The 57,671-nt window shown below is 36.4% G+C and carries 50 protein-coding genes and 1 tRNA gene (2 of these 51 cut by a window edge); 17 read left to right on the top strand and 34 right to left on the bottom strand.

From position 1 onward, the window contains the following. A protein-coding gene (locus tag G585_RS0100535; RefSeq protein WP_022772226.1) for a glutathione peroxidase crosses the window boundary here: on the bottom strand, positions 1–359 show its 5' portion. The gene continues 184 nt to the left of window position 1, outside the view; only the first 359 of its 543 coding nucleotides appear in the window; the start codon lies at positions 357–359; its stop codon lies off the left edge, out of view. Between the two features lie 157 nt (positions 360–516). On the opposite strand from G585_RS0100535, the gene G585_RS0100530 reads away from it, so the two are divergent. After that, the gene (locus G585_RS0100530) at positions 517–1,344 is read left to right on the top strand and encodes an alpha/beta hydrolase (RefSeq protein ID WP_022772224.1); all 828 of its coding nucleotides are present in this window, start codon (positions 517–519) and stop codon (positions 1,342–1,344) included. Between the two features lie 22 nt (positions 1,345–1,366). After that, the gene (locus tag G585_RS0100525) at positions 1,367–2,302 is read left to right on the top strand and encodes a 3'-5' exonuclease (RefSeq protein ID WP_022772223.1); all 936 of its coding nucleotides are present in this window, start codon (positions 1,367–1,369) and stop codon (positions 2,300–2,302) included. Positions 2,303–2,358: 56 nt separating this feature from the next. On the opposite strand, the gene G585_RS0100520 is transcribed toward G585_RS0100525, so the two are convergent. From G585_RS0100520 to G585_RS0100510, 3 genes are all read right to left on the bottom strand, one after another. Then, positions 2,359–3,168, bottom strand: coding sequence for a YlmH/Sll1252 family protein (locus tag G585_RS0100520; RefSeq protein ID WP_022772222.1), 810 nt, complete (start codon positions 3,166–3,168; stop codon positions 2,359–2,361). Between the two features lie 15 nt (positions 3,169–3,183). Then, positions 3,184–5,646, bottom strand: coding sequence for a clostripain-related cysteine peptidase (locus tag G585_RS0100515; RefSeq protein WP_022772220.1), 2,463 nt, complete (start codon positions 5,644–5,646; stop codon positions 3,184–3,186). A 195-nt stretch (positions 5,647–5,841) separates the two neighbouring features. After that, entirely contained in the window at positions 5,842–6,969 is a 1,128-nt protein-coding gene (locus G585_RS0100510; RefSeq protein WP_022772219.1) for an aldo/keto reductase, read from the bottom strand. A gap of 213 nt (positions 6,970–7,182) precedes the next feature. Between G585_RS0100510 and G585_RS0100505 the strand changes: the two genes are divergently transcribed. After that, entirely contained in the window at positions 7,183–8,052 is an 870-nt protein-coding gene (locus G585_RS0100505; protein ID WP_022772218.1) for a sensor domain-containing diguanylate cyclase, read from the top strand. Between the two features lie 33 nt (positions 8,053–8,085). Here the strand turns inward: G585_RS0100505 and G585_RS0100500 are convergent, their stop codons facing one another. The 6 genes from G585_RS0100500 to G585_RS0100475 form a co-directional block, all read right to left on the bottom strand. Next, positions 8,086–9,735, bottom strand: coding sequence for an ATP-binding cassette domain-containing protein (locus tag G585_RS0100500; RefSeq protein WP_022772216.1), 1,650 nt, complete (start codon positions 9,733–9,735; stop codon positions 8,086–8,088). Between the two features lie 2 nt (positions 9,736–9,737). After that, positions 9,738–11,564: an ABC transporter permease gene (locus G585_RS0100495; RefSeq protein WP_022772215.1), complete on the bottom strand. Its 1,827-nt coding sequence runs from the start codon at positions 11,562–11,564 to the stop codon at positions 9,738–9,740. A gap of 103 nt (positions 11,565–11,667) precedes the next feature. Beyond that, on the bottom strand, positions 11,668–13,086 hold the full coding sequence (locus G585_RS0100490) for a hypothetical protein (RefSeq protein WP_022772214.1): 1,419 nt from the start codon (positions 13,084–13,086) through the stop codon (positions 11,668–11,670). A 145-nt stretch (positions 13,087–13,231) separates the two neighbouring features. Beyond that, a complete protein-coding gene (locus G585_RS0100485) occupies positions 13,232–13,996 on the bottom strand; it encodes a response regulator transcription factor (RefSeq protein ID WP_022772212.1) in 765 nt (254 codons plus the stop codon). A 2-nt stretch (positions 13,997–13,998) separates the two neighbouring features. Next, positions 13,999–15,705, bottom strand: a complete 1,707-nt coding sequence (locus tag G585_RS0100480; protein ID WP_022772211.1) for a sensor histidine kinase — start codon at positions 15,703–15,705, stop codon at positions 13,999–14,001. Positions 15,706–15,707: 2 nt separating this feature from the next. After that, positions 15,708–16,757: an extracellular solute-binding protein gene (locus G585_RS0100475; RefSeq protein WP_026663693.1), complete on the bottom strand. Its 1,050-nt coding sequence runs from the start codon at positions 16,755–16,757 to the stop codon at positions 15,708–15,710. 179 nt (positions 16,758–16,936) lie between these two features. On the opposite strand from G585_RS0100475, the gene G585_RS0100470 reads away from it, so the two are divergent. Beyond that, a tRNA-Arg gene (locus G585_RS0100470) sits at positions 16,937–17,010 on the top strand. Positions 17,011–17,327: 317 nt separating this feature from the next. On the opposite strand, the gene G585_RS0100465 is transcribed toward G585_RS0100470, so the two are convergent. From G585_RS0100465 to rpmH, 23 genes are all read right to left on the bottom strand, one after another. After that, entirely contained in the window at positions 17,328–17,675 is a 348-nt protein-coding gene (locus G585_RS0100465; protein WP_022772208.1) for a hypothetical protein, read from the bottom strand. A 311-nt stretch (positions 17,676–17,986) separates the two neighbouring features. Beyond that, positions 17,987–18,694 (bottom strand): DarT1-associated NADAR antitoxin family protein, encoded by a 708-nt coding sequence (locus G585_RS0100460; RefSeq protein ID WP_022772207.1) that lies wholly within the window; start codon positions 18,692–18,694, stop codon positions 17,987–17,989. Further along, on the bottom strand, positions 18,687–20,492 hold the full coding sequence (locus G585_RS0100455; RefSeq protein WP_022772205.1) for a DarT ssDNA thymidine ADP-ribosyltransferase family protein: 1,806 nt from the start codon (positions 20,490–20,492) through the stop codon (positions 18,687–18,689). Before G585_RS0100455 ends, G585_RS0100460 begins: the two co-directional genes overlap by 8 nt. Positions 20,493–20,549: 57 nt before the next feature. Beyond that, complete coding sequence (locus G585_RS0100450) at positions 20,550–21,827, bottom strand: transglutaminase-like domain-containing protein (RefSeq protein WP_022772204.1); 1,278 nt, start codon at positions 21,825–21,827, stop codon at positions 20,550–20,552. Positions 21,828–21,847: 20 nt separating this feature from the next. After that, positions 21,848–22,141, bottom strand: coding sequence for a hypothetical protein (locus G585_RS0100445; protein ID WP_022772202.1), 294 nt, complete (start codon positions 22,139–22,141; stop codon positions 21,848–21,850). Further along, a complete protein-coding gene (locus G585_RS0100440; protein WP_022772201.1) occupies positions 22,131–23,114 on the bottom strand; it encodes an AAA family ATPase in 984 nt (327 codons plus the stop codon). Before G585_RS0100440 ends, G585_RS0100445 begins: the two co-directional genes overlap by 11 nt. Positions 23,115–23,213: 99 nt before the next feature. Then, positions 23,214–24,152, bottom strand: a complete 939-nt coding sequence (locus G585_RS0100435; protein WP_022772199.1) for a hypothetical protein — start codon at positions 24,150–24,152, stop codon at positions 23,214–23,216. A 19-nt stretch (positions 24,153–24,171) separates the two neighbouring features. Continuing rightward, positions 24,172–25,248 carry a hypothetical protein gene (locus G585_RS0100430; protein WP_022772198.1) on the bottom strand — a complete coding sequence of 359 codons (1,077 nt, stop codon included), beginning with the start codon at positions 25,246–25,248 and terminating at the stop codon, positions 24,172–24,174. A 59-nt stretch (positions 25,249–25,307) separates the two neighbouring features. Then, complete coding sequence (locus G585_RS0100425) at positions 25,308–26,270, bottom strand: hypothetical protein (protein ID WP_022772196.1); 963 nt, start codon at positions 26,268–26,270, stop codon at positions 25,308–25,310. Between the two features lie 437 nt (positions 26,271–26,707). Next, the gene (gene deoD / locus G585_RS0100420) at positions 26,708–27,415 is read right to left on the bottom strand and encodes a purine-nucleoside phosphorylase (RefSeq protein WP_022772195.1); all 708 of its coding nucleotides are present in this window, start codon (positions 27,413–27,415) and stop codon (positions 26,708–26,710) included. A 14-nt stretch (positions 27,416–27,429) separates the two neighbouring features. Then, the gene (locus G585_RS0100415) at positions 27,430–28,317 is read right to left on the bottom strand and encodes a DUF3881 family protein (protein WP_022772193.1); all 888 of its coding nucleotides are present in this window, start codon (positions 28,315–28,317) and stop codon (positions 27,430–27,432) included. Positions 28,318–28,353: 36 nt separating this feature from the next. After that, positions 28,354–29,646 carry a serine--tRNA ligase gene (gene serS, locus G585_RS0100410; protein WP_022772192.1) on the bottom strand — a complete coding sequence of 431 codons (1,293 nt, stop codon included), beginning with the start codon at positions 29,644–29,646 and terminating at the stop codon, positions 28,354–28,356. 64 nt (positions 29,647–29,710) lie between these two features. Then, positions 29,711–30,232, bottom strand: coding sequence for a DUF4446 family protein (locus tag G585_RS0100405; RefSeq protein WP_022772191.1), 522 nt, complete (start codon positions 30,230–30,232; stop codon positions 29,711–29,713). Positions 30,233–30,249: 17 nt separating this feature from the next. Continuing rightward, a complete protein-coding gene (locus G585_RS0100400; RefSeq protein ID WP_022772189.1) occupies positions 30,250–31,146 on the bottom strand; it encodes a ParB/RepB/Spo0J family partition protein in 897 nt (298 codons plus the stop codon). Positions 31,147–31,159: 13 nt separating this feature from the next. Continuing rightward, a complete protein-coding gene (locus tag G585_RS0100395; protein WP_022772188.1) occupies positions 31,160–31,936 on the bottom strand; it encodes a ParA family protein in 777 nt (258 codons plus the stop codon). Between the two features lie 291 nt (positions 31,937–32,227). Continuing rightward, entirely contained in the window at positions 32,228–32,965 is a 738-nt protein-coding gene (gene rsmG, locus G585_RS0100390) for a 16S rRNA (guanine(527)-N(7))-methyltransferase RsmG (protein ID WP_022772187.1), read from the bottom strand. Further along, entirely contained in the window at positions 32,955–34,871 is a 1,917-nt protein-coding gene (gene mnmG / locus G585_RS0100385; RefSeq protein WP_022772185.1) for a tRNA uridine-5-carboxymethylaminomethyl(34) synthesis enzyme MnmG, read from the bottom strand. Before mnmG ends, rsmG begins: the two co-directional genes overlap by 11 nt. Positions 34,872–34,874: 3 nt before the next feature. Then, on the bottom strand, positions 34,875–36,296 hold the full coding sequence (gene mnmE, locus G585_RS0100380) for a tRNA uridine-5-carboxymethylaminomethyl(34) synthesis GTPase MnmE (protein WP_022772184.1): 1,422 nt from the start codon (positions 36,294–36,296) through the stop codon (positions 34,875–34,877). Between the two features lie 68 nt (positions 36,297–36,364). Further along, positions 36,365–37,096 carry an RNA-binding cell elongation regulator Jag/EloR gene (gene jag, locus G585_RS0100375; protein ID WP_022772183.1) on the bottom strand — a complete coding sequence of 244 codons (732 nt, stop codon included), beginning with the start codon at positions 37,094–37,096 and terminating at the stop codon, positions 36,365–36,367. A gap of 27 nt (positions 37,097–37,123) precedes the next feature. Beyond that, the gene (locus G585_RS0100370) at positions 37,124–38,437 is read right to left on the bottom strand and encodes a YidC/Oxa1 family membrane protein insertase (protein WP_022772181.1); all 1,314 of its coding nucleotides are present in this window, start codon (positions 38,435–38,437) and stop codon (positions 37,124–37,126) included. A 19-nt stretch (positions 38,438–38,456) separates the two neighbouring features. Beyond that, a complete protein-coding gene (gene yidD / locus G585_RS0100365) occupies positions 38,457–38,666 on the bottom strand; it encodes a membrane protein insertion efficiency factor YidD (protein WP_022772180.1) in 210 nt (69 codons plus the stop codon). Beyond that, a complete protein-coding gene (gene rnpA / locus G585_RS0100360; protein ID WP_026663691.1) occupies positions 38,663–39,013 on the bottom strand; it encodes a ribonuclease P protein component in 351 nt (116 codons plus the stop codon). Before rnpA ends, yidD begins: the two co-directional genes overlap by 4 nt. 57 nt (positions 39,014–39,070) lie before the next feature. Further along, positions 39,071–39,205: a 50S ribosomal protein L34 gene (gene rpmH, locus G585_RS0100355; protein WP_013282343.1), complete on the bottom strand. Its 135-nt coding sequence runs from the start codon at positions 39,203–39,205 to the stop codon at positions 39,071–39,073. Positions 39,206–39,746: 541 nt separating this feature from the next. Between rpmH and dnaA the strand changes: the two genes are divergently transcribed. The 8 genes from dnaA to G585_RS0100315 all read left to right on the top strand — a co-directional run bounded on the left by dnaA (position 39,747) and on the right by G585_RS0100315 (position 50,867). Then, positions 39,747–41,144 (top strand): chromosomal replication initiator protein DnaA, encoded by a 1,398-nt coding sequence (gene dnaA / locus G585_RS0100350; RefSeq protein WP_022772177.1) that lies wholly within the window; start codon positions 39,747–39,749, stop codon positions 41,142–41,144. 294 nt (positions 41,145–41,438) lie between these two features. Next, complete coding sequence (gene dnaN, locus G585_RS0100345) at positions 41,439–42,548, top strand: DNA polymerase III subunit beta (protein WP_022772176.1); 1,110 nt, start codon at positions 41,439–41,441, stop codon at positions 42,546–42,548. A gap of 21 nt (positions 42,549–42,569) precedes the next feature. Next, the gene (locus tag G585_RS0100340) at positions 42,570–42,785 is read left to right on the top strand and encodes an RNA-binding S4 domain-containing protein (RefSeq protein ID WP_022772174.1); all 216 of its coding nucleotides are present in this window, start codon (positions 42,570–42,572) and stop codon (positions 42,783–42,785) included. Beyond that, entirely contained in the window at positions 42,782–43,888 is a 1,107-nt protein-coding gene (recF, locus tag G585_RS0100335; RefSeq protein ID WP_022772173.1) for a DNA replication/repair protein RecF, read from the top strand. Before G585_RS0100340 ends, recF begins: the two co-directional genes overlap by 4 nt. Positions 43,889–43,903: 15 nt before the next feature. Beyond that, positions 43,904–45,841, top strand: a complete 1,938-nt coding sequence (gene gyrB, locus G585_RS0100330) for a DNA topoisomerase (ATP-hydrolyzing) subunit B (RefSeq protein WP_022772172.1) — start codon at positions 43,904–43,906, stop codon at positions 45,839–45,841. A gap of 38 nt (positions 45,842–45,879) precedes the next feature. After that, positions 45,880–48,435, top strand: coding sequence for a DNA gyrase subunit A (gene gyrA / locus G585_RS16600; protein WP_022772170.1), 2,556 nt, complete (start codon positions 45,880–45,882; stop codon positions 48,433–48,435). 7 nt (positions 48,436–48,442) lie between these two features. Next, on the top strand, positions 48,443–49,897 hold the full coding sequence (locus G585_RS18605; protein ID WP_022772169.1) for a GGDEF domain-containing protein: 1,455 nt from the start codon (positions 48,443–48,445) through the stop codon (positions 49,895–49,897). A gap of 7 nt (positions 49,898–49,904) precedes the next feature. Continuing rightward, the gene (locus tag G585_RS0100315; RefSeq protein WP_022772167.1) at positions 49,905–50,867 is read left to right on the top strand and encodes an AEC family transporter; all 963 of its coding nucleotides are present in this window, start codon (positions 49,905–49,907) and stop codon (positions 50,865–50,867) included. 45 nt (positions 50,868–50,912) lie between these two features. Here the strand turns inward: G585_RS0100315 and G585_RS16590 are convergent, their stop codons facing one another. Then, entirely contained in the window at positions 50,913–51,839 is a 927-nt protein-coding gene (locus G585_RS16590; RefSeq protein WP_022772166.1) for an alpha/beta hydrolase, read from the bottom strand. Between the two features lie 148 nt (positions 51,840–51,987). Between G585_RS16590 and arfA the strand changes: the two genes are divergently transcribed. The 5 genes from arfA to G585_RS0100285 form a co-directional block, all read left to right on the top strand. Further along, complete coding sequence (gene arfA / locus G585_RS0100305; RefSeq protein WP_022772165.1) at positions 51,988–53,499, top strand: arabinosylfuranosidase ArfA; 1,512 nt, start codon at positions 51,988–51,990, stop codon at positions 53,497–53,499. 107 nt (positions 53,500–53,606) lie between these two features. Continuing rightward, a complete protein-coding gene (locus tag G585_RS0100300) occupies positions 53,607–54,956 on the top strand; it encodes an MATE family efflux transporter (protein ID WP_022772163.1) in 1,350 nt (449 codons plus the stop codon). Between the two features lie 9 nt (positions 54,957–54,965). Then, positions 54,966–56,072 carry an SLC13 family permease gene (locus G585_RS0100295; protein WP_022772162.1) on the top strand — a complete coding sequence of 369 codons (1,107 nt, stop codon included), beginning with the start codon at positions 54,966–54,968 and terminating at the stop codon, positions 56,070–56,072. Positions 56,073–56,104: 32 nt separating this feature from the next. Continuing rightward, a complete protein-coding gene (surE, locus tag G585_RS0100290; RefSeq protein ID WP_022772160.1) occupies positions 56,105–56,824 on the top strand; it encodes a 5'/3'-nucleotidase SurE in 720 nt (239 codons plus the stop codon). Between the two features lie 89 nt (positions 56,825–56,913). Continuing rightward, positions 56,914–57,671: the 5' portion of an MBOAT family O-acyltransferase gene (locus tag G585_RS0100285; protein WP_242829975.1), read on the top strand. The gene runs 670 nt beyond the window's last position; the window shows 758 of its 1,428 coding nt (coding positions 1–758); its start codon is at positions 56,914–56,916; the stop codon falls past the right edge of the window.

Raw genomic sequence — 57,671 nt, 5'->3', positions numbered from 1 at the left:
TTTCCAAATCCTTCGAAACCTTTCTGCTCCTTGAGGAACTTATAAAGTGGAAGCTGGTTCTCACCATTGACATCTGACTTTGTCATCTGTGGGAACTTTGTGTTGTAATGAAGCTGGCAGAACTCATGAATCTCTTCATCTGTTCCTGGAGTCTGACCTGCAAACTGATTGCAAGGGATATCAAGAACTTCAAATCCCTGGTCATGGAACTTTTCATACATCTCTTCGATGTCCTTATAGTGAGGTGTGAAGCCGCATCCTGTAGCTGTGTTAACTACAAGTACTACCTTGCCCTTAAACTGATCAAGCTTAACTTCGTTGCCCTGGTTGTCTGTTACTGAATAATCGTAGAATCCCATGTTTATACCTCCAATTTTTCGGTTATATAAAATTTAATTGCGTTCATGTTTGATAAGATTATATTGTGCACAATCTAAAATGTCAATACCTATTGCAAATATTTTTTCTTCATTTTATAGTTTATAGGAAAGAGCTTAGTATTGGGGGTATTTTTAGATGATTTATAAAGAATTTAGAATTTCTGAAGAGGGTTCTTTGGATTATGCAAAACTCAATGTTTATATCCAGGAACCATCTGAGTCATTAAGCATTAGCAAAAGGCCACTTATCCTTTTATGTCCCGGTGGCGCTTATGCATATACATCAGACAGAGAGGCTGAACCACTTGCTTTTGCATTTATGGCAAAAGGCTTAAACGTAGCTATACTCAGGTATTCATGTGCACCTGCAGTCTATCCTACTTCTCTTTTAGAACTTGGAAGATCAATCCTCACAATCAGAGAAAATGCTAAAGAATGGGAAGTAGATGAGAATGCGATCATAATCGAAGGCTGTTCAGCCGGTGGACATCTTGCCGCAAGCTATGCTTGTATGTGGAAAAGAGATTTTGTTTCCAAGGCTCTTCTTGGTGATACTAAAGACTCTTCAAAAGAAAAGCTTCGTCCAAACGGACTTATGCTCTGCTATCCTGTAATTACTTCAGGCAAATTCGCTCACAGAGGTTCTATTGAGAATCTTCTTGGTGACCGATATGAATATATGAAGGAAGACATGTCACTTGAGAATCAGGTAAACAGTGATGTTCCAAAGACATTTATATGGCACACCTTCACTGATGGCAGCGTTCCTGTTGAAAACTCTCTTTTATTTGCTACTGCACTTAAAGAGCAGAATATCAACACTGAACTTCACATTTTCCCTGAAGGTGGACATGGACTCTCACTGGCAAATAAGCTCACTCTCAGCAATGGAGGCAATGAAGATGTTCCTTCAGCAGCCCCATGGATCGACCTTGCCACAACATGGCTTGACAGATTCTTTTGAAATAAACTGAAAGAGACTTTTTATGAGTAATTATATTGTTTTTGACCTTGAATGGAATCAAGGTGAAGCTCCGGCCGTCTCAAATGGTAAGACTTTAAATTTTGAGATTGTTGAGATCGGTGCCATAAAACTAAATGAAAAAAGACAGAAGATCGGTGAGTTTACACGACTTATAAAGCCTCAGGTTCACACTCAGATGCACAAGATAACGGGAAAGCTCATCCATCTTTCTATGGAAGATCTTGAAAATGGTGATCTTTTTCAGGATGCTGCGAGAGATTTCTTGGAATGGTGCGGTGAAGATCCTAAGTTCTGTAGCTGGGGGCCACTTGACCTTAGGGAGTTCCAGTGCAATCTGGATTTCTTTGGACTTCCTCTTCTCTCTGACAGACCGCTCGCATTTTATGATGTTCAAAAGCTTTATAGCCTGTCTTTTGACGATGGTAAATCTCGTGTTTCCCTTTCTACAGCAGCAGAGGAAAAAGGCATAAATCTGGATTATCCATTCCACAGGGCTTTGGCTGATGCGGCTTATACTGCGGAGATTTTCAAGCTTCTTAGTGAAAGGATCTTACAAAGAATTTCTTTTGACACGTACGTCACTCCAAAGACCAGGAAGCAGGAGATCAAAATTGTTTTTGACAACTATGAGAAGTTCATCTCCAGAGAGTTTGATACCAAGGAAGATATCCTTGAAAACATGGAGATCATGAGCACCAAGTGCTATATATGCCATAAAAATATCCGCAGAAAGATAAAGTGGTTCACACCAAACGGCAAACACTACTACGCTGTGGCAACCTGCGATAAACATGGCTATATGAAGGCTAAGGTGCGTATCAAAAAAGCTGAAAACGGGCGGCTCTTTGTTGTCAAAACCAGCAGATTCATTTCTCCGGATGAGCTCGAGGACATGAAAGCCAAACAGAAAAAGGCAAAAAAGAGACCAACACCATAATATAATAATTTAAAACAAAGGCTTTGAAAGTGATATCTCTTTCAAAGCCTTTTCTATCATATGAACTTATTTACTGAAATGAATAGTCTCCCTTTTCTTGTGGTGTTCTGCATCCCCAAATATATGAATTTGCCATGACCTCTGACAGAGACCCTTGAACCTTCTTTTAGGTCATATCCGCCGCTGTATGCGGTTCTGCCATCAATAAACACTGACTCACTTTCTATCAGCTTTTGGGCCTCTGACCTTGAAAGGTGATAAACAAAAGCCAGTATCGCATCAATTCTCTCTGATGCAACACTTCCTGTTACTTCCTCAAATTTTGGTCTTATAGTGCATTCATCCGATGTAACTATCTCACACTTTACAGATGTATGCTTTATCCTTATAAGCTCATTGCAGATCATCTGGGCGATATCCATAGTTGCAAATACGTATGCCACATCATCTCCGGTTAAGATATCGCCGAGCTGATCTCGTTCTATTCCAAGATTCATGAGTGACCCAAGATAATCTCTGTGGTTTAAGTCATCAGCAAACTTCTTATTTACCGGCTGTATCCTTACGCAGCTTAAGACAGATGATTCACCTTTTTCCATCATTAGAAATGTTTCTTCATCCATATAATCAGGCAAAAAACAGATCATTGCCCTCTCAGCTTCATCAAATCCGCCGTATATAACATACTTTGCACCACAATATTCATGGACATTGGACGATACGCCCTCAGCTGAGAGTATCTGATGAAACATGGCAATCTCAGAGACTGACAAAAAATCTGTGTGAGTGACGAAGTTGTTCATATATGCCCTTGTGGCAAGATCTCTTACACGCCCCGCAAGAAAATCTTTTGTTTTTTCTTCCATATTACTATCCGTTCTTTAGTACTTTATTGTTGGTGAATAGTAGGTCTGCCCGAAAATATCAGTGAAGCAGTATGTTTCAAGAACATCTCCTTCTCCAACAGGCAAGTTCATAATGACCATATCGGACATAGGTCCTTCCACAGTCATCTCTTCTCCAAGCAGATATGCACCGTTAAATGTCTTATCATATGAGTAAAAATCACAAACAAAGTCTATCTTATCACCTTCTACAAGTTCTGTGGCATTTTTAGCGATAGTTTCAGTTTCTCCGTTCTGATAATCGCTGCAGGCGCCTGCTACATAGCCATCTTCATTTTTTGAATCAAACACGATGATAAGATTTGTTCTCTCTCCATTAAGATAACATGGAACTCGTCCAGTGATGGCATAGTTATCCTCTGTTCCCTGAACATCAATAACATAATATGCCACAATCTGGTCATCGATAGAAAGCCATGTCTTATCTGACTGCGCAAGAAGGCATCCGTTGTCATCGATCTCTATAGCGTTGTCGCAGCCAAGCTCCACATATCCTTCTCCATCATCATAGAAAGTTTTATATGTAACATCTTTTACCTGTTGCCACTGATCTTTTGAAAGCTTGATCGCGTCTTCGCCAGTTGAAGCTTTGGTCCATACAAGCTTCGATGCATCAAACTGATTAGATGCGATGTAGTTCGCTGCCTGCTCAACATCAAGGCTCTTTCCAAGGAAAGATGTATTGCCGGAAGTAAGTCCATCTATGCTACTGAAATCACTTGATAAAAATGTTGTAAGAAGCTGCGTTATCATCTCAGCGGATGCACTTCCGCTTCCCTGAGTAGACAGTTCGCCAAAAAGTGACGGAACAGGACTTGATGTACCGCCGGATGCGACCTGACCTGCTACTTCCATGGATGCGAAGTTCTGAATACATTTTGCATAATCATCATCCATTCCTATCGCATCATAAGTGCTCACCATGGAATCGACTTTTGATGTTTTTTTATAAGGGAAGTAAATGGACAAGCCATAAGCATTTGTCATATTTGTGCTTGTTCTGTTGTATTTGATAGCACTCTTTAAAGTCTCCGCAAGTTCTTTAGACTCATCTGTTCCCATTCGGATTGCAAAGTCCACAAGGTCTATCTGATCTATCTTGGATGATGCTGCAAATTCTCTTGAACTGCTGCGGGCTGTGGAAACTTCTCTGTATTCATTGCCCTTTATCTTCTCTGTTGTATCTTTTGAAAAATCGGCAAGCTCTTTTGGCACTGTCTGTGAAAGCTCAGCAAGATCTATGATTGAAAGAGTCGTCTTCTGACCGGGACAGTTCTGAGCACAGGCATTTGTAAAATCATCGATTATGTTCTTTCCTATGCTAAGGGTGTCTATTGATGTGTTCTGTGACAGCTTCGTGAGCCAGTTTGTGTAATACCAGCCAATGCCAGGCTCGGTCTCTTCAGATGCAACGAGATAATCCGCATAGTTTGAGACCACAAGGGCATTTTCAACAGTCGCCATGAGGCATGTATCAAATCCCACGAAATCAAACGTAACTCCGCCATCTTTAAGGGCTGTATTTATCCCTGATAGAGACATGGAACCTGCAGAAGCAAACTTCTCATCATAGCCGTATCCACCTGTTGATCCGCCGCCATGATTCCAGAAAATAAGATCATATCTGTTTGCAGGGAAATTGCCGGCTGCCCACTTAATGAAGCTTGAAAGTGTCGACGGCTTTGTCATAGGAAGGTTTCCTATATTATCCTGCAAAAGAGACAGCTTCCCATTTTTTACCTGATAGATCTGATTGGTTGAACTTGAGATCACATTGTTCTGCCACTGCCTTGCTCCACCGGTATAGATGATGAGATTTATATTTTCTCCAAGGCTCGCTGCCATCATCTCCTGGATGTCTTTTGTCGCCATAGCGCTTCTGGATTCAAGATCCGCGCCACACATGTAAACCATGATAGTGATGACGTCTTCGCCATCTCCAAGGATTGTTGTGCGCTTAGGGCGTGCATTTTCAGCCACAGCTGTATTTAGTTTCCCTGTATTTGCGGGCTCGCTCCAGGCTGCTGAAGATGAGCTTCCACCTGAATATGCACTGTATCCTCCAAAGAGCTGGCTAAGGGTAGACAAAGCTGATCCTGTTGAACTTGTTGAGGATACGCCGCTTCCTGTCGTAGTCTGGCTTGATGTATTGCTAAACTCAGGCTGCACAGTTTCCTCAGTTGTATAGCTGTCTCCACCTCCAAGGAATGAAGTCAGCCCTCCGCCTCCTCCAAGCACAAGGATCAAAATGACAATTATCATAAACAGCGGGCTTCTGCCACCTGATCTCTGAGGCGTGCCAACTCCCGGAGTCTTATTTGAAGATGAGTATCCATCAGGATTTCCAACCGGTCCTGTTCCTAATGCTTCGCCTCTTCTATGAACGCCGGAACCGCCCGTTCCTACATTTTTCTTTCTTCCAATTGGTTTATCTGCCATATTTCCCTCCCAGATGTTACATACCATTTTCTTTTTCAATTAAGTATAGTATACACTTTTTCAATTATTTTTTTACAGAGTTTCCTTTTTAGTCGTTGACAGAAGCCAATCAGGAAATTTCAGATTAAAATATAAGCAAAAAGAACTCCTTGCCATACATTGGAAGGAGTTCTTTTTGCTTATAACTTATTTAGATTATTTTTCAAATTCTGATGCAACTTTTTTAAGAAGACTTCTGATCTCTAAATGCTGTGGACATACATTTTCGCAGCCACCACATTCTATACAATCGCTTGCCTTGCCTGCACCATCTGTTGTTAAAAGATCGTAGTACATTTTCTGGTTCCAGTCATTGAAGACATTTTTTGTATTAAGACATGCAAATAATTCAGGAATCTTAATGTTCATCGGACAATGATTTTCCTCTACGCAATAATGACATGCTGTACAAGGAATCATATCAAGTCCTTTGTAGATAGCTGTTACCTTGGCAACTGCTCCCATCTCTTCCTCTGAAAGAGGTTTGAAATCCTTCATGAAAGATACGTTGTCTTTCATCTGCGCCATATCGCTCATACCTGAAAGTACAACACGGATTCCCTCCTGGCTTGCAGCAAATCTGATAGCATAGCTTGCATTTGAAAGCTTGGATGGCATTTCATCAAAAACTTTCTGTGCCTCTTCCGGAAGCTTTATAAGGCTTCCGCCCTTTACAGGCTCCATAACAATACCAGGTTTGCCGTGCTTTCTGCACACTTCAAGGCACTTACGGCTCTGAACAGAAGCATCATCATAATCTACATAGTTCAACTGAATCTGAACGATCTCAACGTCAGGATATGTAGTAAGTATTTTATCAAGAACCTCTGGCTTATCATGGAATGAAAGACCTACATGCTTGATCTTTCCTTCTTTTTTAAGATCAAATGCTGTCTCATAAGCTCTGCATTTTTTGAAGTGCTCAAAATTCGTAGCATTCTGAGCATGCATAAGGTAGAAGTCAAAATACTCAACGCCACATGCATCAAGCTGACTCTGGAAAAATGGTCTTATATCTTCTTCCTTATGGAAATAGGGTTCTGTGAGTTTATCTGTTAAAAGATATTTCTCTCTCGGATATCTGCTGGTAAGAGCCTCCTTTATTGCCAGCTCTGACTTTCCATCAATATACCCGTGTGCTGTATCAAAATAGTTGAATCCATTATCGATAAAATAATCGGTCATTTCTTTGAACTGCTCAATATCAACTTCTGAACCGTTCATAGGAAGTCTCATGCATCCAAAGCCGAAAAATGTCTTTATCTGTGGAAAAGAATTGTCCATCGCTTGCCCTCCGAACATTATAAAAAAATATGAAATTATTAGCCTACCCTATTAAATTTTATCATAGACAAATATTCAATTAGTATCCTTTTTTGTCATATTAAAGAGATTATTTATTAAGATGTAATAATCTCTTTATAATTGCACTCCTTTACCATGCTAAAATTAATCTGAACTATTGTAGGTAATTCTCCAGATAAAAATAAGAAGACTATGGAACATATTAGTGAATCTGATTTACTAAATAACTTGATGACTCTGATTCCTGCCGGTATTTTCTGGAAGGACACAGACAGACGATTTCTTGGCGCCAACCAGATGTTTTTGGATTATTATAATCTAAAATCAGTCGATGAAATAATCGGTAAAACTGATGAAGACATGGGTTGGCATATTGATCCTGTGCCATTTAGAAATGTTGAGCTCAGGGTTATAGGTAACGGAGAATCTGTACTTAACGTCCCCGGACAATGCATAGTTCAGGGAAGAGTTCGCAATATAAAAGCTTCCAAGTGCCCTCTTTTTTCTGACGGAAAGATTGTAGGACTTATTGGTTATTTTTTGGATGTTACCGATGCTGTTCAGGAACAGACAAGGCTCTCTGCTCTTTCGCAGACAGATGAGCTCACAGGTGTTTTGAACCGCAGAGCTTACACCGAAATAGTGCTCCAGTATGAAGAGCAGTACAAACAAAATCATACTGATTTTGTTTTGTACATGATAGATCTGGATGATTTTAAAGCTGTAAATGATAACTATGGGCATGAATATGGCAATCTTGTTTTGCAGTCGATCTGTAAAAGCCTTACCGTTGCTGCATCTGATAACTGTGTGCTATTTAGATACGGGGGCGATGAATTTGTTGTACTTCATCAACTTCAGTCAGAAGATGAGATAGAATTACTTCAAAAGCGCTTCATCAGAGCCATTGATGGCCCTAGAAATCTGGATGGCGCCAAATTTTCAGTAAAGGCTTCCGTTGGACATGCACTTTACTCCGAAACCACCTCTCTTCTATCTCTTATAGAACTTGCAGACAAAAGAATGTACGAAATGAAAAAACAACATAAAGCATCAAGATAAGACCTCCCGCGCCTTGCGAGAGGTCTTTTGATATTACATTATTTCTAGTGTTCCTGCTGTGATGAGTTTTCCTGACTTTCTGTCGAATAAAAGAATGTCTTTTCCCTTGATATCAATATTTGCATCCTGTCCGATAAGATAAATTGAGTTACCGAAGATAACGCTAGTCAGAAGGAATTCTCCTACTCTGAGCTTTAAGGTAGATTCCATACCTGTAGGCATCGCACCATATATCTTGGTATTTATCTTTCCGCTTGGCTCGATATCAATTGCTTCCGGTCTGATTCCAAGAACAAAATCTTCATCAGTGATAACAGGTTCGTCCATGATACTCTCGTCCTGCTCTTCCACCTTTTGAACATGATACTTGAAAACTTCATCCTTGTTGCTCTTTTCAACAGCGCCTTTCTTCATAAGTCTCTGGCGCTCAAACTCCTGCTTATCAGCATCTTCTTTATCCCTTGCTGCTCTCCAGTCAGATAAGAGAATCTTTTCATTTGGAACAAATTTTGCCTTGTGCTCTCCTAAAATATCAAGAACAACACTGCCATCCTCCTGCTGCTTTCCTTTTCCATCTACAAAGTTCATTGAAGGATTTCCAACAAAATCTGCTACAAAGAGATTTGCAGGTCTGTTATAAACATCGAGAGGTGCTGCATACTGCTGTAGGACACCGTTACTTACAAGGCATATTCTTGTTGCAAGGGTCATAGCTTCCATCTGGTCATGAGTAACATATACAAATGTGCTACCCGTTTCCACATGAAGTCTTTGCAGCTCATATCTCATCTCCAGGCGGAGCTTTGCATCAAGGTTTGACAGAGGCTCATCCATGAAAAGAACCTGTGGCTCCGGAGCCAGAGTCCTCGCTATTGCAACTCTCTGCTGCTGTCCACCGGAAAGCTCTGCCGGATATCTGTCCATGAACATTCCGATCTTAACTATTCTTGAGCAGGCTCTTACTCTCGAATCTATTTCTTCTTTTGTAAGCTTTCTATTTTCAATGACTACATTTCCATCTTTTGTAACCTGGAACTTTTCGTTGAGCTCTTTACCTTCACCTTTTAGCTTCTCTTTTATCTCAGTAAGTTTTGCCTCATACTCAGTTGCCTTGGCTTTAGCCTGTGTATCCGGGTCATTGGACTGATGGATTCCAAGTGCAAACAGCTCTTTTGCCGTATAGATCGAAAGGCTGTAATTATCAATAAGCTTTACATATGCCTTGTTTTCATCAAGCTTGCCATTTTTATCACGGCACTCTTCTACAATTTCTTTTATCTTTGTCCCGTTCTGAAGAGCTCTTATGATGTCTCCGGCTCTTTTTGCCTCAACATCTAATACCGGCATTTCTTCGTGAATATTCTTAAGGCCAAAAGAGATATTTTCATAAACTGTCATGTTAGGCCATAACGCATAGTTCTGAAAAAGAAATCCTACTCGTCTCTTGTTGGCTGGCACATTGATCCCTGCATTTGAATCAAATACAACTTTATCACCGATTGTGATCCTGCCTTCAGTAGGTGTCTCAAGTCCTGCGATCATTCGAAGGATTGTTGTCTTTCCACATCCTGAAGGTCCTAAGAGTGTGATAAAAGAATTATTGGGAATATTGAAGCTTACGTTATCAACGCCAAAGAATTTACCCCAACGCTTTGTTATGTTTTCTAAAACTATTTCTGGCATGATCACTTTCCTCCTATGCCGCTGTCAAGGCTGGCGCCTGTGAGCTTGTTTACTAATGTATTAAATACAAGAATTGTAACGATAAGTATCAGGTTTATTGCGCTTGAGAATGCATAAAGTCCCATCTCATCAAAATAATCAAGTGTTGTTGAAAGGATGAATCCCTGTGTACAAAGAAGAAGGAACAAGGACAATTCACGAAGGCATGTCATAAACGGAAGAAGATATCCGCTGATAATTGATGACTTCTGAATTGGAATGATGATCCTTGTCATTCTCTTTATCCATGGTGTGTTCATGATAATTGCCGCCTCTTCCAGCTCGTTGCTTATCTGAAGCATGGAATTAAGGGAGCTTCTTGAAGCAAATGGTATGTATTTTACTACACCTGCAATTATCAGGAGTGTATATGTGTTAAACAGATTTATGTGCTCGTTGGAAAACAGGATAAAGAATGCTGCTCCAACTGCGATTGAAGGCATAAGATATGGGAGGAATGCTACATTGTTCACGTAGTTTGCCCACTTATTTCTTCTCTTTTTAGCAACGGCATAACCGATAAGAGTTCCGATGGTTCCTGCAATAAGTGCGCATACAACTGCCAGGAACAGTGTTCCAAAGAACGCATGCCATATGGTCTTGTTGTAGAGGATTCCGGACTGTCCATACATGCCGTTTTCTGTAATGTTTTCGTTAGTTACCCACCACTTTGTTGTGAGGTGTGCCAGGTTTCCTGTGTACAGGAAGCTGTAATCTCCTGGGTTTGGAAGGAATGTTTCCAGGGCAAAAAGAACTATTGGCCATATGCTCGTAAAGAATGTGATTATTATAAAGATTATTCCTACAAGATATTTTCCAATCTTTCCAATTGTTAGCTTGGTGAGCTGTCCTGATTTACCCGTAACTGTTGTGTAATTTTTCCTGCTCTTTAAACTCATCTGGTTTAGGCCTAAAATGAGCACTCCAAATACCATCATGATGATTGCAAGGATACTGGCTTCACCAGTGTATTTGCTGTTCATTGATATGTACTTGGTAGAAAGTGTTGTAAGGCTCAGGTAATGAGGTACCGGGTAGCTTCCCATTGCGCTTCCAAATACTAAAAGTATCGTTGAAAGAATAGCTGGTTTGATCATTGGAAGTGTTACCTTGAACATGATCTTCCACTTGGGAGTATCAAGAATTGTTGCTGCTTCTTCCAGATTGGCATCCATATTCTTAAATATTCCGCCTATAAGAATATAGGCAAAGGGTGCGTAGTGAAGGCCAAGAACTACTGCACTTGGAAATACACCCTGGCACCACCAGTGAGGAAAATAAATCTGGAATATTGCTGCAAGAAGACCATCTGATGTTCCGGTAACTCTATTTGAATAAAACATATGCTGCCACACAACAGCCAAAGTCCACTGCGGCATGATGTATGGAAAAATAAAGATTGAACTTAAATACTTTTTAAATTTCATATCTGTTCTGGTTACCAAAAACGCGAAGAGTCCACCGAACAGTATTGATATGAAACATGTAAGTACAGATAAGATGATTGTATTTAATAATGGTTTCCAGAGATTTGTTACAGCAAGTCTGCTGGTAAAAAGATCTATATAGTTTACTACTGTATATCCCGTTGTTCTGCCGGTAAGATGCTGATCTATTGTACCGGGATGAATAGCAAAAGTGTCTTTTACTATTGCAACGATTGGTGCGACAGTACTAAAGGTAAGAACAATCCCAAACAGCAAAAGTATTATGTTCTGAGGTTGGGAAAACCATGTCTTTACTTTATTTTTAAAAATCGCACTTTTGTCTGGTTTTGCGATTGCCTCCATTTTTGCATTCCTTTCTAAATCATCCAATATATCGGTGGTGTAAAGTACAAATGCGTTTCATGCAAGCATGAACGCATCTGTACTTTCGTCACTTGTATTATTCTTATTCGCCTGGTGCGTAGTGATCAAGAACGTCGATCCAGCTACCTACTGTAAATGAAACATCTGAGCAGTATGCAGGATCTTCAAGAACGAGTTCTCCTGTGGTTGTCCACCAGTCATATCCTCTGTCATTCTTAGCTGGGAACTCATCTCCGCCACCCTGTGAGTGCTGGAATTTTTCTTCGATTTCTTTTGCAACGTTAGGATTTGCTGAATAGCCACCCATATCTTTTCCCCAAGGCTCAAAGCCGGCTTCAGTACATGTCATGAATGCGATGAATGCACATGCTGTCCAAGGAAGTGGGCTGTTCTTTGTAAGGAAGAGGTAGTGGCAATATCCATATCCGCCAATTCCTGTATAGCCGTCCTGATATGCAGCAACGTTGATGTTATTTACTGATACTGTAGCTGACTCTTCAACAGAGCGGAGTTTTGAATAAACTAACAATCCTGACTGATCTGTAGCTGAAGCATCTACAAGAGTGTTGCAGATAGGGCCGTCATCAGTCTGCTCGTTGTAGTTGTTAACCCAGAGCTTAATCCATGCAAGAGCATATGCTCCATTTGCTCCAAGGCCAAGGTCGCTGGCATCTGCCTGCATCTCTTTGATAACAGGCTCAAAGTAAGCTTTCTTTGTATCATCAAGCTTGTCATATGCTTCCTTAAGCCATGTTGCATACTTATCCTCTGTGAGCATCATAAGGAAGTTCTTTCCTACGATTTCTGAATCAACACCCATGAAAAGTGGATGTGAACCCTCATATACAAAGTCCCAACAGTTAGTAAATGTTGCGCTTCCTGTGTTGTTGTACATGAATACTTTATTAAGTGTCTGAAGTGGAAGGAATCCTGAGAAAGCATCAGGAGTTGTTCCGTTTGCTTCAGCCCATTCCTTAGGTACGAATGTCTTTAAGATATCTGTATCCACCATCTTTGTCTGGATCTGATTTCCATCCTGGATAAGAGTCATTGCAAATGTGCCTTCGCTCTTAAGTGAATCAGATGTAAGCTGCTCAAAGATCTTGTTGTTCTTTGGCTGTTGCCATTCAAATTCCATGGAATATGATGGATCAATTGACTGTAAATACTCGATAAATACTGGAAGTGCAGACTTACCACGGCTGGAGTTACCAACGCCATAGAATGTCTTTCCGTTTGATTCTTCAATGGCTTTTGCAGCAAGCTCTTCCATTGTCATTGTTTCTGCTTCAGCGATGATAGCATCAATTCCTGTGAGCTCAGCTGCCGGCTCTGCCTGTGTCTCTGCAGGAGCTGCTTCCTGTGTCTGAGTTTGTGTTTCTCCGGAAGTCTGTGTGTCTGTAGTTGTTTCTGTTGTTCCTGATGCTGCGCTTCCGCATCCTGCAAGGGCTGATACAACCATTGAGAATGCTAAGATTGTTGATAATACCTTCTTTTTCACTTCGTTTCCTCCTTTTTACATTAGCCCGATAAAAAAGAAAAACTGTAATTACGGGCAGTTCTTTGCTTGTAATTACAGTTTATGATTTGTTTATAAATTTTTTGAGAAGACAATTCTGATATTTTTTGTAATATTTTGATATGTTTTACTGAAGTCCCTTTGCCTGATAATCAGAGGGGTTCTTACCTGTCAGTTTCTTGAATGTATTAGAAAAATAGGCAATATCCTGATATCCTACCTTCTCTGCAACTTCATATACTTTGATATTTATATCTTTTAAGTAGTCCATTGCTCTTTTTATTCTGTATTTTGTCAGATAGTTATTTATACTGTTATCCGTTTCAGATTTAAAAAGCCTGCTTATATGGCCTTCACTTACGCTTAAGGATTCTGCCAGTTTTCCAACACTAAAGTTCGTATCTGTGTAGTTCTTTTCAATATATTCAATAGCTGATTGTACGTACCTGTTAGCAATTTCATCCTTCCCTTTTATGGAAATAAGTTCATTTTCAAGCTCGATTTCTTTTGCCGGAAGATTGGGATGCAGGTGCAATAGTCTCTGGATCACTCCCTCAAGTTCGCCATCCTGGAATGGCTTTAAAATATAGTCAGAGACTCCAATCCTTATTGCTTTTCTGGCATATTCAAATTCATTATAGGCTGTAAGGAAAACAACTTTTATCCCGGGATACTTATCAATCAGTTTTTCTGCCAGCTCTATTCCGTCCATTTTAGGCATTCTGATATCTGAGATGACAAGGTCAGGCTTTGTATTCTCTGCTACTTCAAGAGCTTCTATTCCATTAGCAGCTTCGCCCACTACTTCGCATCCAATAAGTGTCCAGTCTGTCTCTGCTTTTATTCCCAAGCGCACATATTTTTCATCGTCTACAATGAGTACTTTTGTCATTTTTACTGCTCCGGTTCTTTTTCAGAATATGGAAGCGTAATGATCATTACAGTGCCTCCTTCTGAAGGTCTTACTGCCATTACTCCATACTCTTTTCCATAATATAATCTGATAATTGTATTTACATTATTAAGCCCAAGATGGCCTTTTAATGTCTCCACATCGTCGTTGTTAAGTGCCTTCATCATCTCATCACTTATTCCGACTCCGTCATCCTGTATTGATATTTTCAAAAGATCTTTTTCTTCATTCTTATCTCTTACGGCAGCTACATAGATATGCCCGTTTTCGGTCTCGTTCATTCCATGAATAATGGCATTTTCCACTATCGGCTGCATGATAAGCTTAGGAATGATAGCATCCATCACATCTTGTGGCACATCTATAGTAATGTCAAATTTGTCATCGAATCGGATTTTTTGTATCTCGCAATAATTCTGAATCAGTTCCAGCTCTTTTGACAGCTTGCAGAACTGCTTCTCAGATATGCTGGTCCTGAGTATCCCAGCCAGTGAAGCTGACATTGTTGCTACTTCAGGAACACCGTTTGCTTTTGCCACCCATTTTATTGTATCCAGAGTGTTATACAAAAAGTGCGGATTTAGCTGGGCCTGCATCATCTGTATTCTGGTCTCATTTATCGTTCGCTCAGCTTTTACTCTTTCATTTATGGTCTGCTTAAGCTGCGAGGTCATTTTGTTAAATCCAACTGCCAGCTGCTCAAACTCATCTTCTCTGTTGAGCTCAATCTTGGTATCGAAGTCACCTTTTCTAAAGGTCTTCATTCCGGAAGACAATATATTTATTGGTTTTGAAAAGTATGCGCTCAGCCTTGAAGCCACCAAAAGACATATAAATATACTTATTATTGCCTCAAATATCAGTATCTGATACCCTACTTTTACCGCGGATTCACCAAGAACCGGCGGTGTAATATAAACGCTGAGAAGTCCTGTCTCTCCCACTTCATTTATGTACACGTTTCCTATTATGTTGCTGTTATAGCCTGTATTATTGAGGAGGTTGTTCCTTATAAGTGCTAAGGCTTTACCATCTTTGGCTGTTCCAATAAGGCAATAGGGTCTAAAAAATCTGTCCGTAAGCATAAATCCGTCTTTGGCATTAATACTGTCTTTTAATCTTGACTCTATTTCTTCCTGCTCAATCCTAACTACAACAAATCCCTGATTTTCTTCTCCATTAATCTCTTTTGCTATGAGGATGTCTGCGCCATTTTCTGATGAATATGTCGGATCAAGAGAAAAAATGATACTGTATTCTTTCTCTGCCGCTTCTCTTAACACTGAATAGTTTAATGGCAGTTCTTTTGATAATGAACTTGTTGCAGTGCTGAATATGCACTTGCTTCCCTGATATATATCCACAGCAGCAAAATCGCGAATATCCTTTGAAATTGCGTAAAGCTCTGAATAAATACTTAGTGAATTGTTCCTTTTCCTTGAAATGGCATTTATTATAACTTCATTTTCTGAAAGCTCCTGCACTGCACGCTCTGCCTGCTCAAGGTCATTTATGAGTCTTGTATTGATTATCCTGCTCTGCTCAATATCTCTTTTCTCATAATCAGCTGTAAGCCTTGCCTGAAATCCCTGTATAGTAAGGATTCCACCGCAGATTACCAATATTACAGTGGTTATCATCAGTATTGCAAAGAGCTGTCTTTTGAAGGACTGTCTTATCAGATTCATCTTCAGTCCTCCTTCTTTGTGAGTTCATTCCACAGTGAAAAAACTTTTGTTTCTTCATCTGCTGACTTTTTTACATCAAATGAAATCTCTTTTATGGATCCATAACTAGAAGTAAGCTCTACATCTGTTCTAACAGGTCTTCTATAAAAATTGTCCATGGCATATTGCTGTGTATCGTAGCCAACAACAAAGTCTATGAATTTTCCTGCATTGTAGCTGTGGGGGGCATTTTTTAGCATGGCACAACCATCAGGAACTGCGCTTGTCCCATCGTTTGGATATATGATAGAAATCTCATAGCCGAGCTCAATGTATTTTTTTGCTGTTTCTTCCAGAGTTATTCCTACAAGGCAGTCGCCATCAGAAACTTCAGGTATGATGTCTCCTGATGATTTCAAGATATTTCCATCAAGCTGCTCATAAAACCTTGGAAGTAATGCTTCGTAAGATTCGTGGAAAAGCTGCTCCATAGTTGAGATAATGGTAAAGCTTGTCCCTGAATTATTAAGATCTGCATAGGCAATTTTGCCTTTCCATTTTTCATCAAAGAGATCTTTCCACGATCTTGGCGCTTCAGATGAGGATACCAGTTTCCTGTTATAGATAAATACTATTGGAAGCTCTGTAAACGCAGTCCATGCCCCTTCTTCTGACACATAGGCCTTGTCCAGATACTGAACTTCACTGGTTTTATATGGTAAAAAGATATCTTTTTGCGCTTCATAGCTTTCTATTCCGCCACCAAACATGACGTCACATTCGCTTTTTTCAGATGCTTCTTTTGCCTGCTGCATCATTTCTGCTGTTCCGCCGGCGTGCACCTCAACCCATATCCCGGTTCTGTTCTCAAATTCTCTGATTATTGGAAGGTACACTTCTTCTTTATGGGAAGTATAGACTATAAGCTGATTTTCTTCAGAAACACTGTATTTTTCAGAGATATAATCTATCTGTTCTTGTCTTTTACTATTTCCACACGACGAAATAAGGAGCATTACTGCTCCTGTAAGAATTGATATTATTATTTTCTTTGCTCTTTTCTTATTATCCATGCTGCTTTTTCTGATGTTCATTAATTATTGGATTATTTTAGTCTAATGCGACTTTCCATTTTCTCATTCAAAATATCATAATATATTTTACGTATCTATATTAGCTCAGTAAAGCGCTTTTTATACTTAGCCAACGCACTTGAATAACAAATATCTTTATGTTAATATTATTTGTGCATGTTTCCGTAGCTCAGCAGGATAGAGCGTCCGCCTCCTAAGCGGAAGGTCGTGCGTTCGAATCGCATCGGGAACATTCGTGAAGGCTACAAGCCATGCAAAAAGATACATAAAAGCTCAATGGGAGTTTACTCACTAAAGAGCTTTTATGTATCTTTTTTTATAGGGCGCCAGCCCGCGACGAAGGAAGCTTTGCTTCCGAGTTCATGCATGGCTTATATCCCGCGGTAAGCAACAAAGGTTAGTAAATCACATATTACGGAGGGAAAAAGTTATATATGGGATGTTGGATAAGCAGGAAAATAGACCTAGAACTCTGACCCTCAAGTCAGACCCTCAAAACGCTTGGCAAACCCTCAAAAAGTTTGATTATCCGCCAAAGTCCTCATATATTTACCACATAAGTGTTGCTGCAAGGCAGACTGCAAAAGGCGCCATTGTTACGCCAGTAAAACCAAGCGCGCCCCCCCATTCTAGTGCCGAGAATCCACCGGAAACCTCTTCAAGATCATCCTCTGAAAGTTCCCCGTTGGCTGCACTCTCAAGCTGTTCTTTCGTTATTTCTCCACTTGCTACCTTTTTCAAGCTATCTCCCAAGGTCTCAATTTGATCAAGACTCAACTCCACCCCATGTTCAGAGAGCCAATTCTGGGCATCCTCCGGCTTCTCGTTCGAAAGCATCTCCTTAAGAAGAGTTTCGTTCTCAAAAATCTCCTTCATTTTTTCAATAGTATCTCTCATCTCTTATTCTCCTTCTCTTTGTGTTAGAAATTGTTTCCCTTGCATTCTCTTCACATAAATAATAAAGGTACCTCACTGTTTGATATATATACAGTTCGGCACCTTCCGATAGTAACGGTATTGAATTAAACAATTCTAAAATCAGGATTAAAAATTTATAATCTTCACTCAGATAACTTCTTTCTGCATTTTTCAAGGAGTCTTAAGTATTTCATTTTCACTGCACTTTCACTCGATGATATGAGTTCTGCGAGTCTATTATTTTAGGCTCCTTTTTTTGCCCTTAAATTGATAACTTAAAATATGCTATGCTAAGTATTTCTAAAAAAATCACTTATACTTAGTTGTTCATATGTCTTTATCTTCTTATTACTGTTCTTATAAATAATACTCAAGAAATCTTCTTTGCTCTTCAGCGCAGCTTCAAGCATTCCGCTTTTTAATAGTCCAACATATATTGCAGCTGCCTCTGCCTGACAGTTTATTGATTTTTCTGGATTGAATTCAATATCAGTAAAGGCTTCATATTCCTTTATTTCTTCTGACAATCTGGTATTTTGAGCCAAGGCATTTATATATAGCCAATTATAAAAATATGTCTTAGGCTCAAGCTTAAATTCCAATTTACCCAAAGAGAATCCTATAAGTTTTCCACTGGTTTTTAAACGAATATCTTTTTTGGCTTCTCTTGGACTTTTATTAAGCAGATCTTTATACGGCCCCCCAAATTCAAACACCTTACTAGATTGAAAAAGCTGTTCAACGGAATATTTCTTGTCATTATTCATAATAACAAGAAGATTAAATGCGCTTAGTCCAACACCAACTGGGTCTGGTGATTTTGTGGAGATTTCTAAAATCTTTTTATCAAGAAACTCCTTGTGATAACTCTCGTGAAGGCTATACACACATTTTTGTTTTTGCTGTAGCGAAAAGCCACCATAGTATGTGAATTCCACATCTTTTTTTATACAATACGGTTCTTTTGTTGATGCACAAAAAACAGGTCGTTTAGCCATTAGATTGATTCTCCTGTGCCCCTATGTTTGAATATGGACCATATCCAAAATACCATGGGTTAACACTTGTACGTATACCTGCAGATTCTAATCTGTTTTGGTACACGGAGCGTGTTCTTTCATCTTTAAATACACATTCCTTAATGCATGCCAACTCTATTTTCTCAAAACAAGTAATTTCAGCTTGTGGACTGGTCGGATATTTTGAATATTCATTATCTGTTGGGAATCTACGTGTTATTATTTCTTCGCTATTTTTACCTTTAACATTTTCCGCAAAAATATCTCTGAAATCCACTGCCTTATCAAATATTTCATGATGTCTAAATCTTGCCGCAGCCGAATTGTAGTTGAAATATTGACAATTTTTCTCAATTATTTTCTTAGGATCAATGAGGAATATGCACCATCTCTCCCCCTGAAGCTCCTCATCTCTTTGCTTTCTATATAACATTTCACAATTCGGAAAACTTACAGAAATACATATAGCATTTCTCATGTCATATTCTGCTGTAGCATTCCAAGCTTTATTAAGGTAATCAAATCTATTATCGTCTGATGAAAAACTTTCAATATTTCTGGAATTAATTTCATTATTAGCCAATAATCCATTTGCCATTATATTGTCTATATTCTTGACATTCGTAAAATGAATAAAGTTTTCTATTCTCCGTGCTCTTATAATATCAAGTATATTTTCTTTCTCGATTTGCTCTGCCCTTTCTTTTATTTTTTTCTTCTCAAGAACACTTTTTTGAAAATCAGATGCGTATCTTTCATATTTTTCATATCTGAGAAGAATATCTATGTCAAGACACTGTATCAATCTTGATATTCTATTTAAATCGCTTTCTTTATCCAGATACTCATCGATGAATTTAGTAATAATCTCTTCATCGTCTTTTTTTACAATTACCTTAGCTTTATCATTGTAATAGACGTCCTTTTTATCTGGAAATTTCTTGATTAAATAAGACATGTATTCAAGGAATTTGCTTCCAAATGTGTATTCGACGCTAAAAGTGGAAGAACTATCCAGTATCAACTTAAGTAGCTCATCTGCAGTTGCTTCACTTATTATCTTATCATTCAGATAATATTGTATAATCTTTTCGGTCAATATTTCATATTCGCTATTTCCGGAATTTATTAAAGCATATATCTCGCTTTGTTCAATATCACGTGTCATAGCAATTTGTTCGATGATTTTTCTGTACCCAGCATATATTGGATTATTATCATAGTATTTTCGTAAGCATATCTCTAATTTATCAATATCTGTTTTGTTTTCTACTTTTATTGGTGAAATCCAGTAAGCTTTTCTATTTCCGTCATCAGATTTCTTTATTTTATATAGAACAGTTGTATGGCGATTGACATAATACTCATTCTTATCCAAGTAGTCATCATATTCGCTTTTTATATTAAATTGACGTTCGTCTTTAATATATCCTCTTACTTTATCCCCTGTTTTTATTTCTTCGATTATTATAGTTATATCGTCAGTAATATCTCTTTGAAACGCTGCTTCAATTTTCCCTATTCTTATAATTTGCTCCTTTTGATATTGACGCTTTGGTGGATCTGAAACTACTGACTCGTTTACATCTGTTTTTTCTTCAATAACAGGTGTAGTTTCCTGTTTAGCAGGAGCTATAGGCTCTCTAAAAGGCTTCAAGTCGAGAGCATTTCTAGATGGTTTTTGTCCTATCGCTGGTGATGTTGGGGTTCTTTTATTATTTTTATCGTCTCTAATTATAATTCTAATACTCTTCTTTTTCTTGAAATTTCCATCCATATAAGTGCTCTCCTTTTAATCACTTTGTTTATTATTTCTTTATCTAAAGTAAAATAGTTAGTTGTTCAACACTCCATATGCCTTCATATCTTCATAGTTTCCTATACCTATAAATCTAATATCTTCTATTGAATTAATTTTTTCAATATGAATGTAATTATTCTTATTGTCTTTGTCTGTCCATACAGCAGGATCTTTATTGTATGCATAGTGTATCATATCGTTTGTAATATCGTAGGTAACCCATCTATTATATAAATAAACCATTGTCCACATATGATTTCCGTTTGCAACTACAACTGCTGGAATTCCTTCATTTCTACACATAATTGCTAAAATATGTGAAACATCCTGACATACACCAACTTTTATGTGACTTATGTACTGGCTACCATCATAACTATTATACAGCTTCCACCTAGTTTGCTCTCCTTGCGAAATAATCCATTGATCATAGGCAATATTCTCTCTTATATAATTATAAAATACCATTACTTTATGTGCATTAGTCCATGAATCTTCAGTAAGTTTCTCTGCCATGTCCAACCAGTAGGGAACATCATCCTTTTCATTAGCCTGTGCGACTATTGGGTAATAGATATAATTTGTATTTGTAGAATTCTCAGGAGTAATTCCTAGTTTCTGCATCTTTTCCGTAATTCTTTTTCTGTATTGAACAAGTGCTTCTGAGTTGATCGCATAGTCCTCTATATTGCATACATATAGATCTTCATCAAATTTTAAAACACCAATTGACAGCTCTTTACCCGTTGAAAATGTCACAGTTATATATCCAAATCCATCGTCACATTTACTGTACCCAGATATCAGCTCATAATCTGAAAATTTATTGGTATGATTACCATCGCTCTTTTCTACATAAATTAGTGTGGTTTTTACATCCTTATCCGTGTTGTTGTAGTTTTCGATTGAAATGGTATCTTTATCAATAACATTCGCTACAAATCCATAATCAGCTTCTGTGGGAACTATACCATCATTTTTCCTAATACCAGTACCAACAGCTACAACTTTTCCAAAATTACTTAGTCCCTTCCCATGATAGTTAATGACTGTATTAACAGAAATAGGATTATCATGTTGATAAATATGCCATGAATTTGTAGCTAAATCATCATGTTTTGTATTATCGTTCAAATAGGTCTTATAAAGATCATTGTTATTTGATTCTTCATTGCATTCCCTATGGCTTTCGGCTTTTTCAATAACTTCTATAGTTTGAAACCTAATATTTGAATTAGCCAAAAAAATATTGTCCTGTCCACTTCCGGTTAGTAAAAATATGATGATATTAATGATTAAATATATAAACATTTTATTCTCCAATTAATCAATTATTCGTTTAAAATATAACTTATTGCTTCAGCAAGCACGTGAAATACATTCATGTTTGGTTCGCATCTCCAAAATTTACTTATAATCTTTATTTTATTAAGTGCTATAGCATACTCTGCATCACTCATGGAATCAAACGCACCTTTTTGGGCCATTTCTGAAAATGTTTTAGCAGGATTTTTTATTAATAGTTTCTGCGAATAACTGTGTAAAATGTCTGAATCCTCTGATTCATCCGCTTCGATTGTGAGTGATAATAATTCTTTTTCATCATATTTCAAATCAATGTGCATAAGTTTCCTCCTTTAAAAAACTGTCAAAAATGTCCTCATCCATTATCTGTTGAAGCTGCGATGCTACATTCCTTATGCCCAATCCTGAGTTATATGCCTTTCTGGCAACTTCATCTATTTTTGTCTTTGATAAAGTCATTTTCATTCCATATAATTCTTCTATTTTTTTTAATGGAGAAGCTGGATGATCTATTATCAGATATCTATAGTCCTCATAGATCAAAGGACGCGTATTTACGATTCTTGTTATTCTTGATGCAAGCTCAGGTATTAGTCCAAAATCAATCACATCATTAATTGCAAGCTCCTTTTCAAATGGCTTTTCTTCATATTTCTCTGAGCCAAAACCAAGACCTATATTCGTATTATCTTTTGAAATATCTCTGGCTTTTTCTGCAAATGAGCCACAGAATACAAAACTCATCCCACTAGTATCAATAGTTATCTCTGTTTTGTCTATCTTTACAGGAACAGTTTCCCCTTCAATCAATTTAAGAAATTCTGCCTGAATATCTTTAGACACATTCTGTCCTTCACTTGTTATTTGAGGAGATATACATTTATCAAATTCATCAAAAACTATAATGTAATTTGGTTTCTGAAAATCTATCCTTGATAAAAAATCCGAAACATTATTATTTCCTTTCCATCCGGTCTTTGTAAGAGTTGATGAATCAACAAATATAATTTGTGGCCAGATTTTCTTTAGACATTGCCATAAATATGTCTTACCACACCCTGATGGACCACAGACCAAATTACGGGAAGTTATGCCTCTTATGTGGTTATACAGAATCATTGCTGCATTTTTGCAATAATCATCCTGTTTGAAAACGTTACATTTAAGATATTCATATATATATCTAGGATTAGAAACATCCACGTTTTCCTTTATAGTTCTGTCTCTTTTACTGATATAACCTTTTTCATAGAATGGTATACTTTTTTCTTTTTCATTATCTAATAGTTCCATAGAAGCCTCCGTATACTGTTTTTTTCTTATGAAAAAATAATATCAGTTCACAATTTAATGCTTCGTAATTATTACGAAAAATGAGGAGCAAGACTTCTCTTACTCCTCATCTGCAAAAATCTTCATTGTCTCTTCAATATCTTCTTTTGTTAAAATATCAATCCGATTCATTTCGGTATTGAACTTATCCTCTTCATCATCTTCAAAGTACTTTTTAAATACTTTAGGAATTCCATCAGGTGATTTCCCATTTCCAAAGGATATAAATTCCATGCCATTTTTATGTGCAGTATTTTCAAAAAAATCGAATGCTGTTTCCATGTCCTCATATCCTTCATCATCAACACGTATAGAAAACGTGCTTTCTTCAATACAAGGAGTCAGAATCACAATATTACAATGCATTTTGTTCTTCATTTTAGATGGAATTTTGTATTCACTTCCGATGATGTATATGCCTGTTCCAGCATCAGAATCAATACGAACAGGAACTATCACGTTTTTATATGCAGCTTGTCTTTTTAAAATATCATACAGTTCCTGACATTCTTCTATCGATGCATGATTACCTTCATGATTTCGAATTCCGTATTGGGTATACCACATATCTGCCAGGTCAAGTGCGGTGTTATTATGTCTTTTTTCTCTACCTTTGTCTTTTATGCGCTCAGCTTCTGCTTCAGCAAGTCGCTCATTAAGACTCTGTTCTTTTTCTATGACTTTTTTATTAATTCGTGCAGCTTCATTGATACTCGCTGCAGCCATTCTCTCTCTGGCTTTTTGCTTAACATTATCATAATCTGCCAGCTCTGATTTTAGTTTTTCTACATTTTTTTCAGCACTCAGTGGATAACCCAGATTATACATAAGATCTGTTGCTGCCTTGTGAATTACCTTTTCCTGCTTATTTTGATCAAGTCCACAACATTTATCCTTCATTTTTCCTTCTAAAAGAAATTTATATAAAAATGAATCTTTTCTATTTATGACATAATCAGATCGTACTTCATTGAAAACGAAATCTTTTAGCTTTCCCATAGTATTTCCTCCGCTTTCATTACTCTTCGTCAATATCTATATTTAGCCACTGATATGCTGCATTATATGCCTTGTTCAGATATGTATATGCAGGGAAAAATATATCATCATGCAATATGTCAGTTACTCCGCATTTTGCCATTCCAAGCTCGACCGCTAGAATAACAGTCATATTACTTGTCTCTCCCTCAAAATCAGCACGAATAGAAGGATCAAAGATTCCTTCCATAAATATTTTTATACTGCTTTCAAGTCTCTTCTCATCATCAAAATACTTTTTCCAATCGGATATTTTTCCGTTATTAATCTCATTTACTTTTGAAACTTCACCAAAAGAATTAATATCACGACTATTCCACTGCTCCATCTGTTCCGGAGTTAAAATAGAATAATTCAAGTAAATATCCCTTTTTAATTCACTCTCATTTACATGCTCAATTTCATCGTATGCCATTCTTTCTATATCATTCATCTTTAAGATGGCATTATCTCTTTGTGTTCCACTAATTTCTTCAGAAAAAAGTTTACCTGTTACATATCTGTATGCACAAAGAATATCGTATAACACCCCTAGTTTATCAATCTTTTTATCTGAAAATTCGGGCATCTCCTGCAGTACAATAATATCCTTGTTCATTTCACCCTGATCTTCATACCATTTATTGGGACGATTTCCTGTATTAATAGTTTTTATATTGTTGATAACGACTTCAAATGTACCCGGGCCTAAATTATATCTCCAGTTTCCTTTGAACGGCGGTATAAATAAGGAAACACCAAACATAAGGTAAAAAAAACTTTTATAAAAATCTTTTTCCTTATCAGAAAGAGATGTCATTATTATATTGTCACCACTTTTCTCATCAGCTACAGTTCTTTTATATGCTCTAATTTCAGAGATGCTCTCTGTCATATACTCTATGAGATCTTCTGTATACGATGGATAAAAAGTGAGTTCTCCTTTATCATCACATGCTTCAGCAATATACCCGCCTCGCATTCCTAGCATCATGCATTCAAAATCCTCTAACCTTTGCTGCAACTTTCTTTTTCTATTTATAAAACGTTTGACTGTTTTTATTTTATTATTGTCCATAAGAGCCTCCTTATAATATATATTTGTTCATGAAAGTCATATTGTATATATCTAAAAATCTATTCTGCAAGATCAATGTTAAAAGCATATAATTGATCATCTTGCTTGTATATTCCCATTGTTAAATAATTTCCGGTAGAGAAAGTCATAGTTACCAATCCAAATCCATTACTTCCTTCCGAATATCCTGACAATACGTAGTCTACCATATCTGCGACATCAGTATCATAGTAATTGGAATCCCATTGTTCTACTGATAATTCCACTGGATAAATACTATCTGAGGTATTGTTATAGAATTCTAAATAAACAACATCTGAATCAAAAATACTAATTGTAAATCCGTAATCTGCGATATCATCAATCACTGAATTTGAACCTATATCAACACCTATACATGACTTGGAATTAAATTTTGTTAACCTGTAATCACCGTAATACAACACATTTTCTTGTTTTAAATCAAATCTATCTGTTACTTCATGCCAGGTACTATCATTAAATGAGGCTATACTAACTAAATCGGTTGATTCTTCGATTTCTGAAACAGTATCTAAAGTAGGTTTTTTGATACTGTTCTGTTTAATAAAATCTATTACTAAGCAAATGGCATTAATCAGCATCATAAAGAGAATGCAACAGATAATGTATAATAAGGCCTTTTTTATAATATCGAAAATACTTTTAATTTTCCATTTTAGATTCAATAGTAATCTTGCTAACAGATGTTTTTCCAGATATTCTCTCATTACCCTATTTTCTGAACTTAAAAAAAAGTAATACTTCGGAATATATCCAGCCTCCGTCCCCGGTATATAAACTGTTCCTGGTTCTAATGTTTTATCTTCATAACCGACAATCATACGAGAATATCCATAATCAGGCATTCCTGGTACAGCTTCTGTATCTGTATGTGCTCCAAGACTGAAATAATAATTAACATTTTTAATAACAGAATGTTCATAAGGATTGTATTGTTGACTTAATTCTTTCGTAACAGATTTTTCTTTTTTTATGCTCATTAAGGCTTTCCTCTATATATTCTTAATTTTTGATTGTGTTCTATTTCTAAACTTATAACAAAATTATAACTCTTAACATAATACAATTCGTAAATATTACGATTTTTTCTATTCTCCAGTACTCTTTTTATTTCATTGAGAACATTAAAAAGAACTATCCGAAAAAATGCGGATAGTTCTTATCATTCTCTAATTTTCATATAATCATTTCTTTTTAATATGCATCCATTCTGTTGCTATATCGATTCCCGACATTCTATGCTATGTATTATCAGAACTAAATTAATTCAGGGGCTCAAATCGTGCTAACTTCATTATAGAGGTCTTGTATATAGCATTCCCAATTTAAAATGTTTTCTTTTGTCCTTAATGATAATATTTCTTAGATAATTTCAATAACTAAAAAAGGAAGTCCGAAGACTTCCTTTCTTGAATAATTAAAGCTGAATTGCTGTTTTAAGTGCAATTTCCATCATGTCTGTGAAGCTTGTCTGACGCTCCTGTGCTGAAAGCTCTTCACTCTTGAAGAGGTGATCAGAAATTGTAAGAATTGTAAGTGCATTCTTGTGAGCTTCTGCTGCATTCATGTAGAGAGCTGGTGTTTCCATCTCTACAGCAAGGGCTCCCATCTTCTTGTAAAGTTCGCTCTCATTGCATTTCTTGTAGAATGCATCTGATGAAAGAACATCACCTACATGATAGGTAACACCTTTTTCTTTTGCTATAGCCACTGCTTTTTCAAGAATCTTGTAGCTTGCTGTTGGAGCAAATGTTCCTGGAAGTCCGAACTGGAATCCATAGTTTGAATCTGTGTGAGCACCCATTGCAAAAATGATGTCTCTTACATTAACATCGTCCTGTAATCCACCGGCGCTACCAACTCTGATGATGTTATCCACATCATAGAAGTTAAAAAGTTCATAAGTGTAGATTCCAATTGAAGGAATTCCCATACCATGTCCCATTACTGAGATTTCTTTTCCATCATACTTACCTGTAAAACCGAGCATTCCTCTTACTTCATTGAAGCACTTTATATCAGTCATAAATGTCTCAGCTATAAACTTCGCACGAAGTGGATCACCTGGCATTAAGACGGTCTTTGCTATATCACCTTTTTCTGCGCTATTATGTGGTGTTGACATAGTTTAATCTCCTTTCAATTTGCATCTGGAAAATTAATATAACCCTGCATCCAGATATTTCCTTTGAATCTTCTACCAACTGCTGGTTCTCCCAACAAATCTTCATCATTTATACAAACATCAAATTCAAGGTCATTGCAGTTCACCCGCATGATATGAATTTTCTCTTTTGTCATACTATTCTCAACTGTCCTTGTTTCTTTTATTTCACCAAGAACTGAGTAATGATCACACTCTACGCCATAAGGCATAAAGTATGAATCAACGAGACTGTATACATCCTGCTTTCTGATTTTCTTGGAAAGTGTTGTGTAAAGATCCATATCGTCAAGGGTCAGGGATTCGATTGCTGTCTCATCCCCTCTCCTTGCATTATTTATTAACTTATTTCTATAATTGTTTTTCTTTTTGGCAACCTCTTTTTCCTCTTCTGTCTTGGCTATGGGCATAAGTATCTGTCCCTTAATTGACAGAGCAGAAAGAGAAAGAGTTGTTCCTCGTATTGGAAAATGATCTTCATTTTCATACTTCACATATGGAATCATATTTTGAAGGTAAAAAATAAGTGTCACTCCAATTCTTGGTTCATTACAAACTCCGGCGTATGAATATTGCGCTGCATGTCTCTCAACATTGATATCTTCTTCAGTACTTATCCCTGTTGGAACAAGATAAGGATAGTAATATTCATATATGAATTTATCGTCCTCATCAAATTCCCCGCATACAGCAAATCCGATACCATCAGCAAAATCTCTTGCAAATTCAGCCAGTATTATGTTATCACCTGTTGTCACATATGAGCGCTTTCCTGCATTTTGTATAGAATCAGTTATTAACTTTGTAAGTTCTTTTCTATCTTTAATTTTGGAAAAACCTACCGCTCTTAAGAATTTATGCAATAAGATTTCACCTCTTTCTGAGTTTCGATTAAATAATTAGTTCTTTTTTGTAGGAACAAGAACTTCTTTTCCACCCATGTATGGACGGAGAACTTCAGGAATTCTTACGCTTCCATCAGCCTGAAGGTTGTTCTCAAGGAATGCAATAAGCATTCTTGGAGGAGCAACAACAGTGTTGTTAAGTGTATGTGCAAGGTAATTTCCATCTTTACCTTTGATTCTGATCTTAAGTCTTCTTGCCTGTGCGTCTCCAAGGTTAGAGCAGCTACCAACTTCAAAGTATTTCTTCTGTCTTGGTGACCAAGCCTCTACGTCACATGACTTGCACTTAAGGTCTGCCAAATCTCCAGAACAGCACTCAAGTGTACGAACAGGAATATCCATAGATCTGAAAAGATCTACTGTGTTCTTCCAGAGCTTGTCATACCATGTCTTTGATTCTTCTGGTTTACATATAACAACCATTTCCTGCTTTTCAAACTGGTGAATTCTATAAACTCCACGCTCTTCTATTCCATGAGCACCTTTTTCTTTTCTGAAGCAAGGTGAATAACTTGTAAGTGCCTTTGGTACTTCATCTTCAGGAATGATCTGATCGATGAACTTACCAATCATTGAATGTTCACTAGTTCCGATAAGATAGAGGTCTTCACCTTCAATCTTATACATCATAGCTTCCATTTCTGGGAAACTCATAACACCTGCAACAACGTTTCCATGGATCATGAAAGGAGGTACACAATATGTAAATCCTCTGTCGATCATGAAATCTCTTGCATATGAGATAACTGCAGAATGAAGTCTTGCGATATCACCCATAAGATAATAGAATCCATTACCAGCAACTCTTCTAGCTGCATCAAGGTCAATACCGTTGAAGCTCTCCATGATATCTGTATGATAAGGAATCTCAAAATCAGGAACGACTGGTTCGCCAAACTTTTCAATCTCAACGTTCTGTGAATCATCTTTACCGATTGGAACTGACTCATCTATTATCTGAGGAATGATCATCATTTTGTTAGTAACTTCTTCGTCAAGTTTCTTCTGATTTTCCTCGAGCTCTTCAAGTCTCTTTGCTTCTTTTGCTACTTCATCCTTAAGGGCCATTGCTTCGTCTTTTTTGCCCTGAGCCATGAGTCCACCGATCTCTTTAGAAATCTTATTCTTGTGAGCACGGATTTCATCAGCTTCCTGCTGGTTTGATCTTCTTTCTTCATCAAGCTTTATTACTTCATCAACAAGAGGAAGTTTTTCATCCTGGAATTTTTTCTTGATGTTCTCTCTTACTACATCTGGGTTTTCACGTAAAAATTTAATGTCGATCATTTCGATCTCCTCCAAAAAAATATTATTAAAATATATTTATAACAATTTAATTTTAAATAAGTTGTTATCTGTTTACACTGTCAAGCGCCTGCTCTAAAGCTTTCTTTTCCTCATTACTGAGTTCGACGTCTGCAACACCTGCATTTATTTCTTTTGAGTAAGCATAATTGATTCCGTCAGTTCCATGAACTGAATTCAAAAGAAATCCATTGTCATTTTCATCCAAAAGACATAATGAAAAACTAAGTTTTCCACCACTTTGATTAAAAGCATCATACTTTTCCAATCCTATCTTTTGGAATGTTCTGGCCATTCTTCTGTTGATGTCAATTATATCTTTTCTGTTCTTCTCATTTTCACTACGAATAAGTCTGTTATCATGAAATAATCCAACAATTTCTTCTTCCAATGATTCAGCTTCTTTTCCCTGCATAAACTTGTTATATTTCTTTTCAAGCTTTTTAAGTTTATTTGCATTTATAATAAATAACACAAACAAAACAATGATCAGAACTATTAGTACTATAAATAATATTGCAGGATCAAGATTTCCTATTCCTATAGCATTAAGTAATCCACTATTCATTTTATATTATCTCCATTTTATCCTTTACATAATCTGTCGATGATTTTTTCAAGATCGTCATTACTATAGAACTCAATTTCAATCTTTCCTGCGCCATCGCCTTTAGAGATAATATCTACTTTTGTACCTACTGCCTGTTTACACTTTTCTGAAAGACTTGCGTATACTGCGTCGATGCTTTCATTCTTTGTATTGTTCTTTTTATTCTTTGCTGGCTTTCCAAGTGACTTAACCAGTTTCTCGGTTTCTCTTACACTAAGCTTCTCATCAAAAACTTTTTGAGCTATTGTTATCTGCTCTTCTTCATTCTCAATTGAGATTAGTGCTCTTGCATGACCGGTTGAAATCTTTCCTTCGATAACCATCTGTCTTACATGGTCACACAGTTTTAATAATCTTAATGAATTTGTAATTGTTACTCTACTTTTAGATACCTTTTCAGCAACTACGTCCTGAGTATATCCAAAATCATCAATGAGCTTTTTGTAAGCAAGTGCTTCTTCAATAGGATTGATATCTTCTCTTTGGATATTATCAATCAATGCTATTTCAGCAATTTCCTGTTCACTTAAATCTTTAATAATTACGGGAATTTCTTTTAAGCCAGCTTTCTTGGCAGCTCTCCATCTTCTTTCACCGCCAACTATTTCGTAATGATCTTTCTTATCAGTAACGATAAGTGGATTGATTATTCCAAACTGTTTGATTGAATCAGCAAGTTCTATAAGACTATCTTCGTCAAATGTTTTTCTAGGCTGACTTCTATTTGGTTCAATCTTTGTAATATTTACTGTGACTACCTGACCCTCAACATGCTTTTCTTCAGGTACTTCTTTTTTAGAAGTTGATACCTTTGCAGGTATTATTGAATCAAGGCCTTTTCCCAGACCTCTTTTAGTACTCTTTGGTGCCATTCTCCCCTCCAACTCAATCAAACTTTCTTTCTATAACTTCATCTGCAAGAAGTCTATATGCTTCTGCACCGGCTGACTTTGGTTCATATATATTTATTGGTAAACCATAACTAGGTGCTTCAGCAAGTCTAATATTTCTAGGAATAATTGTTTTATATACATTTTCCTGAATATGCTCTTTAACATTTTCTACAACCTGAAGTGAAAGGTTTGTTCTTGAATCAAACATTGTAAATACAACGCCTTCCATCTCAAGTTCAGGATTCAATCTATCCCTTACCAGATTAACTGTATGTACTAACTGACTTAATCCTTCCAATGCATAGTACTCACACTGGATAGGAACCAAAACAGTATTTGCTGTTGTCATTGCATTAACTGTTAACATACTAAGTGAAGGTGGACAATCTATAACTATAAAATCATAGTTATCTTTTACTTTACTTATTGCTTCTCTAAGAATAAACTCTTTTTGGTCTGCGTCTATCAATTCAATCTCAACCGCTGCAAGATTTACATTTGATGGAATGATATCTACTCCATCAAGATCTTCAACAACATTTTTCTGTATTGCTTCATCGATAGTGCACTCACCTATCATTAGTTCATAGATGCTATTTTCAAGTTCATTTTTATCAAGACCAAAACCACTTGTTGTATTTCCCTGTGGATCAGTATCAATAACTAATACTTTTTTTCCTCTTTCAGCAAGCGCTGCCGATAGATTTATCGAAGTAGTGGTTTTTCCAACTCCACCCTTCTGGTTTGCTATCGCAATAACTCTTCCCATTTTTCCTCCTATTTTCAAAACACACTATATTAAGTATAACATCAATTCATCAATGTGGTTTAATTCATTTCATCTTTATTATCAATTATTTTATAAATCTAGATATTGTATTTAAAATTGTACGGTTTCACAATACAATTTTATCTGAATATTAATGTTTCACGATTACGATTACAATATCTTGGGTTTATATGTTTCACGTGAAACAATTTTTTGTATTAATAATTGTAGTTAATTGTAATGTTTCACGTGAAACATTTATTGACAAAAATAGTAAAACCACAACATCTATTATAGAGGTTGTTTTGAAGGAGTACCTGCCTTACGAGGATATTTTTTTGAAGTATTTTCTTTCTTATTAACAATACAAATAGTTCTACATACATCCGTACCCGGTAAAAGAAATTCATCAGAGCTTAAAAGCTTTCCTCCAAGAAGATGTATCGCTCCTTTAGCATTTTCTAATTCTTCAGATGCTTTTTCACTTTTATAAGCAATAAACGATCCACCAACTTTTACATAAGGAAGACAATACTCTGAAAGGGTAGACATATTAGCTACTGCTCTTGAAACTGCTATATCAAATGTCTCTCGAAGTGAACCTTCCTTTGGTTGTGAATAATCTTCTGCTCTTCCATGAAGTGTCTTGATTGAACCTTTTTCGTTAAGTTCTAATGTATCAATAACTTCATTTAAGAAATTCAATCGTTTATTCAAAGAATCTAACAATGTAATATGTAAGTTTGGAAAAACAATCTTTAATGGTATACCAGGAAATCCTGCTCCAGTACCTATATCAATTAATGAATAATCTTTGGAACTAAAATCAAAATATTGACAAGCAGAAATACTATCAACAAAATGAAGCTTACATACATCATCAAAATCTGTGATAGCTGTAAGATTCATAACTTCATTCCATTTGATTAGCAGTTCATAATATGCATTAAACTGCTCCAATTGTCTATCAGATAATTCAATTCCATATGAACTAAAATCATCTATCATATTTTTATATTTAGTTCTCATCCTTATTACCTCTATACAATGAATCAAGATAAATAAGTAACACAGATATATCAGCAGGATTAACTCCACCAATTCTAGAAGCCTGTCCTATATTTGTAGGTCTGAACTTTTCAAGTTTTTGTCTGGCTTCTAATCTAAGGCTACCAACATCATTGTAATCAATATCAACAGGAATTAATTTCTTTTCAAGTTTCTTAAACTGCTCTACCTGTCTTTCCTGTCTATTAATATAACCTTCATATCTAATAGTTATTTCTACCTGTTCAATAACATCTGAAGGAAGTTCTTTTCTATCAGTATCAATCTCAGCAATTGTTTCATATGAAAATTCTGGTCTGCAAATAAGTTCAGCCAATGAAGTTGCTGTCTTTAAAGGTGAACTTCCATTCTTCTCCATGAAAGCCTGCATTTTACTGTTAGCACCAACAACAGTATTTTTTAATCTCTTAACCTCATTATCTATTGCTTCGATTTTTGAAACCAGCTTGTCATATCTTACCTGGTCGATGAGTCCAACCTCATAACCTTTTTGGCGAAGTCTTATATCAGCATTATCTTGCCTTAAGAGTAATCTGTATTCTGCACGAGAAGTCATCATTCTATAAGGTTCAAGATTTTCTTTTGTTACAAGATCATCAACAAGAACTCCAATATATCCCTCAGATCTATCGATAGTCAGATAAGGCTTTCCAAGAATTTGCATTGATGCATTGATTCCGGCATAAAGACCTTGGGCAGCTGCTTCTTCATATCCACTACTTCCGTTGAACTGTCCGGCACTAAATAAACCTTTGATTTCCTTTATTTCTAAATAAGGAGAAAGCTGACCTGGACAGAGACAATCATATTCAATAGCATATGCATTCTTTACTATCTTACAGTTTTCCAAACCAGGAACTGTTCTATACATAGCAAGCTGAACATCTTCCGGAAGAGATGAAGACATTCCATCAATATACATTTCGTTTGTATATGTTCCTTCAGGTTCAACAAATACCTGATGTCTTTCATGATCAGGGAACTTAACTACTTTATCTTCGATTGATGGACAGTATCTAGGTCCAATTCCTTCAATAATGCCTGCATAAATTGGCGATCTATCAATGTTTTTTCGTATTATTTCGTGCGTTTTTTCATTGGTATATGTCAACCAGCATGAAACCTGTGGCTTTTGAACATCTGCCGCGTCTGTATCAAAAGAAAATGGAACAACTGGATCATCTCCAAACTGTTCGGACATTTTTGAATAATCAATAGTGCGTCCGTCCATACGAGCAGGTGTTCCAGTCTTAAATCTTCTAAGTAAAATGCCTGCATTAATAAGTGAATCAGACAAATAATTAGATGGTAAAAGACCATTTGGTCCGCTGTAAGTAATAGACTCACCTGTAAGACATCTACTTTTTAGATAAGTACCTGTGCAAAGAATAACAGCTTTAGCTTCATAGATCATTCCGGAAAAAATCTTAACTCCAGTAATTCTCTTTTTATAACCATCATCGTTAAACTCTTCAAAAAGAATTTCAGAAACTTCTGCCTGCTTAATTGTAAGATTATCCTGAGCTTCAAGTACTTTTCTCATTTCCTTGGAGTATTCCATCTTATCTGCCTGACATCTGAGTGAATGAACAGCAGGTCCCTTTGAAGTATTGAGCATCTTTGACTGAAGAAATGTTTTATCAATATTTTTTCCCATTTCTCCGCCAAGAGCATCAATCTCTCTTACCAAATGTCCTTTTGAAGATCCACCAATATGTGGATTACATGGCATGAATGCAATATTATCAGCGCTCATTGTAAAGATAATAGTTTTAAGACCAAGTCTGCTAGAAGCAAGAGCAGCTTCGCAGCCTGCATGACCAGCACCAATAACAATTACATCATAGTTTTCTCTTATATCTATCATAAATCATTTACCCATACAGAACTTGGAGAAGATTTCTTCAACCAGATCATCTCCAACTTCTTCACCAATTATTTCACCAAGTGCAGCATATGCATTTGTAAGATCAACATTGTAAAAATCTTCAGAAAGATTTTTATCAATACTATCAATTACAAGCAATAAACTATCATAAGCTTCTTTTAATAAAGACTTATGTCTTAAGTTCGTAATATACAATTCCTGTTTAGGAACAATGTCGCCATTTAAGAAAAGATCAGCAACAGCTTCCTTTAATTCCTGAATGCCGTTTCCTTTAAGCATTGAGGTACTAATCACAGGTAATTTATCAGTTTTATACTCTGAAAATTGCATACGAAGGATATCTTCTGTTATTTTAATATTATCAGAAAGATCATTTTTATTTAATAGAACAATTGTCTTTTTATCTTTGCAAAGATCAATGATCTGTTTATCCTCATCATCAAGAGCTGAAGTAGAATCTAATATATATAATACAAGATCCGCTTCACTCACTTTACTTTTGGCTTTATCAACGCCAATTTTTTCTATAACATCATCTGTATCTCTGATACCGGCAGTATCAATAACATGAAGAACAATATCCCCTAGCCTTACTGTCTCTTCTATAATATCTCTTGTTGTACCGGCAATATCAGTAACTATCGCTCTCTCATCTCCTGTTAAAGTGTTCAAAAGAGATGACTTACCAGCATTAGGTTTACCAACAATTACTGTTTTTATTCCATCTTTTCTGATCTTACCTTCATCTGCAGTATTGATCAAAAAGCTAATTTCTGAATTAACAGATTTGATGATTCCTCTTAATTTTTCAGGAAAACCTGTAAGATCATAATTCTCAGGATCATCCAAAGCAGATTCAATAAATGCCATCTGATAAAGAATCTTTTCTCTAAGCTCTTTTATCTTAGAATAAACTTTTCCCTGAAGCTGTGACCTGGAACTCTCAAGTGCAAAATTATTCTGAGCACTAATAACATCCATGATAGCTTCTGCTTTTGTCAGGTCAATACGACCATTCAAAAAAGCTCTCTTTGTAAATTCACCTGGTTCAGCTAATCTACAACCATTTTTCAATAAAAGTTGTAAGATTTCATTCATCACCAGCATTCCACCATGTGAATTGATTTCTATAACATCTTCTTTTGTATAACTATGGGGAGCCTTCATATAAGAAATCATGACTTCATCTATAATCTTAGAATCATCACAAATATATCCAAATCGAATTGAATTGGGAACGTGGTTAATAAGTGTATGTTCCTTATTAGCTGACATATAGATTTTATCGCATATTGAAACTGCATCTTTTCCACTAACTCTGATAATACCAATACCGGCATCAGACATAGCAGTTGCAATAGCACAAATAGTATCATTACTAAAATTATTAAGTACAGTAGACATATGAAGTCCTCTCACTTACTTAAATAATACCCCAAGGAACAAATTGTCCAAGGGGTATTTGATTAACATTATTTCTTTAAAGTAACTACTACTCTTCTAAATGGTTCTTCACCTTCACTATGTGTTGTAACATATCTGTCATTCTGAAGAGCTGAATGAATAATTCTTCTTTCATAAGGATTCATAGGTTCAAGAGCAACTGACTGTCTTGACTTCCTAACCTTATAAGAAATATTCTTAGCAAGATTCTCAAGAGTAGCTTTTCTTCTTTCACGGTAGTTTTCTGTATCAACTTTTACATGAATGTAATCAGCCTGTCCTCTGTTAACAACAAGTGAAATAAGATACTGTAAAGAATCAAGTGTCTGACCTCTCTTACCAATGAGAACCCCCATTTCAGGTCCATTTAACTCAACATCAAGGATCTTATCCTGCTGATTAAATTTAGTCTCAACATTAACTTCCATTTTCATGGCTTCGAATACTTCTTTTAAGAATTCATTAGCCTTATTGCAAAGATCATCACTATCAACAGATGCATTGTTAACTTTAACTTCTTCAGCTTTTTTCTCAGGAGCTTTTTTTGTTTCAACAACTTCTTCTGTCTTTACTTCTGAGACTTCATTCTCTTCTTTTACTCTTGCTTTTATAACTGCAGGCTTGGAATTGATACCAAGAAATCCTGTTGAACCAGCGGAAATAACTTCATAATCAAGTTTATCACTGGTAACTGTAAATGTTTCGCAAGCTTCAGTAATAGCATCATCAACATTCTTTGCGCTAAACTCTCTGTATTCCATTTTATCCTCCACATAAGGAAATCTTATTTATTTATTATTTTTTTCGTTGAACTCTTTAACCATATTGGCTTTGGCAAGAAGTGAATCCTTACGAATTTCCTTACCATTAAACTTAGCTCTTACATCCTCAAGCTGCTTTTCTTTTTCAGAATCAGACTTCACAGAAGTATTAGCGCTAGAACTAATATTTCTTGTAGACATGTTAGCATATCTGTTCATCTGAGGAGTGGATTTCATCTTCTCCATCTTCTGCTTATATTTCTCAGTATTCTTTGCAATCTCAGCATCGATATCAATCTTATCGATATGTTTGTTGATAACGATCTGCTGAATTGATCTAACTACAGCACCGGCAATCCAGTAAAGACCCATACCTGCAGGAAGATTAAAACAGAAAAATGCTGACATCAGAGGCATCATAATGTTCATAGTCTTCATAGACTGCTGCATCTGAGCTGCTGGATCATCAGGATCAATCTTTCCATTATTGTCAGCCTGCTGAGGCATAAGTTTAGTGTTGATCCACTGAGTAAGGGCTGCAAGAACAGGAACAATTATTCCCCCAATAAGAAGAATGAAGTTCTTGTTTGCAAAAGCTGTCTGAACCATATACATAGGTGAATCACCGATGTTAAGTCCAAGGAAAGAGTTAAACTGATTCAACTGTGCATGTGTACTATTAATAGAATCAGCTAAGTTTCCAAAATTAGAAGTAAGTGCATCCCAATCAGCTGTTGATGCTTTATTAAGAACATCAACCAATGTGTTTTCCACATAAGTTGGATCACCTGATGTAAATAACTCGTTGTTAAACTGATTTGAGTAGTTCTTGGCACTTGATAAAGTTTCCTGAATAAAAGCTACAGCTCCATCAGTAGTACGTAACTGCTCAACAAGTGGATAAAACGCATTTTTAACAATAGTAACATATGCTGGAATAGAATAAATAACACGATAAAGAGCAAACAAAATAGGCATCTGGATTATAAGCTGAAGACAGCTACCAGTCTGAGAAACACCATACTTTGCATAAAGCTCTTTTGTTTCCTCCTGCATAGCAAGCATAGAATCGTTGTCTTTTTTGCCCTTGTACTTAGCCTGTATAGCCTTAAGTTCAGGACTCATTTTAGACTGAAGTTTAGAAAACTTCTGCTGCTTGTATGTAAGTGGTAAAAGACATAAATAGATAACTAATGTGAAAATGATAATAGCAAGACCAATGTTTGGAATACCAATGGCATTTAAAATATTGAAAATACCATTCATGATGTGTCCCAATACCCAAGCTACAGGCCCTACTATCTTACCCTGATAAGGGGTTAAAAAAAATGCTCCCGTCAAAATTGACCTCCTCTAAAGCCTACGGAACCGGATCATATCCGCCGCTTGAGAAAGGATTACATCTAAGTATCCTCCATGCAGCCAAAAGTCCCCCTTTAAGGGCTCCGTATTTTTCTATTGCTTCTAGTCCATATTCAGAACATGTAGGAATATATGGACATTTTGTTCTTTTTAATGGAGACAGATACTTCCTATAAAACTTAATTAAATAGATAAGTATTTCTTTCATAAATCACCGCCATTTTTCATTATGCGGGCCTTCCCAGCCAGGCTTAATACTGATTTCTCAATATCAAAAAAATTCGCATCTTTTGCACAGGCCCTGGCCACGACTACTATATCCAAACCACTATTGAATATATCTTCATGTAGTCGGTACGATTCTCGAACAAGTCTTGCAAATCTGTGCCTTACAACACTGTTCCCAACTTTTTTACTACATGAAATCCCGAGTTTATTTCTGGAACCATCATTTTTCCACACATAAATAACAATATTTTTGTCAGCGTAACTCTTTCCGTTCCTATAAACATTCAGGAATTCATTCGTTTTTTTCATAGATTCTGAAAAAAGCATCATATTATCCTTTTTTATTAAGAAGAAAAAAGGCCACAGTAATTGCGGCCTTTAATATCATGCAGATAATCTCTTTCTTCCCTTTGCTCTTCTAGCAGCGAGTACTTTTCTGCCGCCCTTTGTAGCCATTCTTGCTCTGAAGCCGTGAACTCTGGCTCTCTGAAGCTTATGAGGCTGGAATGTCATCTTCATATTGGAAACACCTCCTTCTTATACAAACTAACCTATAAAGGTCCGTCAAATGAGAAAATTCATAATATGAACAATCTCAAAATTATCCAGTGTGGAAAAAATCTTTATAATTATAAAAAATAAAAAGGCCGAAGTCAAGCCATTAATGGACACAAAATCATATAATAAATCACTAATTTTTTTTCTAAAAAAATATAAACAATATGTAGTATTAAAAAAAATTATCCACAGCTAAATGTTGAATTTGTGGACAACCTGTTGATTATTAATTTTTGAACTATTTTATCCACAATTTTCCTCAAATTTGTGGATAAGCCAGTACATTAATTGGGTATATTTTATTCAAACCCGTGATTTTATGGGCATTCTAAGTGTAGATAGCACCACGTGGAAAACAGAACACTTTTCCACAGTGAAAAAAAGTATCTAAAAATAATCAATTTTAGAAATAAGTTATCCACAATTTGAGTTTGTTTGATATTTATAGCCTTTTAATATACAATAATTAAAGTCTAAAATTATGCTTGTTGGGAGTTTTTTCATGCAATCATCTAAAGAAATCACAGAAAAATTAAGAGATAATTGGGAGTCGATTAAACATACAATAAAGATAGAATCCGGTATTACAGAAATATCATATCGTACCTGGATTGATCCTTTAACTGTATATAGTGTTCAGGATAATAATGTAAAAATTCTTATTCCATCCGATAATTCCATGGCACTTCAGTACATAATCAATCACTACATGGACTTTATTCGCGTTACGATCTCTGAGTTTTTGGAACTCATGATCGATGTTACTTTCATTTTGAACAAAGATATTATTAATAATGAAGAAACTCAAAATGAAAACGACGAGAATAATGCGAGAGCCTATGAAAACAATGCAAATTATGAGCATTCAAATCTTAATCCAAAATATAGATTTGATACTTTCGTTGTAGGCAGCAACAATAAGTTTGCTCACTCTGCTTCTCTTGCTGTAGCTGAATCACCAGGAATCTCTTATAATCCTCTCTTCTTATATGGCGGACCTGGTCTTGGAAAAACTCACCTTATGCATTCAATCGGTCATTTCATTATGGAGCATGATCACAGAGCTAAAGTGTTATATGTAACATCTGAACAGTTCACTAATGAAGTTATTGAATCTATCAGAAGTGGTAAAACAGAAAGTATGTCTAAGCTCCGTGAAAAATACAGAACTGTGGATGTTCTTATGGTCGATGACGTACAGTTTATTATAGGAAAAGAATCAACTCAGGAAGAGTTTTTCCACACTTTCAACGAGCTTCATCAGGCTGGAAAACAGATAATTCTTTCATCTGATAAACCACCTAAAGAAATGGAAACACTTGAAGAGAGATTCAGATCAAGATTTGAAATGGGTCTTATAGCTGATATTCAGTCTCCTGACTATGAGACCAGAATGGCAATCCTTAGAAAGAACTCTGAGAACTATGGCAAAAACATAGATGATGAAGTTATCGACTACATTGCTACAAACATCAAATCAAATATTCGAGAGCTTGAAGGCGCATACAATAAGATAATTGCTTATTCACGACTTAATAATGTAGACGTTACATTAGAGAATGCTATGGAAGCTCTCAAGGATATTATTTATCCTGATAAATCAAAAGTAATCACACCACAGCTCATTATCGACACAGTTTGTGAACAGTACGGAACAAAGAAAGAGGATATCCTTTCCAAAAAGAGAAATTCAGATATTGTTCTTCCACGTCAGATAATAATGTACCTGTGCAGAATACATACTGATTCTTCATTAGAAGAAATAGGAAAACTTCTGGGTAAAAAAGATCACACAACAGTTATGAACGGAATAAATAAGATTAAAAAGAAAATAACTGTTGATGATGAACTCAATAAAAACATAGATATAATAATGAAGAAAATCAATCCATCACTTTAATTAACAAACAAATGTGGATAACCTTGGTGATTATTTGTGATTTAAAAGAGGATTATCTGTTATTTGTGGGTGGATAAGAAAAACTAGTACTCATTTGTTAAAATTTGGCTTGTTTATAACTTTTTAATTTTCAACATGAAATTTTTTCTTTTCAACAATCAAAAAATTGTAAAAAAGCCGCATAAATAGTATAATAGAATAGGTTTTACACTTATCAACAGCTATTATTAATTCTTTTATTATTTATTTATAATATTTTTATATTTACGCATGCGAAGGGAGTAATAATTCAAAATGAAATTTGTTTGCTCTAAATCTAATCTTGTGAGTGGACTCCAAATTGTATCAAAAGCAGTTCCTTCTAAAACAACAATGTCTATTCTTGAATGTATACTTGTTGATGCAACAGAAGGTGTTATAAAGTTTATTGCCAATGATATGGAACTTGGTATTCAGACTATAGTAGACGGAGATATAGTAGAAAGAGGTTTTATAGCACTTGATGCTAAGCTCTTTGTAGATATAGTTAGAAAACTCCCTGATAATAACGTTACGATCGAATCTGATTCATCCAATAAAGTTACAATTAGCTGCGAGAAAGCAAAGTTTAATCTTATTGGCAGAAAGGGTGATGACTTTACATATCTTCCATCTATTGAAAAAATTGATGGAGTTTCAGTTTCACACCTCACACTTAGAAATGTAATTCAGCAGACAATCTTTTCAATTTCAGAGAACGATGCCAACAAAATGATGGCTGGTGAGCTTTTTGAAGTTGATGGTGAGAATTTAAAGCTTGTTTCTCTTGATGGACACAGAATTTCTATCAGAAAAGTTAAGCTTGGTGGAAGCTATTCATACAAAAAAGTAATTGTTCCAGGAAAAACACTTGGTGAAATAAGCAAAATCTTAAGTGATAGTGCTGATAAGATGGTCAGCATCTACTTCACAGACAAGCACGTATTATTTGAGTTTGATAAGACAATAGTTGTTTCAAGACTTATTGAAGGTGAGTATTTCAGTATCGATCAGATGCTTTCAAGTGACTATGAGACAAAGATGTCCATCAATAGAAAAGAGTTCCTTGAGTGTATAGACAGAGCAACTCTTCTTGTAAAAGAAGGCGATAAGAAGCCTGTTATCATTTCAGTTACTGATGGCAAAATGGAACTTAAGATCAATTCAGCCATTGGTAGCATGGATGAAGAAATCGATATTGAGAAGCAGGGTAAGGATCTTATGATCGGATTCAATCCAAAATTCCTTATTGATGCGCTCAGAGTAATTGAAGACGAGACAGTTGATATTTATCTTGTTAATCCTAAGGCACCATGCTTTATCAGAGACAAAGACGGATCATATATTTATCTTGTTCTTCCTGTCAACTTCACAACTGTTGACTAATAAAAACAAAAAGGAAATATCATGGAAATAGTAAAACTTAGAGAACAGGATGATTTTATTAAGCTCGGACAGGCCCTTAAAAAGGCAGGTCTCGAGCAATCTGGTGTTGATGCCAAGATGGATATTCAGGCAGGACTTGTAAAGGTTAACGGAGAAATAGAGGAAAGACGTGGCCGCAAGCTATATGATGGAGACATTTTGGAATATAATGGCACACAGGTAAAAATAGAAAAATGATAATAAAATCATTAGAGTTATCTGATTTTAGAAATTACGAAAATTTAAAAATAGATTTTAGTAGTGGAACTAATATTCTCTATGGCGATAATGCACAGGGAAAGACCAATATCCTTGAAGCTATATTTATGTCAGCTACCACTAAGTCACACAAGGGTAGCAAGGATAAAGAGATTATTAGATTTGGAAAAGATGAGGCTCATATCAGGACTATTCTTGACAGAGACAACGCGGAATATCGGGTTGATATGCATCTTAGGAGTAGTAAGACCAAGGGAATTGCAATTGATGGTCAAAAGATAAAACGGGCTTCGGATCTTATTGGAAAGTTAAACGTAGTTTTTTTCTCACCTGAAGATCTTAGTATCATAAAAAACGGACCTTCTGAGAGACGCAGATTCATGGATATGGAGCTGTGTCAGCTTGATCAGGTATATTTAAATAGTCTATCTAAATACAATAAACTTGTTGTCGAAAGAAACAAAGTTCTAAAAGATCTGTTTGATCATCCTGAAAACAGCGTTCTTCTTGATGTTCAGGATAAGCAGTTATGCGAATATGGATCTGTCATAATCAAGACTAGAGAAAAATTCATTGGTGATCTTAATGAAATAATAAGACCTATTCATAATAAGCTTACAGGTGGTAAAGAAGACCTGTCGATTTATTATGAGCCAAATGTGGATGCAACTGATTTTGAAAAGAAATTAAGTTCTTCCAGACAAAGAGATATCTATGCAAAGCAGACCACAGTTGGCCCTCATAAGGATGATTTTTCTTTTATCGTAAAAAGAAATAGCGATAACAGTGAAAAAATTGATATCAGAAAATTTGGATCACAAGGACAACAAAGGACAGCATCTTTGTCATTAAAGCTATCTGAAATTGAAATTGTGAAAAAAGCTAAAAAAGAAAATCCGGTTCTTTTGCTTGATGATGTATTGTCAGAGCTTGACAGCAACAGACAGAATTATCTTCTTAACACAATAGGAGATATACAGACAATTATCACATGTACCGGACTTGATGAATTTGTTAATAACAGATTTGAAATAGATAAACTGTTCAAAGTAACTGAAGGAACAGTAAATAGTGAAAACTAAGAAATGGAGCAAATAATGGGTAACGAAGAAGTACAATATGGCGCTGACCAAATTCAGATTCTTGAAGGACTTGAAGCAGTCAGAAAAAGACCTGGTATGTATATCGGAACAACAGCAAGCAGAGGATTGCATCATCTTGTGTATGAGATTGTTGATAACTCTGTAGATGAGGCGCTTGCTGGTTTTTGTGATCATATCGAAGTTACTATTAACGAGGACAATACCATTGTTGTAAAAGATAATGGTAGAGGTATTCCAGTAGACGTAAACCACAAATCCGGACTTACTGGTGTGGAAGTTGTATTCACAATCCTTCACGCTGGTGGAAAATTCGGCGGTGGGGGATACAAGGTATCCGGCGGTCTTCATGGAGTAGGTGCTTCTGTAGTAAACGCTCTTTCAGAGTGGCTTGAAGTACAGGTTACAAGAGATGGCAAAGTATACCAGCAAAGATATGAAAGAGGAAAAGTATGCTATCCTCTTAAGGTTGTTGGAGATGCGCCTTCAAATGCAACAGGTACAAGAGTTTATTTCAAGCCGGACGCGCTCATTTTCAAAGAGACAACAGTATTTGAGTATAATATTCTTAAGCAGAGACTTAGAGAGATGGCTTTCCTTACAAAGGGACTTAAGATATCTCTTACAGATAAAAGAGTTGGGGAAGGCGAAGATCCTATAAAGCAGACTTTCCATTACGAAGGTGGAATAAAGGAATTTGTTGAGTACCTCAACAAGAGCAAAACATCTCTTTATAGCGATATCATGTACTTTGAAGGAAACAAGAATAACGTTCAGGTTGAAGTTTCTTTCCAGCATAATGATTCATACAACGAGAGTATTTATACTTTTGTAAACAATATCAATACACCTGAAGGTGGTACACACCTTGAAGGATTTAAGGCAGCTCTTACAAAGACATTTAATGACTATGCAAGAGCAAATAAAATGCTTAAAGACAGTGAGGAAAACCTTACTGGTGAAGATATCAGAGAAGGTCTTACAGCAATCATAAGTGTTAAGATCGAAGATCCACAGTTTGAAGGACAGACTAAGCAGAAGCTTGGTAATTCAGAGGCTAGAGGAGCTGTAGCAAGTGTTGTCGGCGAACAGCTTACATACTATCTTGAGCAGAATCCTTCTGTTGCTAAGCAGATTTTGGAAAAAGCTATTCTTGCTCAGAGAGCTAGAGATGCAGCCAGAAAAGCAAGAGACCTCACAAGACGTAAATCAGCGCTTGATGGATTTGGACTACCAGGAAAGCTTGCTGACTGTTCTGAAACAGACAGATCTAAATGTGAAATCTTCATCGTAGAGGGAGACTCTGCCGGTGGTTCAGCTAAGACTGCAAGAAGCCGTGCTACACAGGCTATTCTTCCACTTAGAGGAAAAATCCTTAATGTGGAAAAAGCAAGAGTAGACAGAATATACGGTAATGCTGAAATTAAGGCTATGATCACAGCATTTGGTACTGGTATCCACGATGATTTTGATATTAACAAACTTCGTTATGACAAGATCATTATCATGACTGATGCCGATGTTGACGGATCTCACATTGCTACACTTATGCTTACATTCCTGTACAGATTTATGCCTGAGCTTATCAAAGAAGGTCATGTATATCTTGCACAGCCACCACTTTATAAGCTTGAGAAGAATAAAAAAGTCTGGTATGCATACAGTGATGAAGAATTGAACAGTATTCTTGCTGATGTCGGAAGAGATCAGAACAACAAAATCCAGAGATATAAGGGACTTGGAGAAATGGACCCTGAGCAGCTTTGGGAAACAACAATGGATCCTGAACGAAGAGTTCTTCTCAGAGTAAACATGGACGAAGAATCTGAATCTGATGTTGATGTTACATTTACTACTCTTATGGGTGATAAAGTTGAGCCTAGAAGAGAGTTTATTGAGAAGAATGCTAAGTTTGTAAAGAACTTGGATATTTAAGATTTTTACTCATCCATTGTAAAGGGGAATAATTAGAAATGGCTGAAAACAACAATAATAACAACAATGACTTATCAGAGGATGTCTTTGATAAAGTCACAACCGATAAAATAAAAGAAGTTGATCTTCAGAAGACCATGGAATCGAACTACATCGATTATGCCATGAGCGTAATTGCTTCAAGAGCACTTCCAGATGTAAGAGATGGTCTTAAACCTGTTCAGAGACGTATACTCTATTCAATGATAGAGTTGAATAATGGACCAGATAAGCCACATCGTAAATGTGCGCGTATCGTCGGTGATACAATGGGTAAATATCATCCACACGGTGATAGTTCTATCTATGGTTCATTAGTAAATATGGCTCAGCCATGGTCAATGAGATATTGTCTTGTTGACGGACATGGTAACTTTGGTTCTGTGGATGGTGATGGTGCAGCTGCCATGCGATATACTGAGGCAAGACTTACCAAAATTTCCATGGAAATGATTGCAGATATCAACAAAGATACTGTTGATTTTGTACCAAACTTTGATGAGACAGAAAAAGAACCAACAGTACTTCCAAGTAGATATCCTAACCTTCTGGTAAATGGTACTACAGGTATTGCGGTAGGTATGGCTACTAACATTCCACCACATAACCTGAGAGAAGTTATAAGTGCAGTTACAAAGATGATTGATAACAGAGTTCTTGAGGACAGAGAAACTGAAATTGAAGAACTCCTTGAAATAGTTAAAGCTCCTGACTTCCCAACAGGTGGAATAATTCTTGGAACAAGAGGAGCAGAAGAAGCTTATAGAACAGGTCGTGGAAAAGTAATTATCAGAGCTGTTACAAACATTGAGCCTATGGCTAATGGAAAGAACAGGATCGTTGTTACTGAGCTTCCATATCTTGTTAATAAAGCAAATATGATTTCAAAGATAGCAGAGCTTGTTAAGCTCAAAAAGCTTGATGGAATCACAGCTCTTCGTGATGAATCAGACAGAGAAGGAATGAGAGTAGTTATTGAGCTCAGAAGTGATGTAAATCCTAACATCATGCTCAACAAGCTATATAAGCATACTCAGATGCAGGATTCCTTCGGTATCATCATGCTTGCGCTTGTTAATAATGAGCCTAAAGTTCTGGGTCTTGTTGATATGCTTAAGTACTACATTAAGCATCAGGAAGAAGTTGTTACCAGAAGAACAAAATATGATCTTAATAAAGCGGAAGAAAGAAATCATATCTTAGAGGGATTGCTCATTGCGCTTGATAACATCGATGAGGTTATCAGGATCATAAGAGGAAGTGAAACAGTTGCAATTGCCAAAGAGCAGTTAATGGAGAGATTTGGTCTTTCTGATGTTCAGGCTCAGGCCATTGTAGACATGAGACTTCGTACTCTCACAGGTTTGGAGAGAGACAAGCTTGAACAGGAGCACGCAGAACTCTTAAAGAGAATAGAAGAATTGAAAGCTATACTTGCAGACAGAAAGCTTCTTCTTGGAGTTATTAAGACAGAAATACAGGAAATATCAAATAAATACGGTGATGACAGAAAGTCACAGATAGGACATGACGATTCAGATATCGACATGGAAGATCTGATTCCTAACGTAAATACTGTAATTGCAATGACAGATCTTGGCTATATAAAGAGAATGTCTATTGACAATTTCAAAGCCCAGAATCGTGGTGGAAAAGGAATCAAGGGAATAACAACAATTGAAAATGATTTCGTTGAAGATATTCTCATGACTACTACACACAACTACGTAATGTTCTTTACTAATACCGGAAGAGTATACAGATTAAAAGCTTATCAGATTCCGGAAGCTTCAAGAACATCACGTGGAATGGCTATTGTAAATCTGCTTCAGCTTGCACCTGGAGAGAAGATATCCGCAATGATACCTGTAAAAGACTTTGAGGATGAGGAAAAGAGTCTCTTTATGGTAACCAAGAAAGGAACTGTAAAGAAAACTCCAATTACAGATTTCTCAAATGTAAGAAAGACAGGACTTGCTGCAATTAACCTTCGTGATGACGATGAGCTTATCGAAGTAAAGACAATAAAGAAAAACTCTGAAGTATTCCTTGTTACAAAAAATGGTATGTGTATCCATTTTGACGAAGATGATGTTCGTTCAACAGGAAGATCATCAATGGGTGTAAGAGGAATGATGCTTGACGATACAGATGAGATCGTTGGTATGCAGCTCAATACTCAGGGTGATTCACTTCTTATCGTTTCTGAAAAAGGATATGGAAAGAGAACAACTCTTGATGAATTCCATAATCAGTTCAGAGGTGGTAAGGGAGTTAAGTGCTATAAGATAACAGAAAAGACCGGTAACGTAGTTGGAGTTAAGGCAGTAAATGACGACAATGAGATCATGATGATCACAAATGCCGGAATAATAATCCAGCTCAGAATGGATGAGATATCAGTCCATGGAAGAGTAACATCAGGTGTTAAGATGATAAATCTTGATAAGGGTGTTACAGTAGCGAAGATTGCAAAAGTAAGAGAAAAAATATCAGACGGCGATAAAGAACTAGATAATATTGATGACGTAACAGAAGATATTCCTGAGGAATGAGGGGCCAATGAACATCGGACTGTTAGTATCTGAATTAGAAGATAAGGATGTAAAAAAAATTTGTATAGGAGCTAGTCAGGCTGCTGATGACAAGGGTATTTCCCTTGTCATCATGCCTGGTAAGTATCTTGCTTCTGATAACAAAGATGCGAAAAATCCTTATGACTATCAATACTCAGCATTATTTGAATATGCCAATACTGCTGATTTCGATGCACTGATCATAGACATAGAGCGTATCGGAAGAAACGCTACTATTCTGAAAAAAGAATCATTTTTAAAAAAATTTGATAAGGTGCCTATTTTAACACTAACAGAACAGGAAGGCTTCACTTCAGTAAATGAAGTAAAAAATGATCATGAACAGTTCGAGCAACTCGGCTATGAAGCAGTTTGTGATGCATGCTTTTTTGCTAAGGAAGGAAAACTTCCGGCAAATGAAGCACAAAAGAACTTTTCTTTTGTGGAACAACCAGAATCCGATGCAATTAGAACTCTATCAGAATTAGGGGCTCTACTTCTGAACAGAAAATATGGAAATGAGAAAGCATATGGTATTTTCTCAGAAAAAGCTGTTGCCGATGGAATAAAAAACTTTGGTATTTTTCTTTATGACACAAAGATAAGGAATAATCTCAAGTATAATTGGGTGTTGCCTGAAAAAATAAGTGTAAAAAGCACAGCGATTTGTGGAAAAGTAGATGTGTTTGATGAAGAAAAGAGGATAGTAGACACAGATAAAATCTTTTCACAATTCCTTAAGAATAAACCAATGGTGCTTATCGCAGGTGACATATTCGTCGGAGAGCATCAGCTAGGAATTGTAGTAACAGAATTCAGTTCAAAGACACTTATAAACCACTTCTTTAGTTCACTTGTGAGTATAGTAACTGGTGTTTCGAGGCTTTCGTACCTTGAAAAAGAATTGCTCAAAACTACAGAAGAGCTGTATGAAGTTCAGGAAGAGCTTGCAAGGGATGACTCAGTTTTGGATCATATCGGAGATCAGGATTATCTCACTGGAGGCCTTAACAGAAGAGGATTCTTTGCAAAAGCCTATGACTTGTTAAAAGAAGAGTTTAAACCTGGAAAATATGCAATAGTTGCCTATATCCATATGGATTCGCTAAAGAAAATAAACGAATTATATGGACACGAAGAAGGCGATAGAGCTGTAAGAAGGATTGCCGAAGTTCTTGAAAGCGTATTTAAAAAGAGTATTTACGGCAGGATCAGAGGCGACGAATTTGCAGTAATAGAAATAACAGATGAAGAAGGCAAAGCTGAAAATTTCAGGCAGGAAATGTCAGCGCAGAATGCAAGCCTTCTTGAAGAATCAAGCAGATATATGAATCATCTTCAGTATTCTATCTGCGAATTCAGTTATGAAGATAATCTCTCTCTTAGAGAAATGTTAAAAGAAACAGATGATAATCTTCAAAAAATAAAACAGATGCAATAATAAAATAATGGATAATCTTATTTTTAGTTTAAATGCTACTTTACCTATTTTTCTTTTGATGGTTCTTGGATATATCTTTGAAAAAATAGGTATTATCGACCAAAAAGCAGCATCATGGATGAATAAATTTGTATTTAAGGTAGCACTTCCTGTTTTGCTGTTTAATGACCTCTCAACCCAGGATTTTGCTGGAACTTGGGATGGTAAATTCGTACTTTTTTGTTTTGCAGCAACGATAATAAGTATTTCAGTAATAACAGCATTTTCAAAAATAATAATAAAAGACAGATCAAAGCGTGGAGAGTTCATACAGGGATCCTATAGAAGCAGCGCGGCTTTGCTTGGAATTGCTTTTATCCACAATATCTATGGTGAATCAAATTCCGGAATGGCACCGCTTATGATCCTTGGAAGTGTGCCACTTTACAATATCTTTGCTGTAATAATTCTTACATTGACTGCTCCAAAAGAGAATGCTGAGAATAGCGATAAAAAGGCACTGGTAAAAGATACAATAATTGGAATATTAAAAAATCCTATCATTTTGGGGATTCTTTGCGGAATGATATGGTCGGTACTAAAAATTCCAATGCCTAAATTTTTTAGAAGTGTGACTTCTAGTGTTGCTGCGCTTGCAACACCACTTGGACTAATGTCAATGGGCGCAACCTTTGAGATAAAAAAGGCAGCAAAAGAAATAAAGCCAGCGCTTCTTGCAAGTTTTATAAAACTATTCTTATTAGTGGCAATAATAATGCCAATCGCAGTAGGTGTGGGATTTGTAGGTGAACAGATAGTTGCTATTCTAGTAATGCTCGGATCAGCTACAACCGTAAGCTGCTATATAATGGCCAAAAGTATGGGCCATGAAGGAACACTTAGTAGCAGCATTATAATGATGACAACCTTAGGATGTGGATTTTCACTTACTTTCTGGTTATACATTTTAAAATCAATAGGAATTATATAAAAATAAGGCTTTGTGAATTGATGATTCACAAAGCCTTTATCTTACTTAAAACTCAATCTTTGTAAGAAATTCTGATATCTTTTTCCAGTAATTCTCAGGATCTTTTACCACGCTCTCAATATGTCCGGCACCAAGAATCATGCAGTACTGCTTGGGGCAGCTGGCTGCCTCATAGAGTCTTGAACACATATGTGGATCGATAAAGGTATCATCATCTCCATGAATGAAAAGAGTTGGAGTTGATGATGAAGCTACAGCTTTAATAGGGCTGGCATCGTTTATATCATATCCGGAACGAATAAGAATAACAGCACGTGCAATAGCTATTGCTATTGGAATAGGAACAAAAGAACCCTTGAAACTCTTGTAGGTGGAAGCAAACTGCTCACGAAGTGTTGAATAGGAGCTGTCTGCAATTGCAGCTTTAACATTATCAGGGAGCTTTTCGCCTGTAGTCATAAGAGTTGTAGCGGCACCCATGGACATACCATGAAGGATTATTTTTGCCTGGGGATCTCTTTTTATTATCCAGTAGATCCATTCCATGATATCAAGCCTGTCATCAAGGCCATAACCTATGTATTTACCTTCACTCTTTCCGAAACCTCTAAGGTCGGGAAGAAGGACATTTAAGCCTTTTTCAAGGTAGTGTTTTGCATAAATACCATTACTTTCGTGATTATCCCAGATTCCGTGAATAAGGATCACGTATTTATTTGTCTTTTCTTTTGCTGGAATAAATGAAGCATGAAGCTTTAACTGATCAATGCTCTCAATATACATATCCTGTCTGTCAGGATTGTTTCTTATAAAGTATCTGCCGTCTGTGATCAGCTTGTCAAAATCTGCATCTCCGTCGCTGTGTTGATGGGGGATTGAAGTAATCTTGTAGATATAGTTACTAAATGCATAAACGCCACCAAAAAGGGCTGAAAATAAACCAAGTTTAAAAATTGTATTATTCTTACTCATTGTGTCTCCAATCTTGTCATAAATAAACCTCAGAAAGGTTATATATATAATACCATTATTTTAAAGATTAAGATATTTTCCATTTTCATTTTGAAAGAATTGGTTTATATTATTTGTATAACTGTAAATTATTTTAGGGGTATGTAAAATGAAAAAAGCAAAAATCGATAACAAAGTGCAACTATGTATTGATCGTGACTTCACGATCAGCAAGATAGATGAGCGTATTTATGGTTCATTTATCGAGCATCTTGGGAGAGCTGTATATGAAGGTATTTATCAGCCCGGTAATAAATTTGCTGATAAAAATGGATATCGTAAGGATGTAATGAAACTTATTAAAGAGATTGGGGTTCCAATCGTAAGATATCCTGGCGGTAATTTTGTATCTGCATTTAATTGGGAAGACAGCGTTGGTCCTAAAAAAGACAGACCAAGAAGACTTGAGCTTGCGTGGGGAGTAGTAGAAACAAACCAGTTCGGTCTCGACGAGTTTATGGACTGGTGCAAAAAAGTTGGCACAAAGCCAATGTATGCAGTAAACCTTGGTACCAGAGGCATTGAGGATGCTAAAAATGTAATTGAATACTGCAATATAAAGAGCGGCACAAAGTATAGTGATATGAGAATTAAAAATGGTGCAAAAGACCCATACAATATCAAGCTTTGGTGCCTTGGAAATGAGATGGATGGACCATGGCAGATGGGACATATGACAGCTGAGGAATATGGTCTGAAGGCTGGAAGAGCAGGCCACATCATGAAGCTTGTTGACCCTTCAATTGAGACTGTAGTATGCGGATCCTCATCTCTTTATATGGACACTTATGGACAGTGGGAGAGAATTGTTCTTGAGAACAGTTATGATACAACAGATTATCTTTCACTCCACACATATTATGGAAATGCTGAAAATGACACACCTAACTTCCTTGCAAGCAGCGTAGCAATGGATCAGTTTATCAGCCAGGTAATCAGCATCTGCGATTATGTTAAGGCTGTTAAGCGCTCAAAGAAGACAATCAATCTCTCATTTGATGAATGGAATGTATGGTATCACTCAAATGGCGCAAAGATTGAGAAATGGTGCGAACATCCACATCAGCTGGAGGACATCTATAACTTTGAAGATGCTCTTTTAGTTGGTTCAATGCTCATCACTCTTCTCAGACATGCAGACAGAGTTAAGATTGCTTGCCTTGCCCAGCTTGTAAATGTTATTGCACCAATCATGACATCAGATACAGGAGCATGGAGACAGACTATTTTCTATCCATATATGCAGGCGAGCGTTTATGGAAGAGGAGAAGTATTAAATACAGTGGTAAAAACACCAACATATGAGTCAAAACATGGTGAAGCACCATATGTAGACAGTGTAGTTGTTACTGATGAAGAGAATGAGACTCTTACAATCTTTGCAGTTAATAAGAACCTTGAAGAAGATTTCGAGCTTACATGTGACCTTAGACAGTATGCAGGTTACAAGGTTGTTGAACACAGCGTACTTACTCACAAGGATCTTAAGGCTGAAAATACAGAGAAAAATCCTGACAACGTTAAACCTGTAGATTTCACTAAAGGTTCTAAAGTTGATAAGGGAATCCTCACAAGTAAGCTTCCTGCAAAGAGCTGGAATGTAATAAGACTTGCAAAGTAATAATTATTTATTATAATGAGTGGACATGTCTTGGTAGACATGTCCATTTTCTATATAATAGACTAGTTGAGAATATAGATTGAATAGTTTTTAAAATGAGGAATAACATGGAAGTAAAAATAGATAATAAGATGTTTTATAGGAATCTTGTGAGGATAGCCCTTCCTATTGCTCTTCAGAGCCTGATGCTGGCTCTTGTCGCTGCAGCTGATGCACTTATGCTTGGACGTGTAGCTCAGCAGCAGATGACGGCAGTTTCACTGGCAACACAGATTCAATTCGTTCAGAATATGTTTATTTTTTCTGCTATATCAGCCGGTACAATTTTAGGAGCTCAGTACTGGGGAAAAGGAGATAAGGCTACTCTTGAGAACATCTTTAATCTGATGCTGTGGTTTTGCGGAATTGTTTCTGTACTGTTTTTTGCAGCCTGTGAACTTTGCCCTGAAATCCTTATGAGTATCTTTGCTGGAGATAAAGAACTGATTGAAATTGGCAGTGGATACTTAAGGATTGCCGGTTGGTCATACCTCATAACAGGTATTTCCCAGAGTTATCTCGGGATAATGAAAGTGTCAGAGCATGTCAAAACCGGAGCTGTAATAAGCTCAACAGCGGTTATTTCGAATATAGTACTTAACGGTATCTTTATATTTGGCTTGTTTGGAGTACCAAGGATGGAGGCCAGAGGAGCTGCTCTTGCAACAACAATTTCAAGAATTATAGAATTATTCTTATGCATCTTTTTATCTTATGGAACAAATTATGTAAAACCGGCTCTATCGAGATTTTTTAGGATTCCTTCACTGCTGATAAAAGACTTTATAAGACAGTGTCTGCCTCTTATGGGCGGATCACTTTGTTGGGGAGTAGGATTTACTTCTTATACCGCTATAATGGGGCATATGGGCGTAGATGCGGCAGCTGCCAACTCAGTGGCGGCTGTTGTAAGAGACCTTGTATGCTGCATGTGCAATGGTATTGGAACTGCTGCGAGTATTATTGTTGGAAATGAACTTGGAGCAGGTAAGCTTGGCGTAGGTAAAAAATATGGAATCAAACTAAAGAATCTTTCTTATGTTATTGGTTTTATTTCTACAGCGATTGTTCTTGCAGTTACACCGATAGTTGTTAGAGGCGTGATACTTACTGACACAGCAAGAGAATACCTCATAGGAATGATGGTTATCATGTCTGTTTATATGATAGGAAGAGCAGTTAATACAGTAACCATAAATGGAGTATTGGATGGTGGCGGAGACACACTATTTGATATGTATAGTCTTATTGTCTGTATGTGGATGATAGCAATACCTTTGGCATTTGCAGGAGCATTTATATTTCGCTGGTCACCGCTTGTAGTATATGCTTGTACCTGTCTTGACGAAGTGGGAAAGATTCCATGGGTTATGCACAGATTTAGAAAATATAAATGGGTAAAAGACCTTACGAGGTGATGGTAAACAATGCTTAAAAAGATTGATAAAGTTCTTTTAATATCCTGGATCCTTGCAATCATATCAGCATTTTTTGTGCATCCGGGAAAAGAGTATATTTCTTATATTGACTTTAGATCCTTAGGAATCCTGTGGGGATTGATGATCATTATTCAGGGATTTAAAGAAAATTCCGTATTTGAGAAGATAGCATCAGCTCTTTTATCTAAAGTAAAGAAGGGATGGCAACTGGCGGCTGTATTGGTGTTTATGTGTTTTGTGGGAAGCATGCTCATAACCAACGACGTAGCACTTATAACATTTGTTCCGTTTGCAATCATGATCCTGCATAACTGCGATATGGAAGATATGATGATACCTGTGATCGTTCTTCAGACAATTGCTGCAAATCTTGGAAGTATGCTAACTCCAATTGGTAATCCTCAAAATCTGTATCTTTACGGACTTGCCGGTATGGGACTTCCTCAATTTGTTGCAACTATGCTGCCATATAGCTTATTATCAGCAATTATGCTGTTTTGCACAGTTATCACAATATCGTTTAAAAGTGTAACACCTTCGACAAAAAACTCAACGCTCGTTACAAAGAATTTTGGCAGCAAGATTCAGATTTTAATTTATGGAGTACTTTTTACAATAGCTATTTTGACGGTATTGAGAATTTTTATTCCATGGTATATTTTTGTGATTATCGTTTTATTAGTAACATTAGGAATGGATTACAAAATACTTTTTAGAGCTGATTATGTTTTGTTACTCACCTTTATAGGATTCTTTGTGTTCACTGGAAATATGGGCAGAATTGGCTTTATTAGCGACTTTTTCAGAAATACAATAGATGGAAGAGAATTTGCAATATCAATAATTTTAAGCCAATTTATCAGCAATGTTCCGGCTACATTAATGCTGTCAGGATTTACAACAAATTATAAAGAACTCTTAATAGGAGTAAATGTTGGAGGATTAGGGACACTTATTGCTTCAATGGCCAGCCTGATTTCTTTTAAGGCTTACACAAAAGAGTACAGAAAAAATACAGGAAAGTACGTACTTACATTTACTTTATTCAATATTTTCTTCTTAATAATGCTGGTGATTTTGCAGCTAATTCTATAAGATAGTAATATTGGATAAGAAAGGTTTATTAAATGGCTAAGAGGATACTAATTACTAATGATGACGGAATTAAATCAGATGGAATAATAAGGCTTGCAGAGGCTGCAAAAGAGTTTGGCGAAGTTTATGTAATTGCGCCTGATGACCAGAGAAGCGCAGCATCACACAGCATAACCTTAAGACATGGTATAGATGTGTATCCATACGATTTTCCTGTTGAAGGAGTTAAGGCATATTCATGCAGCGGAACACCTGCTGATTGCGTAAGAGTAGGCAGTCTTAGCGTGATGCCAAAAAAGCCCGATATTGTAATGTCAGGAATAAATTTTGGATATAATGTTGCGTCAGATATACAGTATTCAGCAACTGTTGGAGCAGCACTTGAAGGTGAGTTTCAAGGATATCTCTCCATTGCTTTTTCTGAAGGGATGAATGGGATTCACGAAACAACTGATAAATACTTAAGAGACATAATGACTGAGCTTGTGGAAAAAGAGTACACTCCTGGATTTATCTACAACGTGAATTTTCCTGGATGTAAGCTTGAAAAATGCAAAGGCGTTTTAAAAGACAGGGTAGTATCAAGAAGTGCATTTTACAAAGACAGTTATAAAGAAATCGAAAAACTTCCGAATGATGGAGTGAGATACATGGTAGATGGCGCTTTTTCACCAACTCCTGAGGAAGGCACTGATTACGGTGCGATTTTGGATAATTACGTTTCAATTGGACTTGTGGAGAATCTTTGCTGATGGGTTTTAATTCGTTTACTTTTATATTAGTGTTTCTGCCCATACTTCTTATTGGGTGGTTTGCGCTGAATAAATTAGGAAAATATACGGTGGCAGAGGGCTTTTTAACACTTATGTCACTTTATTTCTATTACACTTTTGGAGTGTCTTTTTTACTGATCTTATTGCTTAGTATAGCAGTGAATTATTGCCTGAGCTTTATCATCAAAAAGAGACCACAGACATCAAAAGTCATAAAGATAATAGGTGTAATATTTAACCTGCTTCTTTTATTTTATTTCAAATACCTGGGATTTTTTATCGACAATGTCAATGCGGTTTCAGGGGCTCATCTATCGGCAAAAGAAATTCTTATGCCTATAGGAATCAGCTTTTTTACCTTCGGACAGATATCATTTATTGTGGACAGGGCCAATAACGAGGCACCCCATTATCCATTTTTGCAATACGCATTATACACAGTGTATTTTCCAAAACTGATCCAGGGACCTATCGCTTTCCACAAAGAAATGATAGATCAGTTCGAAAATAAGGATTTAAGGCGTTTACATGTGGATAACTTTGCCAGCGGACTTACTTCATTCATAATAGGTCTTGCCAAAAAAGTCATTCTGGCAGATACACTTTCTGGCGCAGTAAACTATGGTTTTCAGCAGACCTACTATTTGGATACAGTAACAGTAATAGCAGTAATGCTGGCTTATACATTTCAGATATACCTTGATTTTTCAGGATACTGCGATATGGCAAGTGGAGTCAGCATGATGCTAGGCTTTAAGCTTCCTGTGAATTTCAATTCTCCTTATAAAGCATCCAGTGCAAAAGAGCTATGGCAGCGCTGGCACAT

Source organism: Butyrivibrio sp. AE2015 (genome assembly GCF_000420825.1).
Classification (GTDB): Bacteria; Bacillota; Clostridia; order Lachnospirales; family Lachnospiraceae; genus Butyrivibrio.
This window is presented reverse-complemented; position numbering and strand designations above follow the sequence as displayed.

What these genes read in the sequence shown, in the direction of transcription:
- mnmE (WP_022772184.1), bottom strand. Translation starts at nt 36,296, where the DNA reads ATGTCTACTGTACTTAATAATTTTAGTAATGATACTATTTGTGCTATT.
- G585_RS0100300 (WP_022772163.1), top strand. Translation starts at nt 53,607, where the DNA reads ATGGAAGTAAAAATAGATAATAAGATGTTTTATAGGAATCTTGTGAGG.
- arfA (WP_022772165.1), top strand. Translation starts at nt 51,988, where the DNA reads ATGAAAAAAGCAAAAATCGATAACAAAGTGCAACTATGTATTGATCGT.
- surE (WP_022772160.1), top strand. Translation starts at nt 56,105, where the DNA reads ATGGCTAAGAGGATACTAATTACTAATGATGACGGAATTAAATCAGAT.
- dnaA (WP_022772177.1), top strand. Translation starts at nt 39,747, where the DNA reads ATGCAATCATCTAAAGAAATCACAGAAAAATTAAGAGATAATTGGGAG.
- G585_RS0100520 (WP_022772222.1), bottom strand. Translation starts at nt 3,168, where the DNA reads ATGGAAGAAAAAACAAAAGATTTTCTTGCGGGGCGTGTAAGAGATCTT.
- G585_RS0100530 (WP_022772224.1), top strand. Translation starts at nt 517, where the DNA reads ATGATTTATAAAGAATTTAGAATTTCTGAAGAGGGTTCTTTGGATTAT.
- G585_RS0100445 (WP_022772202.1), bottom strand. Translation starts at nt 22,141, where the DNA reads ATGCACATTGATTTGAAATATGATGAAAAAGAATTATTATCACTCACA.
- G585_RS0100460 (WP_022772207.1), bottom strand. Translation starts at nt 18,694, where the DNA reads ATGGCTAAACGACCTGTTTTTTGTGCATCAACAAAAGAACCGTATTGT.
- gyrB (WP_022772172.1), top strand. Translation starts at nt 43,904, where the DNA reads ATGGGTAACGAAGAAGTACAATATGGCGCTGACCAAATTCAGATTCTT.
- G585_RS0100440 (WP_022772201.1), bottom strand. Translation starts at nt 23,114, where the DNA reads ATGGAACTATTAGATAATGAAAAAGAAAAAAGTATACCATTCTATGAA.
- rsmG (WP_022772187.1), bottom strand. Translation starts at nt 32,965, where the DNA reads ATGAGAACTAAATATAAAAATATGATAGATGATTTTAGTTCATATGGA.
- G585_RS0100515 (WP_022772220.1), bottom strand. Translation starts at nt 5,646, where the DNA reads ATGGCAGATAAACCAATTGGAAGAAAGAAAAATGTAGGAACGGGCGGT.
- G585_RS0100340 (WP_022772174.1), top strand. Translation starts at nt 42,570, where the DNA reads ATGGAAATAGTAAAACTTAGAGAACAGGATGATTTTATTAAGCTCGGA.
- G585_RS0100315 (WP_022772167.1), top strand. Translation starts at nt 49,905, where the DNA reads ATGGATAATCTTATTTTTAGTTTAAATGCTACTTTACCTATTTTTCTT.
- G585_RS0100450 (WP_022772204.1), bottom strand. Translation starts at nt 21,827, where the DNA reads ATGTTTATATATTTAATCATTAATATCATCATATTTTTACTAACCGGA.
- G585_RS0100510 (WP_022772219.1), bottom strand. Translation starts at nt 6,969, where the DNA reads ATGGACAATTCTTTTCCACAGATAAAGACATTTTTCGGCTTTGGATGC.
- G585_RS0100465 (WP_022772208.1), bottom strand. Translation starts at nt 17,675, where the DNA reads ATGAGAGATACTATTGAAAAAATGAAGGAGATTTTTGAGAACGAAACT.
- G585_RS0100455 (WP_022772205.1), bottom strand. Translation starts at nt 20,492, where the DNA reads ATGGATGGAAATTTCAAGAAAAAGAAGAGTATTAGAATTATAATTAGA.
- gyrA (WP_022772170.1), top strand. Translation starts at nt 45,880, where the DNA reads ATGGCTGAAAACAACAATAATAACAACAATGACTTATCAGAGGATGTC.
- G585_RS0100425 (WP_022772196.1), bottom strand. Translation starts at nt 26,270, where the DNA reads ATGAGCATAAAAAAAGAAAAATCTGTTACGAAAGAATTAAGTCAACAA.
- dnaN (WP_022772176.1), top strand. Translation starts at nt 41,439, where the DNA reads ATGAAATTTGTTTGCTCTAAATCTAATCTTGTGAGTGGACTCCAAATT.
- jag (WP_022772183.1), bottom strand. Translation starts at nt 37,096, where the DNA reads ATGGAATACAGAGAGTTTAGCGCAAAGAATGTTGATGATGCTATTACT.
- deoD (WP_022772195.1), bottom strand. Translation starts at nt 27,415, where the DNA reads ATGTCAACACCACATAATAGCGCAGAAAAAGGTGATATAGCAAAGACC.
- G585_RS0100525 (WP_022772223.1), top strand. Translation starts at nt 1,367, where the DNA reads ATGAGTAATTATATTGTTTTTGACCTTGAATGGAATCAAGGTGAAGCT.
- mnmG (WP_022772185.1), bottom strand. Translation starts at nt 34,871, where the DNA reads ATGATAGATATAAGAGAAAACTATGATGTAATTGTTATTGGTGCTGGT.
- G585_RS18605 (WP_022772169.1), top strand. Translation starts at nt 48,443, where the DNA reads ATGAACATCGGACTGTTAGTATCTGAATTAGAAGATAAGGATGTAAAA.
- rnpA (WP_026663691.1), bottom strand. Translation starts at nt 39,013, where the DNA reads ATGCTTTTTTCAGAATCTATGAAAAAAACGAATGAATTCCTGAATGTT.
- G585_RS0100405 (WP_022772191.1), bottom strand. Translation starts at nt 30,232, where the DNA reads ATGAATAGTGGATTACTTAATGCTATAGGAATAGGAAATCTTGATCCT.
- serS (WP_022772192.1), bottom strand. Translation starts at nt 29,646, where the DNA reads ATGATCGACATTAAATTTTTACGTGAAAACCCAGATGTAGTAAGAGAG.
- G585_RS0100495 (WP_022772215.1), bottom strand. Translation starts at nt 11,564, where the DNA reads ATGGAGGCAATCGCAAAACCAGACAAAAGTGCGATTTTTAAAAATAAA.
- recF (WP_022772173.1), top strand. Translation starts at nt 42,782, where the DNA reads ATGATAATAAAATCATTAGAGTTATCTGATTTTAGAAATTACGAAAAT.
- G585_RS0100295 (WP_022772162.1), top strand. Translation starts at nt 54,966, where the DNA reads ATGCTTAAAAAGATTGATAAAGTTCTTTTAATATCCTGGATCCTTGCA.
- yidD (WP_022772180.1), bottom strand. Translation starts at nt 38,666, where the DNA reads ATGAAAGAAATACTTATCTATTTAATTAAGTTTTATAGGAAGTATCTG.
- G585_RS0100480 (WP_022772211.1), bottom strand. Translation starts at nt 15,705, where the DNA reads ATGAATCTGATAAGACAGTCCTTCAAAAGACAGCTCTTTGCAATACTG.
- rpmH (WP_013282343.1), bottom strand. Translation starts at nt 39,205, where the DNA reads ATGAAGATGACATTCCAGCCTCATAAGCTTCAGAGAGCCAGAGTTCAC.
- G585_RS0100505 (WP_022772218.1), top strand. Translation starts at nt 7,183, where the DNA reads ATGGAACATATTAGTGAATCTGATTTACTAAATAACTTGATGACTCTG.
- G585_RS0100400 (WP_022772189.1), bottom strand. Translation starts at nt 31,146, where the DNA reads ATGGCACCAAAGAGTACTAAAAGAGGTCTGGGAAAAGGCCTTGATTCA.
- G585_RS0100435 (WP_022772199.1), bottom strand. Translation starts at nt 24,152, where the DNA reads ATGGGAAAGCTAAAAGATTTCGTTTTCAATGAAGTACGATCTGATTAT.
- G585_RS0100500 (WP_022772216.1), bottom strand. Translation starts at nt 9,735, where the DNA reads ATGCCAGAAATAGTTTTAGAAAACATAACAAAGCGTTGGGGTAAATTC.
- G585_RS0100485 (WP_022772212.1), bottom strand. Translation starts at nt 13,996, where the DNA reads ATGACAAAAGTACTCATTGTAGACGATGAAAAATATGTGCGCTTGGGA.
- G585_RS16590 (WP_022772166.1), bottom strand. Translation starts at nt 51,839, where the DNA reads ATGAGTAAGAATAATACAATTTTTAAACTTGGTTTATTTTCAGCCCTT.
- G585_RS0100475 (WP_026663693.1), bottom strand. Translation starts at nt 16,757, where the DNA reads ATGGATAATAAGAAAAGAGCAAAGAAAATAATAATATCAATTCTTACA.
- G585_RS0100395 (WP_022772188.1), bottom strand. Translation starts at nt 31,936, where the DNA reads ATGGGAAGAGTTATTGCGATAGCAAACCAGAAGGGTGGAGTTGGAAAA.
- G585_RS0100430 (WP_022772198.1), bottom strand. Translation starts at nt 25,248, where the DNA reads ATGGACAATAATAAAATAAAAACAGTCAAACGTTTTATAAATAGAAAA.